Annotated in this window: 55 protein-coding genes (2 of these 55 only partly in view); 27 read left to right on the top strand and 28 right to left on the bottom strand. The window is 63.8% G+C overall.

Annotated features, from left to right (window positions below):
• Positions 1-806 carry the 3' portion of a porin gene (locus EYW47_RS23420; RefSeq protein WP_133197209.1) on the top strand. 424 nt of this gene lie to the left of the window's left edge, so 806 of the gene's 1230 nt are visible here — the last part of the coding sequence; the start codon falls outside the window, past its left edge; it ends in the stop codon at positions 804-806.
• 4 nt (positions 807-810) lie between these two features.
• Here EYW47_RS23420 and EYW47_RS23415 read toward each other — a convergent pair whose 3' ends face one another.
• The gene (locus EYW47_RS23415) at positions 811-1479 is read right to left on the bottom strand and encodes a TetR/AcrR family transcriptional regulator (protein WP_240763875.1); all 669 of its coding nucleotides are present in this window, start codon (positions 1477-1479) and stop codon (positions 811-813) included.
• Between EYW47_RS23415 and EYW47_RS41005 the strand changes: the two genes are divergently transcribed.
• The 12 genes from EYW47_RS41005 to EYW47_RS23355 all read left to right on the top strand — a co-directional run bounded on the left by EYW47_RS41005 (position 1478) and on the right by EYW47_RS23355 (position 13915).
• Positions 1478-1684: a hypothetical protein gene (locus EYW47_RS41005; protein WP_165976650.1), complete on the top strand. Its 207-nt coding sequence runs from the start codon at positions 1478-1480 to the stop codon at positions 1682-1684. The genes EYW47_RS23415 and EYW47_RS41005 overlap by 2 nt on opposite strands.
• A 65-nt stretch (positions 1685-1749) precedes the next feature.
• Positions 1750-3009, top strand: a complete 1260-nt coding sequence (locus tag EYW47_RS23410; RefSeq protein WP_240763874.1) for an alpha/beta fold hydrolase — start codon at positions 1750-1752, stop codon at positions 3007-3009.
• Between the two features lie 32 nt (positions 3010-3041).
• The gene (locus EYW47_RS23405) at positions 3042-4742 is read left to right on the top strand and encodes an AMP-binding protein (protein WP_240763873.1); all 1701 of its coding nucleotides are present in this window, start codon (positions 3042-3044) and stop codon (positions 4740-4742) included.
• Complete coding sequence (locus tag EYW47_RS23400; protein WP_133197207.1) at positions 4739-5608, top strand: VOC family protein; 870 nt, start codon at positions 4739-4741, stop codon at positions 5606-5608. The genes EYW47_RS23405 and EYW47_RS23400 overlap by 4 nt, the downstream gene beginning before the upstream one ends.
• Complete coding sequence (locus EYW47_RS23395) at positions 5605-6762, top strand: FAD-dependent monooxygenase (RefSeq protein ID WP_133197206.1); 1158 nt, start codon at positions 5605-5607, stop codon at positions 6760-6762. The genes EYW47_RS23400 and EYW47_RS23395 overlap by 4 nt, the downstream gene beginning before the upstream one ends.
• Positions 6759-7217 carry an acyl-CoA thioesterase gene (locus tag EYW47_RS23390; protein ID WP_133197205.1) on the top strand — a complete coding sequence of 153 codons (459 nt, stop codon included), beginning with the start codon at positions 6759-6761 and terminating at the stop codon, positions 7215-7217. Before EYW47_RS23395 ends, EYW47_RS23390 begins: the two co-directional genes overlap by 4 nt.
• 7 nt (positions 7218-7224) lie before the next feature.
• Positions 7225-7983: a maleate cis-trans isomerase family protein gene (locus EYW47_RS23385; protein ID WP_133197204.1), complete on the top strand. Its 759-nt coding sequence runs from the start codon at positions 7225-7227 to the stop codon at positions 7981-7983.
• A 90-nt stretch (positions 7984-8073) separates the two neighbouring features.
• Complete coding sequence (locus tag EYW47_RS23380; protein WP_133197203.1) at positions 8074-9354, top strand: MFS transporter; 1281 nt, start codon at positions 8074-8076, stop codon at positions 9352-9354.
• Positions 9355-9916: 562 nt separating this feature from the next.
• A complete protein-coding gene (locus EYW47_RS23370; RefSeq protein ID WP_133197202.1) occupies positions 9917-11044 on the top strand; it encodes a porin in 1128 nt (375 codons plus the stop codon).
• Positions 11045-11148: 104 nt separating this feature from the next.
• On the top strand, positions 11149-12300 hold the full coding sequence (locus EYW47_RS23365; protein WP_133197201.1) for an MBL fold metallo-hydrolase: 1152 nt from the start codon (positions 11149-11151) through the stop codon (positions 12298-12300).
• 222 nt (positions 12301-12522) lie between these two features.
• A complete protein-coding gene (locus EYW47_RS23360; RefSeq protein ID WP_133197200.1) occupies positions 12523-13254 on the top strand; it encodes an IS6 family transposase in 732 nt (243 codons plus the stop codon).
• 70 nt (positions 13255-13324) lie between these two features.
• Positions 13325-13915, top strand: a complete 591-nt coding sequence (locus tag EYW47_RS23355; protein ID WP_240763872.1) for a GMC oxidoreductase — start codon at positions 13325-13327, stop codon at positions 13913-13915.
• 34 nt (positions 13916-13949) lie between these two features.
• Here the strand turns inward: EYW47_RS23355 and EYW47_RS23350 are convergent, their stop codons facing one another.
• From EYW47_RS23350 to EYW47_RS23335, 4 genes are all read right to left on the bottom strand, one after another.
• Positions 13950-15107, bottom strand: coding sequence for an NADH-dependent flavin oxidoreductase (locus tag EYW47_RS23350; RefSeq protein WP_133197199.1), 1158 nt, complete (start codon positions 15105-15107; stop codon positions 13950-13952).
• A 9-nt stretch (positions 15108-15116) separates the two neighbouring features.
• Complete coding sequence (locus EYW47_RS23345) at positions 15117-15755, bottom strand: SDR family oxidoreductase (protein ID WP_133197198.1); 639 nt, start codon at positions 15753-15755, stop codon at positions 15117-15119.
• Between the two features lie 78 nt (positions 15756-15833).
• Complete coding sequence (locus EYW47_RS23340; RefSeq protein ID WP_133197197.1) at positions 15834-16769, bottom strand: alpha/beta hydrolase; 936 nt, start codon at positions 16767-16769, stop codon at positions 15834-15836.
• A gap of 16 nt (positions 16770-16785) precedes the next feature.
• A complete protein-coding gene (locus EYW47_RS23335) occupies positions 16786-17706 on the bottom strand; it encodes an alpha/beta hydrolase (protein WP_133197196.1) in 921 nt (306 codons plus the stop codon).
• Between the two features lie 114 nt (positions 17707-17820).
• On the opposite strand from EYW47_RS23335, the gene EYW47_RS23330 reads away from it, so the two are divergent.
• The 7 genes from EYW47_RS23330 (at position 17821) to EYW47_RS23300 (ending at position 26313) form a co-directional block, all read left to right on the top strand.
• On the top strand, positions 17821-18759 hold the full coding sequence (locus EYW47_RS23330) for a LysR family transcriptional regulator (RefSeq protein ID WP_133197195.1): 939 nt from the start codon (positions 17821-17823) through the stop codon (positions 18757-18759).
• Positions 18760-18943: 184 nt separating this feature from the next.
• A complete protein-coding gene (locus EYW47_RS23325; protein ID WP_133197194.1) occupies positions 18944-19753 on the top strand; it encodes an enoyl-CoA hydratase/isomerase family protein in 810 nt (269 codons plus the stop codon).
• A gap of 63 nt (positions 19754-19816) precedes the next feature.
• A complete protein-coding gene (locus tag EYW47_RS23320; RefSeq protein ID WP_133197193.1) occupies positions 19817-20707 on the top strand; it encodes an SMP-30/gluconolactonase/LRE family protein in 891 nt (296 codons plus the stop codon).
• Positions 20708-20735: 28 nt separating this feature from the next.
• A complete protein-coding gene (locus EYW47_RS23315) occupies positions 20736-22226 on the top strand; it encodes an aldehyde dehydrogenase family protein (protein ID WP_133197192.1) in 1491 nt (496 codons plus the stop codon).
• Between the two features lie 43 nt (positions 22227-22269).
• A complete protein-coding gene (locus EYW47_RS23310; RefSeq protein ID WP_133197232.1) occupies positions 22270-23733 on the top strand; it encodes an aldehyde dehydrogenase family protein in 1464 nt (487 codons plus the stop codon).
• A 55-nt stretch (positions 23734-23788) separates the two neighbouring features.
• A complete protein-coding gene (locus tag EYW47_RS23305) occupies positions 23789-24859 on the top strand; it encodes a zinc-dependent alcohol dehydrogenase family protein (protein ID WP_133197191.1) in 1071 nt (356 codons plus the stop codon).
• A 35-nt stretch (positions 24860-24894) separates the two neighbouring features.
• Positions 24895-26313, top strand: coding sequence for an MmgE/PrpD family protein (locus EYW47_RS23300; protein WP_133197190.1), 1419 nt, complete (start codon positions 24895-24897; stop codon positions 26311-26313).
• Positions 26314-26372: 59 nt separating this feature from the next.
• Here the strand turns inward: EYW47_RS23300 and EYW47_RS23295 are convergent, their stop codons facing one another.
• From EYW47_RS23295 to EYW47_RS23265, 7 genes are all read right to left on the bottom strand, one after another.
• Positions 26373-28067 carry an electron transfer flavoprotein-ubiquinone oxidoreductase gene (locus EYW47_RS23295; protein WP_133197189.1) on the bottom strand — a complete coding sequence of 565 codons (1695 nt, stop codon included), beginning with the start codon at positions 28065-28067 and terminating at the stop codon, positions 26373-26375.
• A gap of 57 nt (positions 28068-28124) precedes the next feature.
• The gene (locus tag EYW47_RS23290) at positions 28125-28979 is read right to left on the bottom strand and encodes an HpcH/HpaI aldolase/citrate lyase family protein (protein WP_133197188.1); all 855 of its coding nucleotides are present in this window, start codon (positions 28977-28979) and stop codon (positions 28125-28127) included.
• Positions 28980-28982: 3 nt separating this feature from the next.
• Positions 28983-30179 (bottom strand): CaiB/BaiF CoA transferase family protein, encoded by a 1197-nt coding sequence (locus EYW47_RS23285; protein WP_133197187.1) that lies wholly within the window; start codon positions 30177-30179, stop codon positions 28983-28985.
• Between the two features lie 20 nt (positions 30180-30199).
• On the bottom strand, positions 30200-31048 hold the full coding sequence (locus EYW47_RS23280; protein WP_133197186.1) for an HTD2 family dehydratase: 849 nt from the start codon (positions 31046-31048) through the stop codon (positions 30200-30202).
• A gap of 93 nt (positions 31049-31141) precedes the next feature.
• A complete protein-coding gene (locus EYW47_RS23275) occupies positions 31142-32086 on the bottom strand; it encodes an electron transfer flavoprotein subunit alpha/FixB family protein (RefSeq protein WP_133197185.1) in 945 nt (314 codons plus the stop codon).
• Positions 32087-32099: 13 nt separating this feature from the next.
• Positions 32100-32849 (bottom strand): electron transfer flavoprotein subunit beta/FixA family protein, encoded by a 750-nt coding sequence (locus EYW47_RS23270; RefSeq protein ID WP_133197184.1) that lies wholly within the window; start codon positions 32847-32849, stop codon positions 32100-32102.
• A gap of 22 nt (positions 32850-32871) precedes the next feature.
• A complete protein-coding gene (locus tag EYW47_RS23265; protein ID WP_133197183.1) occupies positions 32872-34044 on the bottom strand; it encodes an acyl-CoA dehydrogenase family protein in 1173 nt (390 codons plus the stop codon).
• A 111-nt stretch (positions 34045-34155) separates the two neighbouring features.
• On the opposite strand from EYW47_RS23265, the gene EYW47_RS23260 reads away from it, so the two are divergent.
• Complete coding sequence (locus EYW47_RS23260) at positions 34156-35085, top strand: LysR substrate-binding domain-containing protein (RefSeq protein WP_133197182.1); 930 nt, start codon at positions 34156-34158, stop codon at positions 35083-35085.
• 25 nt (positions 35086-35110) lie between these two features.
• Here the strand turns inward: EYW47_RS23260 and EYW47_RS23255 are convergent, their stop codons facing one another.
• From EYW47_RS23255 to EYW47_RS23230, 6 genes are all read right to left on the bottom strand, one after another.
• Positions 35111-36292, bottom strand: coding sequence for a CaiB/BaiF CoA transferase family protein (locus EYW47_RS23255; RefSeq protein WP_133197181.1), 1182 nt, complete (start codon positions 36290-36292; stop codon positions 35111-35113).
• A gap of 34 nt (positions 36293-36326) precedes the next feature.
• Positions 36327-37181 (bottom strand): IclR family transcriptional regulator, encoded by an 855-nt coding sequence (locus EYW47_RS23250; protein ID WP_133197180.1) that lies wholly within the window; start codon positions 37179-37181, stop codon positions 36327-36329.
• A gap of 13 nt (positions 37182-37194) precedes the next feature.
• Positions 37195-39156, bottom strand: coding sequence for an AMP-binding protein (locus tag EYW47_RS23245; RefSeq protein WP_165976657.1), 1962 nt, complete (start codon positions 39154-39156; stop codon positions 37195-37197).
• Positions 39157-39180: 24 nt separating this feature from the next.
• A complete protein-coding gene (locus EYW47_RS23240; protein WP_133197179.1) occupies positions 39181-40389 on the bottom strand; it encodes an acetyl-CoA C-acetyltransferase in 1209 nt (402 codons plus the stop codon).
• A 93-nt stretch (positions 40390-40482) separates the two neighbouring features.
• Positions 40483-41232, bottom strand: a complete 750-nt coding sequence (locus tag EYW47_RS23235; protein WP_133197178.1) for an SDR family NAD(P)-dependent oxidoreductase — start codon at positions 41230-41232, stop codon at positions 40483-40485.
• Positions 41233-41256: 24 nt separating this feature from the next.
• Entirely contained in the window at positions 41257-42132 is an 876-nt protein-coding gene (locus tag EYW47_RS23230) for a MaoC/PaaZ C-terminal domain-containing protein (RefSeq protein ID WP_133197230.1), read from the bottom strand.
• 261 nt (positions 42133-42393) lie between these two features.
• Here EYW47_RS23230 and EYW47_RS23225 point away from each other — a divergent pair, with 261 nt between their 5' ends.
• From EYW47_RS23225 to EYW47_RS23215, 3 genes are all read left to right on the top strand, one after another.
• Positions 42394-43545 carry an acyl-CoA dehydrogenase family protein gene (locus EYW47_RS23225; RefSeq protein ID WP_133197177.1) on the top strand — a complete coding sequence of 384 codons (1152 nt, stop codon included), beginning with the start codon at positions 42394-42396 and terminating at the stop codon, positions 43543-43545.
• A gap of 215 nt (positions 43546-43760) precedes the next feature.
• Complete coding sequence (locus EYW47_RS23220) at positions 43761-44522, top strand: IclR family transcriptional regulator (protein WP_240763871.1); 762 nt, start codon at positions 43761-43763, stop codon at positions 44520-44522.
• Positions 44519-45316, top strand: coding sequence for an IclR family transcriptional regulator (locus EYW47_RS23215; protein ID WP_133197175.1), 798 nt, complete (start codon positions 44519-44521; stop codon positions 45314-45316). The genes EYW47_RS23220 and EYW47_RS23215 overlap by 4 nt, the downstream gene beginning before the upstream one ends.
• Before the next feature lie 45 nt (positions 45317-45361).
• On the opposite strand, the gene EYW47_RS23210 is transcribed toward EYW47_RS23215, so the two are convergent.
• The 7 genes from EYW47_RS23210 to EYW47_RS23180 form a co-directional block, all read right to left on the bottom strand.
• Positions 45362-46135, bottom strand: a complete 774-nt coding sequence (locus EYW47_RS23210) for an enoyl-CoA hydratase/isomerase family protein (protein WP_133197174.1) — start codon at positions 46133-46135, stop codon at positions 45362-45364.
• A gap of 34 nt (positions 46136-46169) precedes the next feature.
• Positions 46170-46856, bottom strand: coding sequence for a nitroreductase family protein (locus tag EYW47_RS23205; RefSeq protein WP_133197173.1), 687 nt, complete (start codon positions 46854-46856; stop codon positions 46170-46172).
• Between the two features lie 67 nt (positions 46857-46923).
• The gene (locus EYW47_RS23200) at positions 46924-48099 is read right to left on the bottom strand and encodes a CaiB/BaiF CoA transferase family protein (protein ID WP_133197172.1); all 1176 of its coding nucleotides are present in this window, start codon (positions 48097-48099) and stop codon (positions 46924-46926) included.
• 2 nt (positions 48100-48101) lie between these two features.
• The gene (locus EYW47_RS23195) at positions 48102-49340 is read right to left on the bottom strand and encodes a CaiB/BaiF CoA transferase family protein (protein WP_133197171.1); all 1239 of its coding nucleotides are present in this window, start codon (positions 49338-49340) and stop codon (positions 48102-48104) included.
• A gap of 25 nt (positions 49341-49365) precedes the next feature.
• Positions 49366-50532: an acyl-CoA dehydrogenase family protein gene (locus EYW47_RS23190; RefSeq protein ID WP_133197170.1), complete on the bottom strand. Its 1167-nt coding sequence runs from the start codon at positions 50530-50532 to the stop codon at positions 49366-49368.
• Between the two features lie 27 nt (positions 50533-50559).
• A complete protein-coding gene (locus EYW47_RS23185) occupies positions 50560-51021 on the bottom strand; it encodes a MaoC family dehydratase (RefSeq protein WP_133197169.1) in 462 nt (153 codons plus the stop codon).
• 29 nt (positions 51022-51050) lie between these two features.
• Positions 51051-51938 carry an HpcH/HpaI aldolase/citrate lyase family protein gene (locus EYW47_RS23180; protein ID WP_133197168.1) on the bottom strand — a complete coding sequence of 296 codons (888 nt, stop codon included), beginning with the start codon at positions 51936-51938 and terminating at the stop codon, positions 51051-51053.
• Positions 51939-52210: 272 nt separating this feature from the next.
• Between EYW47_RS23180 and EYW47_RS23175 the strand changes: the two genes are divergently transcribed.
• Positions 52211-53596, top strand: coding sequence for a spinster family MFS transporter (locus EYW47_RS23175; protein WP_133197167.1), 1386 nt, complete (start codon positions 52211-52213; stop codon positions 53594-53596).
• Between the two features lie 120 nt (positions 53597-53716).
• On the opposite strand, the gene EYW47_RS23170 is transcribed toward EYW47_RS23175, so the two are convergent.
• A complete protein-coding gene (locus tag EYW47_RS23170) occupies positions 53717-54688 on the bottom strand; it encodes a PDR/VanB family oxidoreductase (protein WP_133197229.1) in 972 nt (323 codons plus the stop codon).
• Positions 54689-55054: 366 nt separating this feature from the next.
• The gene (locus EYW47_RS23165; RefSeq protein WP_133197228.1) at positions 55055-55660 is read right to left on the bottom strand and encodes a TetR/AcrR family transcriptional regulator; all 606 of its coding nucleotides are present in this window, start codon (positions 55658-55660) and stop codon (positions 55055-55057) included.
• A gap of 279 nt (positions 55661-55939) precedes the next feature.
• Here EYW47_RS23165 and EYW47_RS23160 point away from each other — a divergent pair, with 279 nt between their 5' ends.
• Entirely contained in the window at positions 55940-56815 is an 876-nt protein-coding gene (locus EYW47_RS23160) for an alpha/beta fold hydrolase (RefSeq protein ID WP_133197166.1), read from the top strand.
• 42 nt (positions 56816-56857) lie between these two features.
• Here the strand turns inward: EYW47_RS23160 and EYW47_RS23155 are convergent, their stop codons facing one another.
• Positions 56858-57259, bottom strand: a complete 402-nt coding sequence (locus EYW47_RS23155; RefSeq protein ID WP_240763870.1) for a YybH family protein — start codon at positions 57257-57259, stop codon at positions 56858-56860.
• A 264-nt stretch (positions 57260-57523) separates the two neighbouring features.
• On the opposite strand from EYW47_RS23155, the gene EYW47_RS23150 reads away from it, so the two are divergent.
• Positions 57524-57671 carry the 5' portion of an MmgE/PrpD family protein gene (locus tag EYW47_RS23150; RefSeq protein WP_133197164.1) on the top strand. 1298 nt of this gene lie beyond the right edge of the window, so the window shows 148 of its 1446 coding nt (coding positions 1-148); the start codon lies at positions 57524-57526; its stop codon lies off the right edge, out of view.

Below are 57671 nucleotides of genomic sequence, written 5' to 3'. Positions count from 1 at the left end.
GATCGTGGGCCGGCTACATGGGCGCTCACCCCGACGACCTCGACAATCTCACGAACACCAACCGCATCAACAACTCGGTCAAGGTCAACACTGCGAAGTTCGGTGGTTTCAGCGCCGGTGCGCTCTACAGCTTCGGGGGCGTCGCGGGCAATGCGACACAGAACCAGATCTGGGCATTAGGCGCCGGCTACACGGGCGGCGCCTTCGCATTCGGTGCAGGCTACCTGAACGCACGCGACCCGAACGTCTCGTTTTATGGCAACACGCCGAACAAGGGCACGGCAACTGCGAACAATATTGGCTCAACCGGGTCGGCTACGAGCCCGCAGTCGTACCCGGTATATGCGGGCTATGCCTCCGCGAAGACGCTCCAGATCATCGGTGGGGGCGCGTCATACACGCTAGGCGGCGCGGTCTTCTCACTGGCCGCGACCAATACGCGGTTTGATAATCTTGGCTCGTCCTCCGGCCCCAACCCGCTCCACTACAGCGGCGACGCGATATTCACGAGCCTCGACTTCAATGTGCGCTACAACGTCACGCCGTTCTTCCAGGTGGGCACAGGCATTGACTACACCCACCGCAATTCCGTCAAGGGCGATGACGGCGCGAAATATCTTCAGCTGGACCTCGGTGCCGATTACTTTCTCTCCAAGCGCACGGACCTTTACCTGTTGACCGTACTCCAACGCGCGATGGGCACCGATTCGCTAGGCCAGCCCGCCGTAGCGTCGATTGCCGGTTTCAGCCCGTCGACCACCGACAAGCAGATCGGCGTGCGGCTCGGCATTCGCCACAAGTTCTGATGCTTCAGCCGACGCTCGCTCCGCGCGCCTTGCGGGGCGAGCGTGGTTCTTGCCTCGCACCGACGCGCGCGTTGCTCTCCAGCCAGCCACCGAAACCGTCGAGCAGCAGTTTGAGACCTTCGTCGAACGCACGCTCCGCACCCAGTTCAGAGAACGCCGCGCCGACGATTTTCGCGGCGGGATAGCGGTCGTCGGACACCTCGCCAAATTTGCCACGCAGATAGCTCGAATGTTCGGAGGGCGACTGGCGGCCGGCCGCCGAAATACTCGAAGACAGCAGGTACTGCGCCAACAGGTGGTACGCGAGCGCGGCACGATCCGCGGAAAAGCCGCCCTGCAGGAACGCGGACGTGATGTGATTGAACAGCGCCATCCCGTAGTCAATCTCGCCCGGCGCCACGGACTGGAACAGACGGAAGCGATTGTGCGACGCCACGTAGTGGTTCACGCCCGGCGTCTCGCGCGAGAGCGCGAACGAACTGCGCGCGATCGTCTCGACATCCGCGCGCCAGTTGCCCGTTAAGGCGGGCAGCGCCTCCAGCCGGCGCCGGTAGTAAGCGTTGAGCACGCCAGAGATCAGGTCGTCGCGGCTACCCAGGTAGTAATGGATCAGGCCCGGCGCCACGCCAAACTCCTTGGCCAGTTGCACCATGGACACCTGGTCAAGTGGCATGGTTTTCGCCATCTCGCTCGCGCGCTCGATGATCACGTTGCGCGACAGCATGGACTCTGCGCCGATAGGCGCGGCGGCTTTCGGTGGCCGTCCGCGCCTGCGTGGCGGCGTGGCGACGGCGGTTTCCGGCTTTCTGGTGGTGGGTGCAGTCATCGATGACAGTCATCGGTCGGGAAAGTACCCACAGTCTACCTTTAAAATTTAATTGACACTATCTCAATTAATTTATAACCTGATTTGCATCGAACTCAAATTTTCAACGGAGGAGATGTGGAACAGACGGAAAAGGCGGTTGTCACCGCCGGTCTGCGCGGCGCTAACTGGGACCCTGTGCTGATGCGGCGACCCTATAAGGTCACGCCCTACACACTGCAAACCGCCGACGGCCAGAAGACGCTCGGTTTTCTCTTCACGGCTACGGGCAACGAGAAGACGGTCGTGTCGATCATGCATCCGCGCGAAATGTCGGTGACGCACTACCTCGTGCCCGCCGTACTCGATGCCGGTTGCGCGTGCTGGGTGCAGGGGCCGCGTTCGATCGGCAACGATCTGCGCCTCGAACACGAGATTGCGCTGCTGGACGTAGCCGCAGGCATGCAGCATCTGCGCACGCTCGGCTATCGCGACGTAGTGCTGCTCGGAAACTCGGGCGGCGGTGCGCTCTACGCCTTCTATAACCAGCAATCGCGGCTCGCGCCCGCGCAACGCCTTGCCCGCACGCCAGCGGGCCGGCCGACGGGACTCGCCGAAACGGAACTGCCGCCCGCAGACGGATTCATTCTCGTATCGCCCCATCCGGGCCAGGGTGCGATCCTGCTCAACAGCCTCGACGCGAGTGTCGTCGATGAAAGCGATCCGTTTTCGACGGATCCGTCGCTCGATCCGTTCTCGCCCGAGAACGGCTTCGACCCGCAAACGCGCACCGCGCGCTACACGAGCGCATTCACCGAGCGCTATCGGGCCGGCCAGGTACGACGCGCGCAGCGCCTCGACGCAATGGCGCTGGAATTGATCGAACGAAAGCAGGCCGCGCGTCGTCGCCTCAAAGGCGATGCGCCCTCGCCCGCCGATCGGCGGCTCGCAGCATACGCACCCATTTTTCAGGTCTGGCGTACCGATGCCGACTTGCGCGCATGGGACATTTCGCTCGATCCGTCCGATCGCAAGCCGGGCTCGCTGTGGGGCAGCGACCCGTTCGTGTCGAACTGGGGCAGCGTCGCGTTCGGGCGCGTCGTCACGCCGGAATCGTGGCTTTCGACATGGTCGGGTCTTGCTTCGCGCGCCTCGTTCGCGAACTGTGCTGCGTCCATCGTTTCGCCAACGCTCCTGCTCGAGTACACAGGGGACCAGTGTGCATTCCCTAAGGATATCGAAACAATCTTCAACGACCTCGGCACCGCCGACAAGACACGTGTTCGCGTGCGAGGCAATCACCACGGCATGGAGCTGGAGCACGGCGAACCTTCGGGTCGCGAGATCGTATCCCGGCATATCGTCGAGTGGCTGAACGCACGGTACGGCAGTCACTGATTTCAGCATTGCGCATCATGATGGAGACAACCTTGGAACAACAGACAATCCGGCCGAAAGTCGCGTTGCCGGGCGTGCGCTACCCCGACGAAGCAAGGCTGCGCGAATACCTCGAAGCCGGCGTGCTAGGCACGCAATCGCTTATGGCGGCACTGCGCGAGGCGTTCGCGAAACACGCTGCAAAACCAGCGCTAGTCGGGCCAGAGGGCGATTTCACTTATGCACAGTTCGACGAACTCACTGACCGTTTCGGTGCAGCGTTGCTCAAGCTCGGCGCCAGGCCGCTTGATCGCGTCATCCTCCAATGCGGCAACTGCAATGAATTGCTGATTGCGTTCATTGGCTGCATCAAGGCTTCGCTGATTCCGTTGTGCGCGCTTCAGGCCTTCCGCAAGCACGAAATCACCTATCTCGGCAACCTGTGTGAAGCAACCGTTCACGTCGTGCAGGGCGACGACGCGAAGTTCGATGACGTCACCTTCGCAGCGGAAATGCGTGCCCATGTGCCTACGCTTAAGTTCGTGGTTCAGGCACGCGGCACGCAACGCGGCGAGGCGTTCGGCCTGTGGTCGCTTATTGAAGGCACGAGCGCGCAGGAAGCACGTGATCTGCTCGTGCGCATCGAGGACGATCCGTTTCAGGCCGCGGTATTCCAGCTATCGGGTGGCACCACGGGCGTGCCCAAGATCATCCCGCGCTTTCAGAACGAATACCTCTACAACATGCAGGCGGTGGCGGCCTGGAACGGCTACACGAGCGAGGACGTGCTCTTCATGCCCACACCATTCATGCACAACATGAACATGGTGTGCTTCTTCGGACCCATTCTGCTCGCAGGCGGCCGCGTCACGGTGTGCCCTGACATCTCGTCGGAAACGCTTTCGGCTGTGGTGGAGCGCTATCAGCCGACCTGGTTCGGTCTGGCGGGCCCAATCCTCTCGCGCGTGGCGGATCAGATGAAGCGCGCCACACCCGAGACGAAGGCCCGCCGCAAACTGATGGGCCCGAAGAACGCGCCGCGCTTGCGCGAGATGCTCGGCTCCCCCTGCTACCACATCTTCGGCATGACCGAAGGCGTGATCATGTTCGCGCAGGAAGGCGACCCCGCCTATGCACTCGACGAATCCGTGGGCCGTCCGGTTTCGGCCTGGGACGAGGTGAAGATTGTCGAAATCGGCAGCGAAACCGAAGTGCCCGACGGTGAAACCGGCGAAGCACTCTTTCGCGGACCGTACACGATCGCCGGCTACTACAAGTCCGAAAAGGACGATGTCCATCGCTTTACCGCCGACGGCTTCTACCGTTCCGGCGACCTGATGATGGCGCAGGTTATCGACGGCAAGCGCTACTTTTTTTTCCGCGGCCGCACGAAGGACGTCGTCGATCGCGGCGGCGAGAAGATCAACGCCGAAGAACTCGAGAACTTGATCAACCGCTGCCCGCACGTGCACGCCTCGGCGGTTGTGGGTATGCCCGACCCGGTCTATGGCGAGCGGGTCTGTGCGTTCGTCGTCCCTGACGCAGTCGAGTCCACCCTCACGCTCGCCGATATCACGGCTTTTCTGCAGTCCGAAGGGATGGCCAAATTCAAATGGCCCGAACGGCTTGAACTGATTGCGGAATTTCCCGTTACAGCGTCCGGCAAGCTCAGCAAGGTTCTGCTGCGCAAGCAACTGATCGAGCGCCTCCAGAGCGAAGGCGCAGCCAATACCGCTACCGAGGTCAAGTCATGAATCAAGTCGTCGCCCCGTCCCTTCTCGCTGGCCCCGTTCTGCGCGGCGTCCATCACACCGCGCGCCCGACGTGGAAGCTCGAGGAAACCGTGCATTTTTATCGCGATCTGCTCGGCTTGCCGCTCGTGCACGCAATCTCGGCCCGCGGTTGGGGCCCGGCAGATCACGCCGATTTCCTGCATTTTTTCTTCGACAGCGGCAACGGCAGCACGATTGCGTTCTTCTACTACATCGGCACCGAGCGCCCCGAACGGCTCGCACCCAGTGACCACTATCAGGTCCGCGCCACCCACACGGCGTGGCAGGTCGCTGATGCCGTCGAACTGGCAGCCTGGCGCGCGCGCGTCGAGCAGGCAGGGATCGAGTTGCGCTATCAGGTGCGTCACGAAGTGATTGAGTCGATCTACTTCAACGACCCGAACGGCTACCCGATCGAAATCACCTACCAGACGCGTCCGTTCGACGCCATGGACGGCGGGGATGCCACCCGCACCATCGACGCCGCCATCGAGATGGAACGGCGGGCGGCGGCTGGCGAACCGTTCGGCTCGATCGATCCGGTGTGGCAACGTAAGGCGAGCCACCTCGACGCCTCGGCCAATGCCGGCGTTGCTTCTGTGTTCGTGCTCGACGTGCCCGAATTCCGACCGCTCGTCGACGCGGCACGCCAATCAGACGCTTACCGCACGGCGGTGCTTGGCGACGGCTATATCCGTATCGACGGCAACCCGGGACTCACGTTCAGCCGCAAGGCGCTCGGCTTCAAGCCGGCAGTCTGGTATGGCGCGCTCACGGGCGGACTTGCTGGCCGCATCGAGCAGTTCGATGCCGAGAGCCTCCTGATCAGCCCGATGGTGCAGCCATGAAAGTCGATATCGTAGGCGGCGGCCCTTCGGGTCTTTTCCTCGCCATCCTGCTGGCGCGGCAGGCACCCGGCGTAACCGTTGAAGTGTTCGAGCAAAACGCGCCTGATGCCACGTTCGGCTTCGGCGTCGTGCTCGCCGACACGGGTCTCGCCCGGCTCAGCGACGCCGCGCCCGACGTGTGCGCCGACCTCGTCAAGGCGATGACGTTCAGCACACAGCAGACCATCGTGAGCGACGAAACGGCCATCACGGTACAGCGCCCCGGCCAGGGCGGCGGCGCGATCGCGCGGCTGCGGCTGCTCTCGATCCTGCAGGAGCACGCGGCACGCCTTGGCATTCGCGTCACGTGGTCCTCGCGCGTGCTCGATATCGATGCGCTCGAAGGCGACATCGTCGTGGGTGCGGACGGCATCAACTCGCTGGTGCGCACGAGCGTAGAAGCCGGCTTCGGCACGACGCGCCGCGATCTCACCAATCACTTCGCGTGGTTCGGCGTGGAAAAGGCATTTGAGTGTCCGGCGCTCGTATTCCGGCGTTACAACGGCGGCTACTTCGTCGCGCATTACTACCCGTATTCGGCGCACATGAGCACCTTCGTCGCCGAATGCGACGACCAGACCTGGCGCGAGCTTGGACTTGAAAGCGCGAGCGCCGACGAGCGGCGCGAGTTATTCGAACACGTCTTTGCGCCCGAACTCGACGGCCAGGGCCTGGTGTCGAACAATTCGATCTGGCGGCAGTTCCCTGTAATTCGTAATGCGAACTGGTTCAGCGGCAATCGCGTGCTGATCGGGGACGCCCTCGCGAGCGCGCATTTTTCGATTGGTTCGGGTACGCGTATCGCCATGGAAGATTCGATCGCGCTTGCGCAGGCAATCGCCGCTCACGCCGACGACGCGCCGGCTGCGCTTAACGCGTATGTTCACGCCCGTCGCGATTCCAAGGACCGCCTGATCAGCGCCTCGGAAGCCTCATATGAATGGTATGAGCAGATCCGGGGGTGGATGGACACGTACACGCCGCATGAATTCGTCTACCAGTTCATGACACGCACGGGCCGCGTCGACGCAGCGCGGTTGCGCGAGCAGTACCCCATGCTCATGCAGGAACTGGCGAGCGCCGGCGCACTGCCGGCTGGCGAGGCGCTGCAATGACGCAAAGTTACGAGTACGTGCTGGACGAATCGCCATTTGTTGTGCGACGCACGGTGCGTTGGGGCGATTGCGATCCGGCTGGCGTCGTCTACACCGGGCGCTTTCCGGAGTATCTACTCGGCGCGCTCACGCTATTCAAGGATCACATTGCCGGCGGATCCGGCGAGTCGCTCGGTCAGCAATACGGCGTGGGCTTGCCCTGCCGCGGCATGACGTTCGACTTCTCCGGCACGCTCTGGCCCAACAACGTGGTCGATCTCGAATGCTACGTGGGCGAGATACGCACGCGCAGTTTCGACTTTCACTGCGAAGGCAGGCGCCCGGGCGGCGAACGAGTCTTCAGTGCCCGATTCTCACCGATCTGCGTCCACGCCCACGTGCGGGAAAGCACGGAGATCCCCGCGCCGCTTCGCGCGACACTGGCGCGACATACGCGCGCCGACACAACGAGGTAAACAGAGAATGAACTACCGCATCGGGCAGATCGTGCCCAGCTCGAACATCACGATGGAAAAGGAAATTCCCGCGATGTTCGCGTCATACATGCAGGACCATCCCGAGCACGCATTCACGTTTCACGCCAGCCGTGTACGTATGCACAAGGTGGTTGCCGAAGAGCTGGAAAACATGAACCGCGACATGGGCCGATGCGCAGTCGAGCTTGCTGACGCGCGCGTGGACGTGCTCAGCACCGCGTGCCTCGTCGCCATCATGTGCATGGGTCACGGCTACCACCGAACGGCTGCGCAGGCGCTGCGTGACGCGATAGGCCCGCAAGGCGTGCCGTCGCAAGTGATGACCTCGGCGGGTGCGATCGTCGATGAGCTCAAGAGCTTCGGCGCAAAGCGCATTTCGCTCATGGCACCGTACAGCGATGCGCTCACGCGTCGCGTGGTTGATTACATCGAGGCGGAAGATATCGAGGTGCAGGACGCCATCAATTTCTCGATCGAAGACAACCTCGATGTGGGCGCGCGCGACCCGCTCACGCTGCTCGACGACGTCAAGCGCTTGAACGTGCGCGGCGTAGACACAGTCGTGCTATCGGCGTGTGTACAGATGCCATCGCTGCCGGCGCTACAACGTGCTCAACAGGCACTTGGCATCCCGGTCACATCGACGGCCGCGTGCACGGTCCGGCAAATGCTCAAACGACTCGGGCTAGAACCACAACTTCAGGGTGCAGGCGCGTACCTCGGCGACCGCCGCGGTCTCGACTGACCTGCTCCGCCTGACGCAACCAGCATTCGCCTTCCGTCCGGAGAGATCGGCCACAGCGCCACGCCGGCAACGAGCCATGAGGAGACAATCATGAACGTAACACCCGCAGCGCCCCCTCAACCGGCAGTTCAAGATGAGCCCGGCAAGGCGCAGCTTGCCGCCATCGTCGCCGGTGCGGCAATCGGCATGGCAATCGGCTACGCACCGGCGTTCAATGCGACCGCTGGAGTTTTCGCGCCCGCGATTCTGCGCGAGTTTCACTGGACGCGAGAACAGGCGGTCGTATCGTACGCCGCGTCAATGGGAGGCCTGGCGGCCGCAAGCCCCTTCATTGGGATGCTGATGGACCGTTTCGGCGTGCGCCGTGTGATTCTCGCCTCGGCCATCGTGTTCAGTATCGCCGTGGCGTGCATGAGTCTGCAGAGCGGAAGCATAGGCGAGTGGATTGCGCTCTCGCTGGTAATCGGCGTATCTGGCGCGGCGACGTCCGTGCTCGGCTATCTCGCGATCCTCCCGCAATGGTTTGACCGGCGCCTTGGGCTCGCAACTGGCTGCGCCATGATTGGCCTTGGCGTTGGCGCCGCAGCAGCGCCAACAGCGACACAGCATCTTATCGCAGCGGTCCACTGGCGCGCCACTTACCAGATCATCGCGTGCGTCTCGCTTGTCGGCTCCCTGCTTGCATGCGCGCTGATCAGGGAGCGCAAAACGGCAACGCGATCCGCCCGACGCCACGATCGCTTCATCAACGGTGCTGGCTCGGAGCCTGCATTTTCAGCGGTAAAGCTTTGTACCATTTTTGCCGTCGCCTTTCTGACGTCGAGCGCGACGCTTTCGCTCAATCCGCACCTGCCCGCGCTGCTCACGGATCGCGGTCTGTCCGCTGGCGCAGCAGCGCATTGCGCCTCGCTCATCGGTGTGGGCATTCTCGTCGGACGCCTGCTTTCCGGCATCCTGATCGACCGGTTTCACGCTCCGTTTGTCGGCGCCGGGTTTTTTCTCGCAGGTGCGGCGGGGTACCTGCTACTCATGAACGCCGCGTCTGTCCAATCCGCCCTGTTCGCATGCGCCTGTATTGGGCTTGCGATCGGTGCCGAAGGTGACCTCCTCTCCTATCTCATTCGCGCCTATCTGGGCCTGCGTCGTTTTGGACTGCACTATGGCATCGCATTCGCGGGCTATGCCTTCGGCGCAGTGATCGGACCGCTTCTGGCGGGCCGCTACTTCGACCTGAATGGCAGCTACGAACTGCCGCTGCGGCTCGCGCCGTTGGTGCTCCTCGTCGCCTGCGTACTTCTCGTCTCGCTCGGCAAATATCGCGCACTGCAATCATCCCCGTTGGACGCTCAGCTCGCGAGTGCCGAGACCTGAAGTCGGAGTGGAGCGCTGGATACCACCGGCGTTGACGTGATCCTCGCATCCGCTTGCGTGCAAATGCCGTCGCTGCCAGCCGTCAAGTGCATTCAGGACTCGACGGGAATTTCCACGCTCTCTGCTCTCGCCTGCATTCCTGATCTGCGCCCCGTGGTACCGGGAGCAAGTCCGCTATTGCGGGACACCTGATTTGCCACCGACCGAATGCTTCCATGCAACATTGGATCATCCCGACAAATCGCCATGCAAACTGGACGTCGTAACGTTGAGGAGGTGGCCCATCCAGCAACAACATGCTGGTCCGGTGCCACACTTCCTGCAGGCAAACCGTGCCGCGCTGGCTGCCTTCGCTGCTTACCCTGCTGCAGTCGCAGGGAGCATCTGAAACACACACCTAGGTCTCGCAAACGCATGAGACAACTACAGGGGTAAATAGAGCGACACCCAAATCGCCAACGTTTGAGTCCATTATCAGCCGGTCATGGGCACAATTAAAAATTATCCACAAAAAATATCTATAAAAATAACTTCGAATAACTAATCGATTGAGACATGTATAGTGAGGAAGCGACTTTCAATAATCGCCGTGCTGGTTGGCTCCCCAACGTTGTGTTCCGCGCAAAGCCACGTCGGGATATACGGCATCCTCGATACCGGATTCGCCTATGTCAGCAACCAACAGGGAAATCGTGCATGGAAGGCGCAGTCCAGCAACCTGAGTGGCGATCGATGGGGATTGCTGGGTGCCGAGGACCTGGACGGCGGCACGCAGGCAGTTTTCCGGCTCGAAAATGGATTCGACATCAATAGCGGGAAGTTTGGGCAAGGGAATCGTGAATTCGGGCGGCAGGCGTATATCGGCTTGAAAAACAGTGAATATGGCGCGTTGACGTTTGGCCGACAGTACGAATCGGTACTGGATTTTGTCGGCTTTTTAAGTTCGGCGTCAGCGTGGGCGTCGATCGTCGGTGCCCACGTAGGGAATATTGACGATCTCGCGCCAGCTTTTCGTGTCAACAATTCAATAAAATACACCGGTAACAATTATTACGGCCTGACGTTCGGCGGCCTCTACGCCCTCAGCAATCAACCGGGCGCATTCTCCAATAATCGAGCCTGGAGTGTGGGGACACGCTATGTCCGCAGTGCTCTTGCGATGGGCGCGGGCTATTTTCGCCTGGACAACCCTGATGCCGCAGGCACGGCGGGCGCGATCGGCGGGTCCGGAAGCGGCACCAACTCGGACTATGGTGGTACCGCCGGGCTCGCCCTGCTGGGGGGGAGCGGTGTCATCCGCAGACACCAAGTTTTCGCCGCGGGTGGCTCCTATTCCATTGGACACGCGACAGTCGGTCTACTATTCAGTCATACGGCATTCGACGCCTCGATCAATTCGGCACGGGCCGACAATTACGAGATCAATTGCAATTATCAGATAAGTCCGCAATTGCGATTCGGGACGGCTTACATCTATACCAATGGGCACAACGATCAGGGCGAGCATCCGCGATACCAACAGGTGAATCTGGGTGTCGACTATTTTCTTTCGAAGCGAACTGACCTGTACGCAATAGGGCTTTATCAACATGCATCCGGCGACGCACGCTACGCGACCCTGTACACGCAGCCGTCTTCGAGCGGCAATCTGCAAACCTCGGTCATCGCCGGCATTCGACACCGGTTTTGAAACTGTACCCATACGGCGCCTGGCCGTTCTCCTATGTGGCCCCTCGAGCAATGACTGAGCTGCAGTACAGATGCCGACGTCATGTTCGAGGGCTTTACCAGACAATGCAAACCTATTTGAATCCCATGGACAAAGCACGCAGAAACTTGTTGATTGGCGCCAGTTCTCTGGCGCTCGGAGTCGCCGTTGGTGGACACAGCACGGCCAACGCCGAGTCGGTGGCACCATCCACTACACGAGCCAGAACGCGGCTCGTGCTGCTCGGCGTGGGCGGGGGCAGGACGTCATGGCGAGGCTGCGGCTGTGGCGGAATTTCGTCTGCTGTGGTTGTTGGCAACGATGTCTATCTCGTCGACTTCGGACGCGGCTGGCTCGACGCCTATTTCGCCTGTGGCCTCGGAAGTCCGGGAGCCGCTACACTGCCTGGCGGTCTCGATACGCTTCGGACGGCATTCATCACACATCTGCATGCTGACCATGTGGTCGACTATTCCGAGCTGCTGCTGTTCGGGGCGACGGATGGCGTGCCGCGCCGCAAGTCACCGGTCCAGATATACGGGCCAGGTTGCGTACCGGCAGCGCAGACAGCGTTTTATGCAGATCGACAGAGGTCGGAGCTCATCAGCCCCGACCGCCCTCAACCCGGGACGCGAGACATGACTGAGGCGCTCTATCGGGGGTTTGCGTCCGATTTGAACGACAACATCACGGACAGTGGCATGCCGAACCCCCATCGCTATATCGATGTGCATGACATCGTATTACCTGAGGGGCTGAACGCATCGTTCGCGAACCCTGCACCCGGAATGCGTCCCTTTCCGATCTATCGGGATGAAAATGTTCTGGTATCGGCAATTCTGGTCAATCATCGCCCGATGTTTCCTGCATTTGCATTTCGCTTCGAGTCTGCCGATGGAATCATCGTATTTTCCGGCGATACCACGAAGTGCGATAACCTCGTCGAGCTGGCAAAAGGCGCCGACATTCTGGTCCACGAAGCCATTGACCTCGATTGGGCGACGAGTCTTTTCCCGCAACCATTAAGCCTTGCACATGCGGCGAAGCTCCGACATCTAAAACAGGGACATACGGAGGCGACAAAGCTCGGCGAAATTGCTAGCGCCGCCGAAGTCAAAACATTGGTTCTGTCTCATCTGGCACCGCCAACCTTGCCCGAATCGAAGTGGCTCTCGCAGATTCACGGCTTCGACGGCGGGATCGTGGTCGGGAAGCCACACCTGATGATAGGGCTCTAGATTTTAGCTCAGGGGCGTTCGTATCGATTGCAAGCAACGAGGCAACGTCATAATAAGGCGGCGGTAGACCTTTCTACCTATAAGCGATCAGCGATCCTCGTCTTGACAGGCAAGGTTAGACATTGGCCTGTTTCGGCTGCCATCGATGTGGCAACAACGATCGCACAAAGTCCTGAAATCGGCGTTGTCAGGTTAGCGAGTGCGGGGCGTTAAAATGAGGCGATGAAAAAGACGAAGTCGCTTTACCACGGTCACCGCTTCCCCGCGAGCGTCATCAGCTGCGCCGTTCGCTGGTATTTCCGCTTCAACCTGAGCCTGCGCGATATTGAGGAGTTGCTGCTTGAGCGGGGCGTGGTGGTGACCTACGAGACAATCCGTTGCTGGTGCGACAAGTTCGGAGCCGCCTTCGCAGGGCGCGCAAAGGCGGTGCGACGCAAGCCTGGCAGCACGTGGCATCTGGACGAAGTGTTCGTGAAGCTGCGCGGCGAGTCCTACGTGCTGTGGAGGGCCGTGGATGAATGCGGCGCCGAGCTGGATGTGCTTCTGCAGAAGCACCGGGACAAGGCCGCAGCCAAACGCTTCTTCAAGCATGTGCTGCGATCGAATCCCATGCCCCGGAAAATCGTCACCGACCAACTGCGCAGTTACCCTGCGGCGAAGGCAGACATCGCAGAACTAGCGGGCGTCAAGCACGTGTTCGTGAAGGCGGCTGCACGGGTGAATAACCGTGCCGAGAACAGTCACCAACCTACGCGTCGCCGTGAGCGCGCTATGAACGGGTTTCGCGATCCGCTTCGCACGCAGGTGTTTCTATCCAGCTTCGGTCCGATCCGTCAACACTTTGCATTATCCCGCCACCGCATGACGGCGCAGTCCCATCGCACCAAACTCAAGGCGCGCCTTGCAGCGTGGAATCGTTGGACCGTGAGCGATGCTGCCAAGTGCGCATATTGATGAGGATACCGATTCGTTCTCCATCTTACCCCCTCAGTTGCCGTCAAGTTGACAACGCCATCGCGAAGGCTTGCCGGGCCTGCTCGACCACTATCCGGGCATGACGCTTGGCGGGCATAAACAGCGTCCGGAAAGCCGTGGATACGTAAAGGCGCTATCGACGAATATCGACATCGGCCCGCTTATCCAGCCGAACTACCTGGCGGCGCAGTCCGATCAGACAGCGATGGTCGCGGTCGTGAAGATGGCGCGCAGGGTGTTGCAGGCGCGCCCTTTCGCGCCCTACTACGTCGACGAGATTTTCCCCGGCAACGATATCTGCACGGATCAGGAAATTCTCGACTTCGCGCGCGAGCGCGGCGGCACCGTCTACCACCACAATGGCACCGCGCGGATGGGCCCGGACAACGATCCCTACGCAGTCGTCGACGCGCGCCTGCGCGTAAGAGGCATCGAAGGTCTGCGCGTCGCGGATGCGTCCATCATGCCCGCGCCCATCTCCGGCGCGACCAATGCGTCCGTCATCATGATTGGCGAGAAAGCCGCCGACATGATTTTGCAGGACGCCGCACAGCCGTTGCGACGCGGTGCCGAGCACCCCGCGAACGAAAGCGGCACCACGGCCGGGTGGGAAATGACGGCGTGCTCACGCGCAGTCTAGACCGACGCCCGACACTCCGTGCGGCCACGATGCGTCAAGCCACATCGAGCGCATCGTGGCGCACGGGGAACCATCCGGCGGTCGTCTTGATCGCGTCCCATAGCTTGTCAGGAATACGAAGCTCTGCGGGTTCGCGGGAGAAATCCAGCGCGATATCGATGGCCTTGTTGCTTCGCATCCGGCTGAGTTCCACCCAGTCCGGCGTCGTGGCGAGGCCACGCCCGACCGCCACGAGTGGCAGACCGACCGCGCGGGCCTTGCGTGCCTGCTCCGGCTGGCCGATGCCGCCCGCCGCGATCAGCGGCACACGCCGACCAACACGTTCAACGATCTGTTCGATCGTAGTCTGATCGCCCGCATAGTCCTGCGGCTTGCCCGCGAGCAGGTTGTAGAGCGAAACGTGCAGGTAGTCGATGCCAGTCTCGATCAGCCGATCCATCAACGAGCACGCGTCACCGATGCGTAGTGATCCCTCTCCCGACTCTTCCGGAGAGATGCGATAGCCCACCAGGAAGGGACGTACCGCACGCGCGGCTACAACACGTTTAACTTCCCGCACCACTTCCAACGGAAAGCGCATGCGGTTTTCCAGTGATCCGCCCCAGTCGTCGGTGCGCTGGTTATACAGCGGCGAGAGGAAGTTCTGGATCAGGAATCCGTGCGCGCCGTGAAGTTCTACGCCATCGAAACCCGCTTCGATGGCGCGCCGCGTGGCTTCGCCAAACGCACGAATCACCTCCAGTATTTCGTCATGGTCCAGCGCCCGGCTGTAATGCTGGCCGTCGTTGAATGGTCCGGGTGGCGCTTTCGTCGCGCAGGCGCTCACCATTTCGCCGCCGGGAATCAAGCCGCGCACGGCCTTGTTGCCCGCATGAAAAATCTGCAATACCGCGGGCGCACCGCCGCTTTTAGCGGCCTGTGCCAACTGGCTCAAGCCTGGAATGAAACGATCATCGTAGGCGGCAAATTCATGCGTGAAGCCAACGCCGTTTTCCATGACATGCGTGCAGCCGGTCAGCACAAGCCCGACGCCACCGGCTCGGGCGCGATACCAGGCGAGCTCCTGATCGGAAACAGTTTCGTCTGCGTTCGACGACCATGTTGTCATCGGCGCCATGACGAGGCGGTTGCGTAGCGTTAAGCCGTTGGGAAAGGAAAACGCCTCGAACAGGGTGTCGGTTGTCTTGGTCATTAGCTGCAGTTACATGAAATAGGGTTTGTCGCCGTCGGTGTCCGGCTTGTTGACGCCGAGGCTCGCGCCTGTGTACAACTGCGGAGACTCGATGATCTTCGCGATCAGGTCCGCCACGCTTTTGCGCGAGACGACAGTGCCCTTGAACGGTTCGTGACGTTCAGTCAGTTCGTAGTCGACTTCGTCCTCATCGGTCAGCCACGCGGGACGCACGATGGTGTAGTCGAGGCCCGATGCTTCCACCGCTTCAGCCGCGCGCGCGAAAGGCTTGAGATCCTCCCCGATGGTTGCGTTATTCCACTCGCCGAACTTGCCGGGCACTTCGTCGTATATCCCGAGCGAGAGCACAAAAACGAGGCGCTTGACGCCGGCAGCCTTCATGGCCGCCACGACGCTTCTCGCCTGGACGTCGATATCATCGCCCGTCAGGTTCGCATAGACGATATCCTGACCCGACATGGCCTGAGCGAGGAGCTTCCCGTCGAGCGAACTGCCAACCACGAGCTTCGCGTTGGCGGGCAACTTGCTGGCGATTTTCTTCGGGTTTCGCAAAAGCAGCGTCATCGCGGTGTCGCTGCGTTGCGCGAGCATTTGAATCACCCACTGCGCGATCTGCCCGCTCGCGCCCAGAACGAGAACGTTCTTCATAATTTGATAAGGTATCCGATTTAAAACTCATGACCGGCGTTCCGGCAGGGACACCGCGTCGGCGGTGCCCCTGGGCGATTACAGGTGTTCCTTGAAGAACGGCACAACTTTGGCCAGTGCCAACGCAACCGGCTCGGGCTTGTCGTACAGGTCGTAGTGCGACCAGCCTTCGGCCACGACGATATGCTTGTCCTTCGATGCCGCGCGGCCGTATATTTCCCAGCCGTCGCGATACGCGCCAAAAGCGCCTGGCTTGTCGCCGATCACTACCATCAGCGGCTGCGTGAGCAGCACTTCGGCATGCAGGAATGCATCCCAGCCCATCGCGGCGCTGTTGAACGAAAACAACCCACTGGTCGCGCCATTCGGTTTCCGTCCACGATCGGACTTGTAATAGTCCGTGGCTTCCAGCACGTCGATATCCGTCACGCCATTCTTCCGGCCCTCATCGACCGATGCAGGCAGATAGTTGATGACGTTGCGCGGCGCGCCCTTTGCTTCCGCCGTGCGCTGCTTGCCCATTGCCTCCAGCGCGCCAACCGGATCAAAGTTGCTGAATCCTTCGCGAATCAGACGACCGAAGTTGACACCGGTGATTGATGTCACCGCCTTGATCCGGTGATCGGTCATGGCCGCCTGGATCGTATAGGCACCACCGCCGCACACGCCGATCGCGCCGATACGGTTCTCGTCGACATACGGCAGCGTGACGAGATAGTCGATAGCGAAGCGGATATCCGAGACACGAATCGACGGATCTTCGATGAAGCGTGGCGCCCCGCCACTGGCGCCCTGGAAGCTCGCATCAAAGGCGACGACGACGAACCCTTCCTTTGCAAGCGCGGCACCATAGACATTCCCGGCGGTTTGCTCCTTGCAGCTGCCGATTGGGTGCGTGCTCACGATGGCGGGGTATTGCTTCGTCTCATCGAAATCCGGCGGCAGATAGATGTCCGCCGCCGTATCCCATCCCAGATTCTTGTAGGTGACGGTGCGAATGTTGCTGGCTTTCATGATGGGTCCCGTTTTCTCAATGAGCGAGCGTGCGCTGGAAGAACGGCGCGAGTACCGAAACGGCCTCGTCGACATACTTCGGCACGTCGTACAGCGACATGTGATTCGCGCCTTCGACAACGTGGAATTGCTTGTCCTTGCTGGCGGCGCGAGCGAACAGGTCATCGCTCATCCACTTGCTGCCGGCCACGCTCCCCGCCACGATCTGGAGCGGCTGGGTCAGGAATGCTTCGGCCTTGTTGTAGGCGTCATACGTGATGATCTGGTTGAGGCTGCGGGCCGTCATGAAACCAGGCGCATTCGGATGCTCGCAGCGCGGCGTATGGTAGTACTCCCAAGCTTCTTCCAGTTCCTTGTTCGGCGCATCTTCACGACGCATCGGGGCGAGCGGCAGAGTAGCGAGATTCGCGTTCACCGCGTCGCTCGTGCGCGCCTGCGAACCGGCCTGGATGAACGCAATCGCATCCGCGTCCGCAACCGTGTTCTCCCACCCATTGCGGAACATCTGGCCGATGTTGACGGCGCTGACGGTACCCACGGCCTTGATGCGGCGGTCGTTGATGGCAGCATTCGCGGTATAGCCGCCGCCCGCGCAGATACCCATCGCGCCGATCTGCTCCGCGTCGACATACGGCAGCGTCACCAGATAGTCGATCACTGCGCTGATATCTTCGGTACGGATGTACGGGTTTTCGAGTTGCCGCGGCTCGCCCGTGCTTGCGCCCTGATACGAAGCGTCGAAAGCAATCGCCACCAGGCCGTTTTCCGCAAGCTTGCTGGCGTACAGTCCGGCGGTCTGTTCCTTCACGCCGCCACCCGGATGCGCGACGACCACGGCTGCATATTTGCGGCTCGCGTCGAAGCCTTCCGGAAGATGAATGGCGGCGGCCATCGTCACGCCCTGGCCATTGAGATTCCTGAAATTGACGTTCTGCACGATCGGTTTGCTCCTGTGTGGAAAAGTCCGTTGCGATGGGATTCATCATAGGCGCGCTTTTGGTTAGGAAAAACCGCCTTTCAAACACATCAGTGTTAAGCTAAACTTGACAATATGTCAATCGAAACCTCACTCCTGCCCGCCCTCGCCTCGTTTGTGAACATTGCCCGTCACCGCAGCTTCACCCGGGCGGCGACGGAAATGGAGGTTTCGCGCGCGGCGCTCTCGCAGCAGCTCAAGGCGCTCGAACAGCATCTCAAGGTGCGCCTGCTGCATCGCACGACCCGCGACATGTCGCTCACCGAAGAGGGGCAGCGCCTGTTCGATACGCTTGCGCCGGCGCTGGCGACAATCGAACGCGCGGTGGCAGAAATCGGCGAAACGCATGCCGTACCGGTCGGGCAGATCCGCGTGAGCACTTCGCGGGTCGCGGCGCGCTTGCTGCTGGAACCGCACATGGCCGACTTCCTCGCGTGCTACCCGAAGCTGCGTCTCGAACTCGTCATGAACGACGGCTTTTCGAATATCGTGGCGGAAGGTCTGGACGCGGGCATTCGCCTTGGCGAGAGTCTCGACGAACATATGGTGGCCGTGCCGGTGACACCCATGCTGGAGATGGCTATCGTCGGATCGCCGGATTACTTCGCGCGCCACGGCATGCCGGAAACGCCCGCCGACCTCATGCGGCACAACTGTCTCTCCTATCGCTTCACGTCGAGCGGTACGATCGACCGCTGGTCGTTCACCACACCGGGCACCGAGGCCCAAACGGTGGTGTACGAACCCCAAGGGAACGCCATCTTCAACGACGACGACAGCATGCTGCGCGCCGCGGTACAGGGCGTCGGGCTCGTACAGCACATCGATCTTTGCGTGCGGCATCATCTCTCCAGCGGGTCGCTGATACGCGTACTCGAACCGTGGTGCCGTCCCTTCCCGGGCTTCCATCTCTACATCCCGTCGCGCTCGCAAATGCCTGCGAAAACACGCGCGCTAATGGACTTTCTGATCGTGCAGCGCGAACAACTCGAACGTGAACGTGGATCGCGCTGATACTCGCGAGAGTACCTGCAAGGACGCTCGACACGCCTTCCCAATATAGGCGAAGAAACCGGACTCAAAGCGTTTTTCCGGGCGGCTGCCAAAGTACGGAACGCGCGCATCGCACGCATTGCGCCCGCCGATATCAGCGGGTTCAATGCAAGTCGACCCGTTCAAATCCGTTTTGGAAACCAGCATGCGATACGAAGAATTCGAGTTCATCCGGTTCGATCCCCAGCATGACGGCGTCATGCTCGTCACGCTGAATCGTCCCGACTTCATGAATGCCACGAACAATAGAATGCACTGGGAACTGACCCAGGTCTGGGCCGTGCTCAACGACGATCCGAATGTCAAGGCGGCGGTGGTCACCGGAGCGGGCGAGCGTGCATTCTCCGCGGGCGGCGACCTGGCCGTCGTGGAAGAAATGTCGAACAGCCACGAAGCCACGATGCGCGTGATGAAAGAGGCCTCCGACATCGTCTACAACATGCTGGCCTGCGAAAAGCCAATCATCTCGGCAATCAACGGAACGGCCGTGGGCGCGGGCCTCGCCGTGGCGCTGCTGGCCGACGTGAGCGTGATGGCCGAAGACGCGCGCATGACCGACGGCCATACGCGCCTGGGCGTGTCGGCGGGCGACCACGCCGCCATCATCTGGCCGCTGCTGTGCGGCATGACCAAGGCGAAGTACTACCTGATGACGGCGGATTTCATCGACGGCAAGGAAGCGGAGCGCATCGGCCTCGTTACGTTCTGCACGCCGCGTGCAGAAGTCCTGGCGAAGGCTCTCGGCATCGCGGCAAATCTTGCGTGCGGCAGCCAGACTGCTATACGCGCGACCAAGAAGTCACTCAATAACTGGATGCGCCTCGCCGGCCCCATCTTCGACAATTCACTCGCCATGGAAATGCTGTGTTTCCTGGGCGAGGACGTCAAGGAAGGTCTGGCCGCGCTGCGCGGCAAACGCCAGCCGGATTTTCCATCGGCCCGCCTACCTTCATAGCGCGGCCAGACGAGCCGGTGTGCCGTCGCGCGCGCCTTTATCTAACTAATGATAGTTAATAACATGAGACAACTTACCCTTCTGCTGGATGGCATGACGCATACCGAAGGGGCGCGCTGGCACGATGGGCGCTTCTGGTTCAGCGATCTGTACTCCGAACGGGTTTGCTCGATACGCGAGGACGGCAGCGACCTGCACACCGAAATGCACGTTCCCGAATGTCCCTCCGGCATCGGCTGGTTGCCGGATGGCCGCCTGCTCGCCGTGTCCATGCACGATCGCAAGCTGCTGCGCCGCGAGCACGATGGCGCCGTCGTGGTCCATGCCGACCTGTTCCCGCACCTCGAATTCGAGCCGAACGACATGGTCGTTGACGCGCAGGGCCGCGCGTGGGTGGGCAATCTCGGCTTCGACGTCATGAAGCTGGCGCCCCGCCGCCCGGCCCGGCTGGCGCGCGTCGATCCGGATGGAACGGTCACCATGGTCAGCGAAGGGCTGCATTTCCCCAACGGCCCGACCGTCATCGACAACCGCACGCTCGTGGTCGCCGAATCGTTCGGCAACCGGCTTTCGGCCTTCGACATCCTGCCCGACGGTTCGCTATCGGCGCGTCGGGACTGGGCGAATTTCGGCCCGGTGCCGCAAAACGACGATGTGATCCAGTCGATGGCCGAAATCACCGTTGCCTCGGACGGCATCTCGCAAGTCGACGCCGAAGGCGCGATCTGGGTCGCGGATTTCACCAAGGCGCGCGTACTGCGCGTGGCACCCGGCGGACGCGTTCTCGAAGAGATCCAGACCGGGGATCGCAATTGTTATGCATGTGCTCTCGGCGGTGCGGACGGGCGCACGCTATTCCTGTGCGTCACGCCCGCCGATTTCAATCCGGACGTGCGCCGCGCCAACCCGCTGAGCGCCGTGTTGTCCACCCGGGTCGACGTCGCCGTCGCCTGAGCGCATTGCCATTACACGTGGAGGCTTCATGACGAATTCATCCAACCCCGCTCAAGCCGCACGCGCCAAAGCGCTCGCCTGGATCAAGCAACGCGGCAAGCGCCTTCTCATCGGCGGACAGTGGATCGAGGCGGCATCGGGCAAGACCTTCGAAGTCATCAACCCGGCGACCGAAGAACTGCTCTGCCATGTGGCCGAAGCCGACAGCGCCGACGTCGACGCGGCCGTCATCGCCGCCCGCAAGGCCTTCGAGGCGCCGTCCTGGGCCGCGCTGTCGCCTCACGCGCGCACCCGTGCGCTGCTCAAGATCGCCGACAAGGTCGAACAGCACATCGACGAGCTGGCCGCGATCGAGTCGCTCGATAACGGCATGCCGCTGTGGTTCGCCCAGGGCGCGGTAACGGCCGCCGTCGACATCTTCCGCTACTACGCGGGCTGGTGCTCGAAGGTGCTGGGCACCACGATCCCGTCGGACGGCAGCACGCTGATTTACACGCTGCGCGAACCGCTGGGCGTGTGCGGCCAGATCATTCCGTGGAACGTGCCGATCCTGATGGCCTCCATCAAATTCGCCAACGCGCTGTGCTGCGGCAACACGGTGATTCTCAAGCCCGCCGAGCTTGCGTGTCTGACCTCCATCCGTCTTGCGGAGCTGATCCAGGAGACCGATTTGCCGCCCGGCGTCATCAACGTGCTGCCTGGGTTCGGCGCCACGGCGGGCGCCGCGCTCGCCCAGCATCTGGGCGTGGACAAAATCGCGTTCACGGGCTCCACGGCCATCGGCAAACAGATCGTGCGCGACGCGACGTCCAATTTGAAGAAGGTGACGCTGGAACTCGGCGGCAAGGCGCCCAACGTGGTCTTCGCCGACGCCGACATCGAAAAGGCCGTGCAGAGCGCCGTCAAAACTTTTTGCGGCAATTCAGGCCAGGTCTGCTCGGCGGGCACGCGCCTGTTCGTGCAGGAAAGCATCCACGACCAGGTGTCGGAGCGCGTGGCCCAACTGGCGGCGACGTGGAAAGCGGGCGACCCGTTCGCGGCCGATACGAAGCTGGGGCCGCTGATCTCGGCGAAGCAGCGCGAGCGCGTCTGGTCGTACATCGGCGCGGGTCAGGAAGGCGGCGCCGCGCTGCGCCTGGGCGGCAACGCGTGGAGCGGCGCGGGCTACTTCGTCGAGCCCACGGTGTTCGACAACGTGCGCAACGGCATGCGGATCGCGCAGGAAGAGATCTTCGGCCCGGTGCTCTCGATCATCCCGTTCAAGGACGAAGACGACGCCGTGCTGCAAGGCAACGACACGGCCTACGGCCTGTCCGCCGCGGTCTGGACGCGCGACGTCTCGCGCGCCCACAAGGTGGTGCGCGCGCTGAAGGCGGGCCGGCTGTGGATCAACACGTTCGGCGAATCCGATCCGGCCATGGCCTTCGGCGGCTACAAGCAATCGGGCTGGGGACGCGAGTTCGGCCAGGAATCGATCGAGGCCTACACGCAGACGAAGTCGATCATGGTCCGCATGTGATTCCGTCCTTTCACGACAACCATCAAGGAGACACGCAGTGGATATGAGCACGCCGGCTTTCGTACAAGGCGCAAAAAAAATGCTGATCGGCGGGCAATGGGTCGAGCCCAGTTCGGGCCAGCACATCGAGGCCATCAATCCCGCCACGGGCGAGCTGCTCTGCCATATTGCCCGGGGCGATGCGCAAGACGTCGACCGCGCCGTCGCCGCCGCGCGCCGCGCCTTCGAAGGCGCATGGAGCCGCTTCACGGCCCATGAGCGGCGCAAGCTGCTGCTGCGCGTGCACGACGCCATCCTCGACAACTTCGACGAGTTGGCGCTGATCGAAACGCTCGACATGGGCGCGCCGCTCGCGCGCACACGCGGCTACAAGGAATGGCTCTCGCAGCTACTGCAGTTCTATGCATCGCAGACGGGCGCTGCCTCGGTGGCGGCCAGTCCGCTGTCCATCGCGCCGAACTTCACGGCGCTCAAGCACCTGATGCCCGTGGGCGTGGTCGGCGGCATCATCCCCTGGAATGGTCCGCTGATGGGCCTGTGGTGGATCTACGGCCCGGCGCTGGCAACGGGCTGCACCGCCGTGCTCAAGCCCGCCGAGGATGCGTCGCTGTCCTCGTTGCGCGTGTCCGAACTGATGATGGAGGCAGGCGTCCCCGACGGCGTGATCAACGTCGTCACCGGCTACGGCAAGGACGTTGGCGAAGCACTGGCCGGACACATGGGCGTGGACCGCGTGGCCTTCACGGGTTCGGTGGGCACGGCGCAGGCGATCGTGCGGGCTTCGGCAGGCAACCTCAAACGGCTGCAGCTGGAACTGGGCGGCAAATCGCCCGACATCGTGTTCGCCGATGCCGATCTCGACAAGGCGGTGCCCGGCGCTTCCATGGGCGTCTTCGCCAACACGGGCCAGGTCTGCGTGGCGGGCACCCGCATTCTCGTGCAGCGCGCCGTCCACGACGAATTCGTGCAGCGCATGGCCGCGTTCGCGAAAACCATCAAGATCGGTGACGGTCGCGAGCCGGGTACGCAGATCGGTCCGCTGATCTCGCAGCGCCAGCTCGAGCGCGTCATGCACTACATGGACATCGGCGGCAAGGAAGCCGAACTGGTGCACGGCGGGCGCCGCCTCGGCGGCGAGCTGACCAACGGCTTTTTTGTGGAGCCCACGGTCTTTGCCAACGTGCGCAACGACATGACCATCGCGCAGGAGGAAATCTTCGGCCCGGTGGCGTCTGTGATTCCGTTCGATTCCATGGAAGAGGCTCTCCAGCTGGCCAACGACACGCCCTACGGCCTCGCGGGCGGCGTCTGGACGCGCGACCTGTCCACCGCGCACAAGGTTTCGCACGGCATCCGCTCGGGCACCGTCTGGGTCAACTGCTACGGCGTGATCGATCCCGCCGTGGGTTTCGGCGGCACGAAGATGAGCGGCTATGGCTGGAAAGGCGGCAAGGAGCACGTGGAAAGCTTCCTCTACCCGAAGGCCACCTACATCAATCTGGATTGACGCGCGGCCCCCACTGCCGTGCGCCCCAGCCACGAGAACAAATCAGGAGAGACACATGAAAGGCGTAGTTTTCAAGGGCGAAAGAAAACTCGACATCCTCGAATTCGACGATCCCACACCCGGTCCGCTCGACGCGGTCATCGAGATGAAGGCTTCGGGGATGTGCGGCAGCGACCTGCACTTCTATCGCAACAAGCCCGCCGACGTCATCAAAGCGCTGGGCTTCAAGGACCTTGCGTCGCGCGGCATGTCGGAAGACACGCCGATCATCGGCGGCCATGAGCCGTGCGGCCAGATCGTCGCGCTCGGCGCGGCTGTCGATGCGCGCGCTTTCAAGGTGGGCGACCGCGTCGCGGTGTTCCACTACGAAGGCTGCCAGCACTGCGACCATTGCCGCACCGGCTGGACGCAGATGTGCAGCCACGGAGCGGATATTCATGGCGTGATCAAGCATGGCGGCCACGCGCACTACATGCGGGTGCCCGTGACGTCGCTGGTCCATTTGCCGGATGACGTCTCGTACGCCACGGGCGCCGCCGTTTCCTGCGGCACGGGTACGGCGTGGGGCGCGCTGCTGCGTCTGAACATCAGCGCGCGCGACACGCTCGCCGTGTTCGGACTCGGTCCCGTGGGTCTATCGGCGGTGCAACTGGCCGCGGCCATGGGCGTGGAAGTCATTGGCGTCGACATTGCCGCCGACCGCGTCGAACGCGCCAGGGCGTTTGGCGCGGCCCACGTTATCGACGGCAGCAAGCAGGACCCGATCGAAGCCATACTCAAGCTGACCGGCGGCCTGGGCGCGACCTGCGCGATGGACTGCGCGGGCGGGGACGTGCCGAAACAGCAGGCGGTGCGCTGCACGCGCCCGTGGGGCCGCATTGCACTCGTGGCCGTGAACGGCAACCTCAACGTCGACGGCATGAAGGACGTGATCGGCAAGCAGCGCACCATCATGGGCTCGTACACGATGTCGGAGGTCAGCATGAAGGACTGCATCCATTTCGTCGCCGATCATGGCGTGGACGTGGACAAGCTGTTTACCGACCGCTGGAAGCTGGAGCAAGCCGACGAAGCCTATCGTCTGTTCGACGCGCAGGCCGGCGGCAAAGGCGTATTCCTGTTCTGATTTCCCGATCGCATCCAGAAAGCAAGGAGATTCTCGTGACCACCGAGCACGAAACCCCGTCCACCGTTCCAGCCAACTGCCCGCCGCTGGAGCAGGAAGTCGTTCGCTTCATTCAGGAGCTGAAATACGAGCATCTCGACGCCAGCGCGCACGCCGGGGTGAACCGGCTGATGCGCGACCAGATCGCCTTGCAGATCGGCATCTCGAAGATGCCCTGGTCCGGGCAACTGCTGAAGTACGCAACCGCGCAGCAGAGGCCGGGCAAGAGCCGCGTGAGCGCCTGCGCGCTGACCATGAGCGCCGGGGACGCCGCGTTCGTCAACGGCTCCTATGGCCATGGCTTCGAATACGACGATGCGCACGGCCCCAGCTACAGCCATCCGGGCAGTTGCGTGATCCCGGCAGCGCTCGCGATCGGCGAGGAGATGGGTTCGTCGCTCGAAGAAGTCATCACAGCGATGGTCGCCGGCTATGAGGTCTACGCGCGCCTGGGCGTGCTGGCCCAGCCCGACCTTCTGCAACGCGGCTTCCATCCGCACTGCACGCTCTCGAACTTCGGCGCCGCCGCCGTCGCCGCCAAGCTGCGCGGGTTCGACGCCGAGACCACGCTCCACGCGCTGGCCATTGCGTTAAGCCACGTCTCGGGCACCACCGAGTACACCTCCACCGGCGGCTCCATCAAGCGCATTCACGCCGGCATCGGGACGCGCAACGGCATGGCGGCCGCCGATATGGCCCGTGCCGGCATCACCGGTCCGCGCGCCTTCCTGAGCGGCAACAAGGGATTTTTTCGCACCTTGCTGCAGCGTCCGGCAGGCGAAGCTGCCGAACAGCGCTTTACGCTCAAGCAGCCCTTCGAGATCGGCACCGTCTGGCTCAAGGCCTACTGCGCCTGCTACTGCACGCATGCCTACATCGACGCACTGCGCCCGTTCGCCGAACGTCAGGCCGAAATCGCCGACGTGCACCTGAAGATCACGCCGCACTTCAACGTCGTCGTCGGCACGGCGAACACCAACGCTTATGAGCCGAAGAATATCGAGCACGTGCAGTTCAGCCTGCCCATCCAGGCCGCCTTCACGCTGCTGGGCAAAGGCAATGGGTTTCGGGTTCACCACGACTATCTGCAAGGCAAGGTCGATATGGAACCCGTCATAGCGATGGCTCGCAGTATCCGCATTACCGAAGAGCCCGCGCTTGAGAAGCAGTACCCGGGCCGGTTCGTGGCCGACGTGACCGTCACATTCAAGGATGGCCGCTCCGAGCACGTGTTCGTGGAGAACCCGATCGGCACCGACCGCAACCCGATGCCCGAGCAGGAGCAAGACGCGAAGTTCATGGAGCTAACCGCCGAAACGCTGGGCCTTGCAAGGGCTCAGAAGCTGCTCGTCGCGCTGCGCGGACTCGATCCAGCCATGAGCACTACCGAGCTGACGGAAATGTGGGCCATGTAGCGCCGGGCGGCCTGCTGCGCCTGAAATCCAGGCGCAGCAGGCCGCGCTCCGATGCTCCCTCACATACCCGAATAGTTGGGACCACCTCCGCCCTCGGGCGTGACCCAGACGATATTCTGCGTGGGGTCCTTGATATCGCAGGTCTTGCAGTGCACGCAATTCTGCGCATTGATCCGCAGCCGCTTGCCGCCTTCCATCGCGTCGTCCAGGAACTCGTAGACGCCCGCCGGGCAGTAACGCGCCTCAGGACCCGCGTAGCGGTCCAGATTGACGGTCACCGGCACGGCTGCATCCTTTAGCGTGAGGTGCGTGGGCTGATTCTCCTCATGATTGGTATTGCTGATGAAGACACTCGAAAGGCGGTCGAACGTCAGCTTGCCGTCCGGCTTGGGATAGGCGATGGGCTTGCACTCGCTGGCCGGCTTGAGACAGGCGTGGTCGGGCTTGCGGCGACGCAGCGTCCAGGGCATGCGTCCGCGCAGCACGAGTTGCTCGAAACCGTTCATTAGCGTGCCTGTGGTCAGGCCATAGCGGAACCAGTTCTTGAAGTTGCGGTCTTTCTTCAGCTCCGTGTAGAGCCAACTCGCTTCGAAGGCTTCAGGATAGGCGGTGAGTTCGTCGTGCTGGCGCCCTGCCGTCACGGCCGCATAGGCGGCTTCGCCCGCCAGCATGCCGGTCTTGATGGCGGCGTGGCTGCCCTTGATGCGGCTCACGTTGAGAAAGCCCGCATCGCAGCCCACCAGCGCGCCGCCCGGAAACACGAACCTGGGCAACGCGCTGAGGCCGCTGGCGTTGATGGCGCGCGCACCGTACGAGAGACGTCGCGCCGTGATCTCGCCCTCGTCGTTCTCGAAATAACGGCGAATGTCGGGGTGAGTCTTCCAGCGCTGGAACTCCTCGAACGGGCTCAGCCAGGGATTGGTATAGCCAAGGCCCGTAACGAAGCCCACGGCAATCCTGTTGCTGTCGAGGTGGTAGAGGAAAGCGCCGCCGTAGGTCTTGCTGTCCATGGGCCAGCCAGCCGAGTGCATGACGAAACCCGGCTGGTGGCGGGCGGGGTCGATCTCCCACAGCTCCTTGATGCCGATGCCGAAGCTTTGCGGATCGCGCCCTGCATCGAGCCGGTAGCGCGAGATGAGCTGCTTGCCCAGGTGGCCTCGCGCGCCCTCGGCAAAAATCGTGTACCGGGCATGCAGTTCCATGCCCAACTGGAAGTTCGCGCCAGGCTCGCCGTCCTTGCCGATGCCCACGTTGCCCGTGGCCACGCCCTTCACCGAGCCGTCGTCGTTGTAAAGCACCTCGGCTACGGCAAAGCCCGGGAAGATTTCCACGCCGAGCGACTCGGCCTGTTCGGCCAGCCATTTCGTCAGGAATCCAAGGCTGATGATGTAATTGCCCTCGTTGTGTGCGAACGGCGGCAGCATCAAGTTGGGTACGCGCCAGGACGATCGCTCGCCGAGGAAGACGTAGGCATCCTCGGTGACGGGCTGGTTCAGCGGCGCGCCACGCTCCTGCCAGTCTGGAAAGAGTTCGGTCAGCGCCCTGGGGTCCATGATGGCGCCCGAGAGGATGTGTGCGCCGGGCTCGGAGCCTTTTTCGAGCACCACCACCGAGACGTCCTGGTCTTTTTCCACGGCCAGTTGTTTGATGCGGATGGCCGTGGCCAGGCCGCCGGGGCCGCCGCCCACGATCGCCACGTCGTACTCCATGGACTCGCGCGGGCCGTACTGGGCCAGAAGGTCTTTGCTATTCATCGTGTTTTCTTGAGTGAGACTCGCCCCGCGCGCCGCTGGAACGGGCGCCGGTAGCGATTATTTTTGCGCGACGGCGACAATCGCCTCGGCCGCGCGGATCACCGGTAGATCGACCATGCGGCCGTCCAGGCTAAACGCTTCGCCGCCGTGCTTTGCGGCTTCTTCGAGCACGCGGCGCGCCCAGGCCAGTTCAGCCTCGGTATGACCCAGGGCCTCGTTCACGCCGGCCACCTGGGAGGGGTGGATGCACAGCTTTCCGCCAAAACCGAAGGCGCGCGCGCGCCGGGCATCGGCTGCCAGGCGCTCGGCGTTGCCGGTGTCGGTGGTCACGCCGTCGATGGGTGCGGGCAGCCTGGCGCGACGCGACGCTGCCACGAGCGCGTTGCGCGCAAAGGCCAGTTCGGGCTCCTCGGCCGTTGCACGCATGCCGAGGTCGAGCTGAAAATCCAGGTGGCCGAAGGCGAGGCGCACAACTTGCGACTCGCGCGCCAGCGCATCGGCCGCGTCGAGGCCCGCCAGCGATTCGATCAACGCCACGATGCACGCGGCGCCACCGAGCCTTTGCGCCACGGCCCTCAGTGCGCCAGCATCTTCCGACTTGGGCAGCATCACCGTCACGCCCCGCTCCGCCCAAGCCCGCAGCAGCGCGATGTCGGCTTCGTGCCACGGCGTGCCCACGGCGTTCACGCGGACCATCGTGCGCGCCAGTTGCGCGGGCGTCAGTTGCGGCAGGTGCTGCGCGAGCTGCTCGCGCGCGCTGTCCTTGCTGCCCTCGGCCACGGCGTCTTCGAGGTCGACGATGATGCAATCGGCTCCCGAATCCAGCGCCTTGGCGAAACGCTCGGGCCGGGTGGCGGGCACGAATAGCAGGCTGCGCGCGTGGCGCACAGCGGATGCAATGGTCGAGGACATGGTTCAGATCACTCCATCGGCCTGCAGTTTTTCGATGTCGGCCTCCGAGCGCCCCAGTTCGCGCAGGATCGCCGCGCTGTGCTCTCCGAGCGCGGGCACCGGATCCATTCGCACATCGAAACTGTTGACGTTGGCGGGCGGCAGCAGCGCCTGCAACTCGCCGGCCGGCGAACCGATGGCGGCAAAGCGCTCGCGCGCATGCAGTTGCGGGTGGGTCCACAAATCGCCGACCTGGTTGACGGCGGCATTGGCGATCTGGGCTTCATCGAGGCGCGCAATGACCTCCTGCGCGCTCAGGCCGGCGAACGTCTGCTCGATGACCGCCTTCAAGGCTGCGCGGTTTTCCACGCGGCGCACGTTGGCGTCGAAGCGCGGATCGGCCGCGAGTTCGGGGTGACGCAGCACGATCTCGCAGAACAGCTTCCATTCGCGCTCGTTCTGCAAGCCCAGCATCACCACCCGGCCGTCGCCGGCCTTGAACGGGCCATAGGGATAGATGGTGGCGTGCGCCGCGCCGTTGCGCCCGGGCGGCTCCTGGCCATCATAGGCGTAGTACATGGGAAAGCCCATCCATTCGCCCAGCGCTTCGAGCATCGAGACTTCGACATGCGAGCCTTCTCCGCTGAGATTGCGCTGCAGCAGCGCGCTCAGAATGCCCGTATAGGCATACATGCCGGCCGCGATGTCGGCGATCGAGTTACCGGCCTTGCTGGGCTCCTCGGGCGTGCCCGTGATCGACAGAAAGGCGGCCTCGCTCTGGATCAGCAGGTCGTAGGCCTTCTTGTCGCGATAGGGACCGTCGGCGCCATAGCCGGAGATATCGCAGACAATGAGCTTCTTGTGTTTCGCGTGCAGTTTTTCGAACGACAAACCCATGCGCGCGGCCGCGCCGGGGGCGAGGTTCTGCACGAGAACGTCGGCTTCGGCGATCAGCTCGCCCAGCACGGCTTGGGCCGCGGGCTGCTTCAGGTCCAGCGTCAGGCTTTCCTTGGACCGGTTGGTCCAGACGAAGTGGGAGGCCAGGCCTCGCGTGCGGTGATCGTAGGCACGCGCGAAATCGCCGACACCGGGGCGCTCGATCTTGATGACGCGCGCGCCCAGGTCCGCGAGCTGACGTGTGCAGAACGGCGCGGCGATCGCGTGTTCCAGCGTGATGACGGTCAGGCCGCTGAGCGGGCCTTTGCGATTGGGTTCTGACATGGCTTGTCTCGTCTTTCGTGTCATTCGATTAGCGCGCTGGCCTGCATGGCCAACTGCCCCTCGGGACCGCGCGCCCACAGGTGCGCCGTGCCGCCTTCGAGCTTGCCGTTGACCGTGAACGGCGCAGTGTCGAACAAGGGGCTGACGGCCTTGAATTCGAAACTGCGGACAGACCTCTGCGGATGCGCGCGGCGCAGCGTTTCCATAAGCAGCGTGGCAATCAGCGGCCCATGCACCACGAGGCCCGGATAGCCCTCTTCCTGCATGGCATAGGGGCGGTCGTAGTGAATGCGGTGCCCGTTGAAGGTCAGCGCCGAATAGCGCATCAGCAGCACGGGGGCGGGCGTGACGAGACGGCCGAATTGCTCGTCGGTGGGCGCCGCCGCAGGCTGGGCAGCCGCCGCCCCAGGTACCGGTGCATCGCGGTAGACGATATCCTGCTCCTCGCGAATGGCGATGCCGCTTGCGTCGCCGACTTCATGCAGCACGGTCACGAACACCAGTTGCCCGCTGCGTCCGGACTTGCTGTTAATGCTTTTGACCGTGGAGATACGCCGTATCGGTTCGCCCACTGGCAATGGACGCAGAAACTGCAGCCGCCCTCCCGCCCACATGCGCCGTGGCAGTGCAATGGGCGGCAGAAAGCCGCCGCGCCTCGGATGGCCGTCGGGGCCGATGCTGGACTGGCGCTCGCCCGGCAAAAAGTACAGCCAGTGCCACAGCGGCGCAAGCGTTGCTGGCAGAGTGGATGCATCCGCATAGTCCAGCGTGGCCTGCATGAGACGGACGGGCGCCTCGGTGATCCGGTCCGCGCTTTCGTCGCTGCGGCCTACCCAGGCATCGAAGGATTCGGGGCTATCAGGACTCATACGCCTCGCGCTCCATCAAGAGAATCGGAATAGAACCGCCTCCAGCGCTCATGGATCAAGCGCTGGAAGCTTCCTTTCGAACAGCTTCAGGCGTTACAGCGCCTTGACCAGTTCAGGCACCGCCGTGAACAGATCGGCCTCGAGGCCGTAGTCGGCCACGCTGAAGATCGGCGCCTCGGCGTCCTTGTTGATCGCCACGATCACCTTCGAATCCTTCATGCCCGCCAGGTGCTGGATCGCACCCGAGATACCGCAGGCGATGTACAACTGCGGCGCCACGATCTTGCCGGTCTGGCCCACCTGCAGGTCGTTCGGCGCGTAGCCCGCGTCCACGGCCGCGCGCGATGCGCCGATCGCCGCGCCGAGCTTGTCCGCCAGCGGCGTGATGACTTCCTGGAACTTCTCTTCGCTGCCGAGCGCGCGGCCGCCCGAGACGATGATTTTGGCCGCCGTCAGTTCGGGCCGGTCGCTCTTCGTCACTTCGCGGCTCACGAAGCGGATCTTGCCGGAATCGGCCACGGCCGCCACGGTTTCGATCTGCGCGCTGCCGCTGGTGGCCGGCGCCGCGTCGAAGCCCGTGGTACGCACGGTGACGACCTTGACGGCATCGCCCGATTGCACGGTGGCGATGGCGTTGCCCGCGTAGATGGGGCGCTCGAAGGTATCGCCGCTCACCACCCGGGTGACGTCGCTGATCTGCGCCATATCCAGTTTCGCCGCCACACGCGGCGCGACGTTCTTGCCGGCGGCGGTGGCCGGGAACAGGAGATGGGTGTAGCTGCCGGCGCTGTTGGCAACAATGGCCAGCACCTGGGCCGCGAGATTCTCGGCGAGACCGTCCTTCAACGATGCGCCGTCGGCATGGACGACCTTCGCCACGCCGGCAATCTGCGCGGCCGCCAGGGCAGCGGCTGCGGCGCCTTCGCCTGCCACCAGCACGTGGACTTCGCCGCCACAGGCCGCGGCGGCGGTAATCGTGTTCAGGGTGGCGCTCTTGATGGAAGCGTTGTCGTGTTCTGCAATAACGAGTGCGGTCATTTCCATCGGCTCCTTAAATTACTTTGGCTTCGTTCTTGAGCTTGTCGACAAGCGCGGCCACGTCGGCCACCTTGATGCCTGCCTTGCGCCCCGCCGGTTCGGCCACCTTGAGCGTCTTCACGCGCGGCGCCACATCGACGCCGAGGTCCGCGGGCTTGATGGTGTCGAGCGGCTTCTTCTTCGCCTTCATGATGTTGGGCAGCGTCACGTAGCGCGGCTCGTTCAGGCGCAGGTCGGTGGTGACGACGGCCGGCGTGGACAACGACAAGGTTTCGAGGCCGCCGTCCACTTCGCGGGTCACTTCGACCCGGTCGCCGGCGACTTCGACCTTCGAAGCGAAGGTCGCCTGCGGCAGATCGGCCAGCGCCGCAAGCATCTGGCCGGTCTGGTTGGCGTCGTCGTCGATGGCCTGCTTGCCGAGGATGATGAGGCCGGGCTGCTCCTTGTCCACGAGGGCCTTCAGCAGCTTGGCCACCGCCAGCGGCTGCAGTTCGACATCGGTTTCGACCAGAATGCCGCGGTCCGCGCCGATGGCCATGGCCGTGCGCAGCGTTTCCTGGCACGCGGCCACGCCGCACGAAACGGCGATGACTTCGGTGGCCACGCCCTTTTCCTTCAGGCGCACGGCTTCTTCCACGGCGATTTCGTCGAAGGGGTTCATGCTCATCTTGACGTTGCCGATGTCCACGCCGGTGCCATCGGCCTTGACGCGGACCTTGACGTTGTAGTCCACCACGCGCTTGACGGGTACGAGAATCTTCATTGCTCAGTATTCCTTTTGAGTGTCAGTAGGAACGCGGGAGCTGCAGCACGTGTTCGGCCACATGTCCCAGGATCATGTTGGTGGAGATAGGCGCAACCTGATACAGGCGCGTTTCGCGGAACTTGCGCTCCACGTCGTATTCGCAGGCAAAACCAAAGCCGCCATGCGTCTGCAGGCAGGCGTTGGCGGCTTCCCAGCTCGCCTTGGCGGCGAGGTACTTCGCCATATTGGCTTCCACGCCCGCGTTCTGGCGCGCATCGATCTTCTCGCAGGCACGCCAGCGCATCAGGTTGGCCGCTTCGAGTTCGATGAAGGACTCGGCCAGCGGGAACTGGATGCCCTGGTTCTGGCCGATGGGGCGGCCGAACACCTTGCGCTCGCTCGCATAATTGCGGGCCTTTTCGAGGAACCAGTAGCCGTCGCCGATGCACTCGGCGGCAATCAGCGTGCGCTCGGCATTCAGGCCGTCGAAGATCACCTTCAAGCCCTTGCCTTCGGTGCCCAGCAGTGCATCTTCGGGCAACTCCAGGTTGTCGAAGAACAGCTCGTTGGTCTCGTGGTTGACCATGTTGAGAATGGGCCGCACCGTGAGGCCGTTGCCGATGGCCTTGTCCAGCTCGACGATGAAGCACGAAAGGCCGTCGCTCTTCTTCTGCACCTGGTCGAGCGGCGTGGTGCGCGCCAGCAGGATCAGCAGGTCGCTGTGCTGCACGCGCGAGATCCACACCTTCTGGCCGTTGACGACCCAGCGGCCGTCCTTTTTTACTGCCGTGGTCTTGAGCTTCGTGGTGTCGCTGCCCGTGGTGGGCTCGGTCACGCCCATCGACTGCACGCGCAACTCGCCCGCGGCAATGCGGGGCAGGTAGCGCTGCTTCTGTTCCTCGGTGCCGCTGAAGACGATGGTGTTCATCACGTACATCTGGCCATGGCAGGCACCCGAGTTGCCGCCCGAGCGATTAATCTCTTCCATGATGACGGAGGCTTCGGCCATCGACAGCCCCGGGCCGCCGTATTCCTGCGGAATCAGCGCGGCGAGCCAGCCGGCCTTGGTGAGCGCGTTGACGAACTCCTCGGGGTAGCCGCGTGCCTCGTCGATCTTGCGGTGGTATTCAGCAGGAAACTGATTGCACAGACCGCGCACCGCGTCGCGGATTTCCTGGTACTGGTCGGGGGCGGAAAAAATGGAAGCACTCATGAAGGAAGTCTCGTTAGTTGCTTGCGTGAATCCATAGTAATATTTGATGGATATAGAGAAAAATAGAATTCTTTGATCGAAGCATCAGTTTTCGGTATCGAGGTATCTGCGATGGATCTCAAGCAACTCCGCGCCTTTGTCACTGTCGCCGAAACCGGCAATGTCACACGTGCCTCCAGCCTGCTGAACCTCGTTCAGCCCGCCGTGTCCCGCCAGTTGCGCCTGCTCGAAGAGGACATGGGCACGGAGCTGTTCGACCGCAGCCGCCACGGCATGCAGCTCACGCCTGCCGGCAAGACCATGCTCGAATACGCGCACCGCATCCTCAACGAGGTGGCGCGCGCCAAGGCCGAGATCCAGCCGACCGAAGGGCCGGTCTCGGGAATCGTGAGCATCGGGCTCCTGGCCAGCACATCGGATCTGCTGGCCACGCTGCTGGCTGGCGAGGTGGCCAGGCGCTACCCGCACATTCGCCTGCGGCTGACCATCGGCTACGCGGGGCATCTGCAGGACTGGCTCGAAGCAGGGGACGTGGACGCCGCCCTGCTCTACGGCCAGAAGGAAACGCCCGCGCTGCATGTGAAAGCGTTGATCGAGGAAAGTCTATGGGCGGTGGCTGCATCGTCGGCGGGGTTATCGCACAAGCGCGCTCTCTCGCTCGCGCGCGTCGCGCGCGAGCCGTTCGTTCTGCCCGCCGCCCCGCAGGGCCTGCGCGCCATGATCGAACACGCCGCGGCCGAGGCCGGCGTGACGCTGCGCGTCTTTGCCGAAACCAACGCGCTCAGCGTGCAGAAGGAACTGGTCGCGCAAGGCCATGGCTGGACGATTCTTCCCGCCGTAGGCGTCACGCACGAGGTCGAACGGGGCCTCCTGAGCGCGGCGCCGCTCACGTCTCCGGGGCTGCGGCGCACCATCGTGCTGGCCGCGCCCAGCAGCCGGCAGGCCACGGCGCCGGTGCGCTGCGTGGTCGGGGTCCTGCTGGACTGTGTCAAGAGCACGTTCGAGCAGGGCCGCTGGCCCGATGCGCGCTGGCTGGGATAGAGATACCTCGACACCATATGAAATCCTAAACAATTTCCCGCAGCCGCAGATCGGCAATGGCCTGTGGATCGAGTCCGATCCCGGCCAGGATTTCGTCGGTATGCTCGCCGGTACGCGGCGCGCGCGTACGGATCTCCGGCGGCGTGCGCGACAGCGACACGGGTGTAGCGAAAATCGGCACCTTCTTTGGCGCACCTGGGTAGTCCATCCACTGAATCAGGTTGGCGGCCTTGATGGTCTCGTCCTCCAGCGCCTGGCGCGGCGAGTTGACGGGAGCGGCGGGAATGCGCGCCTCCTCCAGTTGCGCCAACGCCTCGGCCTGCGACAGGTCGCGGCACCACGCCGACATCACGTCGCTCAGAAACTCGCCGTTCTCGCCGCGCAGCCTGTCGTCGGCGAAGCGCGGATCGTCGAGCAATTCGGGCCGGCCCACGAGCTGCGTCCAGCGCTTGAACATGGGACGGCCGATTACCTGGGTAATGAACCAGCCATCGTTGGCCTTGAAGATATCGGAAGGGGCATAGCTGGGCGCGCGGTTCAGCATCGCTGAGCGGTCGAGGCCCAGCAGCGCTTCCTCGATCAGCGCGCCGCTGGCCATGTTCAGTCCCGTGCACAGCAGCGATGCGCTGACCTCCTGTCCCGTTCCGCTGCGCTGGCGCTCGTAGAGCGCGAGCATGGTGCCGAGAGCGCAGGAAAAAGCTGTGGCGAAATCCACCACGGGCACCATGGCCTTTTGCGGCTGTTCCGGCGTACCGGCGATGTGCACGGCTCCGCTCAGCGCCTGGCCCACCCCATCGAAGCCCAGCCGGTCGCGCACGGCCTCGCTGTTGCCGAAAGCGTTGGAGGCCACGAGAATGATGTCGGGCTTGATGCTGCACAGGCTCTCATAATCGAGCCCCAGACTTTTGAGCGTACGGGGCGGCATGTTGGCGATCACCACGTCGGCTTCGGCAACCAGCCTGCGTACGATGCCGCGCCCTTCCGGGCTGTCCAGGTCCAGCGTCATCGAGCGCTTGTTGCGGTTGACCTGCAGAAACAGCGCGCCCTCGCCCTGCTCCGTCACGGGCACGATGAAGCGGTCTTCGCCGCCGCCCACGCGGTCTATGCGGATCACCTCGGCGCCATAGTCCGCCAGCAGCGCCGAACAGAACGGCCCTGCGATGAAGCGGCCGAAGTCGAGGACCTTGATACCTTCAAGCACTTTCATTTTTTTCTCGCATGAGCATCGGCCGGACGCATTATCACTGACCGATCACGTTGAATTCCGATTGCAACTCATGGGCCATCGCCAGCAGGCGCGGCCCCAGTTCGCGCTCCACGCGCGCGCGAGTCATGGCATGGCTGCCGCCGATGCACACCAGCACGAAGGGCGCATTGCCTTCCAGCAGCACGGAAGCGGCAAGGATTCCTAACTCCGGCTCCCATTCACCGATGGCGGTGCAATACCCCTTCTCGCCGACCTGCGCCATGCCTTGCAGGACGCGGCGGCGCAGCCGGCCCCAGTCGCGCAACATGTGCCGCTCGACGTTATCGAGCAGATAGGTGCGCTCCAGATCAGGCAACGCCGCGAGCAGCGACCAGCCCATCGGCGAGAGCGCGATCCCCACCCGCATACCCACGCGCAGCGGCAGCGTCACGGGCGATTCGAGGCTGCGGCGGCATTCGAGCACAACGAGGTCGAGCCGGTCGCGCACCGCGAGGCACACGTGCAGCTTGTGCTGGCGCGCAAAGACCGCCATGCGCTCGCCCGCCAGCCCCTGAATGGCCGAATGGGCGATGGCTGCATAGCCGAGGCCCAGCACGGCCGCGGAAAGCCGGTATTTGCGTTGTGCCCCGTCGTACCGCAGATAGCCGAGGTGCACGAGCGAGCGAGCGATGCGCGACACCGTGGACGGCGGCAGCCCTGTGCGCTGCGCGAGTTCGCCGTTGCCGAGCCAGCGCTCCTCTGGCGCAAAGGCCGAAATCAGCGCCAGCGCACGCACCAGCGGGGTAACCATCGTTGCCCCCGGCTCAGGCCGAAGCGAAGCGGCGAGCCGCCCTGCGGCCCTCTCCGGCAGCTCGGGATGGACCGCAGCAAGCGAGCGGACGGTGGTCATGACAAGGGGCGCGTCAGGCAGCAGGCGCGACAGCGCGCACTTCATCGAGCGCGGCAGGATTGTCCAGCGACGACAGATCGCCCGGCGGCAAACCGCAGTACACGCTGCGGATCACGCGGCGCATGATCTTGGAGCTGCGCGTCTTGGGCAACTGCTCGACCACGTGCACGCGGCCGGGTCTGAAGGGACGCCCCAGGCGCTTGTCCACGTGACCGGACACGGCGGCCTCCAGATCTGCGCCCGCGCTCTTCGCGCCGGACTTGGGCACCACGAAGACCACGAGCTTCTGGCCTTTGTCCGCATCGGCCACGCCAATGGCGGCGGCTTCGGCCACGTCGTGCAGCTCGAGCACCACTTCCTCGACCTCGGCCGGCCCCAGCCGCTTGCCTGCGACCTTGAGCGTGTCGTCGGAGCGCCCCATCATGAAGTAGTCACCCTCAGGCGTGCGCAACGCCAGGTCGCCGTGTACCCAAATGCCGGGAATGGTCTGCCAGTAGGTTTCCAGGTAGCGCTCGTCGTCGCGCCAGAACGATTGCGTCATGCCCACGAAGGGCGCGCGGATCGCCAACTCGCCGATTTCGCCGGTCACGCTGTTGCCCGCAGGATCAACCACGTCCGCCGCCACGCCCGGAGAGACGGTGTTGAAGCCGCTGGGCGGAATCGGTCGGATCGGCACGCTGGCCAGCAGTGCGCCCGATGCCTCGGTGCCGCCGGTGTAGTTGATGACGGGCGCGGTGCCGTCGCCGAAACGCTGCAGGAACCAGTTGAAGTGCTCGGGTGCAATGCCCTCGCCCGCCGTGATGAGCAGACGCACGGTGGAGCGGTCGCCCGCGAGCGCCAGTTCTTCGTGGCTCGCCATGCCGCGGATCAGCGTGGGCGCGGACCCGAAGTGCGTGACCTTGTGGCGCTCCACCACCCGGGACATGCGCGACCAGTCGGGGTAGTCGGGCGCACCGTCGTAGCACACGAGCGTCGCGCCGCGCAGCAGCGCGCAGCCCAGCACCAGGGTGCCCGCGATCCAGCCCATGTCCGCGGGCCAGCAGTACACGTCGCCGGGATGCACGTCGAAGTGGATCAGCGAGTCGTGCGCGATCTTGATCGGGAAGCTGCCGTGCGTGTGCACGACACCCTTGGGCTTGCCCGTGGTCCCCGAGGTGTAGATCACCATGAAGGGCGTGTCGGGCGTAGCGGACACGGGCGCCGTGCCCTGGCCGCGGGCCACGGCAGCGGTTTCCTGCCAGTCCAGGTCGCGCGCATCGTGGGCGGCCTGAGCCGCTTCGCCTTCGGCGCGCTTCCAGATCACGTGTTCGACCAGCGGCAACTGCCGCCACGCGTCGCGCAGCGCGCCTTCCACGTCGACGCGCTTCGTGCGGCGCGAAAAGCCCGTGGAAGCGATGACCATACGTGCCTCGGCGGCCGACAGACGGGCCACGATGGCGTCGACCCCGAAGCCGCTGAAGAGCGGCACGACCAGCGCGCCCAGATGCACGATGGCCAGCAGCGAAATGGTGGCCTCGACGCCGTTCTCCATCAAGAGGCCGATGCGGTCTCCCTGCTTGAGGCCACGCTGCGCGAGGCCCGCCGCGAAGTCGCGCACGCGCGCTTCCAGCTCCGCATAGGTCAGCGCGCTCACGCTGCCGTCCTCGCGCTCCGCCACCACGGCCTTTTGCTGCGCGGTGGCCGGGTTTCGGGCCCACGCATAGATGGTGTTGACCCAGTTGAGCCGGCCGCCGGGGAACCAGCTGGGAAACTGCGGGCCGCGCGACAGGTCCGCGTAGCCCGTGGGCGGCTCGTCCCAGGCGATGGCACATTCGCGCATCACGGTATTCCAGTAGCGCTCGGGTTCGTCCACTGACACGCGCATCAGCTCTTCATACGAGGGCACATCCAGTGCGCGCATCAGCTTCACGATGCCGGCGCCCTGTAACTCGCGCTGGCCGGGCCGCCACACCTGGCTTGATTCAGGATTGCTCATTATCTGTCTCCCGTGTTCCATGTCTTATGCGGCGCGCTCGAAAATCATGGCGATGCCCTGGCCGCCGCCGATGCACATCGTCTCCAGGCCATAGCGGGCCTTGCGGCGCTGCATCTCGCGCAGCAGCGTGCTCATGATGCGCACGCCCGTCGCGCCCACCGGGTGGCCGAGCGAGATGCCGGAGCCGTTGACGTTGAGCCGGTCTTCCAGCGCTTCCATGGAACTGCCCCACCCCTCGACGCAGGCCAGCGCCTGGCAGGCGAAGGCTTCGTTGAGTTCGATCAGGTCCATCTGGTCGAACTTCAGGCCCGTGCGCGCCAGCAGCTTCTGCACGGCCGGCACGGGACCGATGCCCATGCGCGCCGGATCGCAGCCCGCGGCGGCCCAGCCGACCAGCCAGCCCATCGGCGTGAGGCCCAATTCTTCGAGCTTGTCCTCGGCCACGATCAGGCAGGCCGCGGCGGCGTCGTTCTGCTGGCAGGCATTGCCCGCCGTGACCACGCCATCCTTCACAATAGGCTTGAGTTTTGCCAGGCTCTCGGCCGTCGTTTCGCCGCGTATTCCCTCGTCCTTGCTCACGAGCACCGGGTCGCCCTTGCGCTGTGGTACGGATACCGAAACGATTTCCGCGTCCAGCCGGCCCGCCGCTTGCGCCGCGGCGGCGCGCTGGTGGCTGCGCGCTGCAAAGCGGTCGGACGCCTCTCGCGTAATGCCATACTCGCGCGCCAGCGTCTCAGCAGTTTCGATCATGCCGCTGATGCGGCCAAAGCGCGCCTCGGGCTGTGAACGCTCGCGGCCACGGTCCAGACGGTCGTGCATCTTGACGGTGCCCGCGCGCTTACCCCAGCGCATATCGGTCGTGTAGTACTCGACGTTGCTCATGCTTTCCACGCCGCCCGCCATCACGACGTCGGCCGCGCCGGTCTGCACCATCATGGCGGCCGTCGCGAGCGCCTGCACGCCGCCGCCGCAGCGCCGGTCGAGCTGCATGCCCGCGACCTCTATCGGAAAGCCCGCCTGCAGCGCCACCCAGCGGCCCGTGCAAGGCGTTTCGCCACTCGCATAGCTTTGGGCGAAGACCACGTCGTCGATACGCGCCGGGTCGAGCCCCGTGCGCTCCACGATGGCGCGCGCTACAGTGGCGCCCAGCTCTTCGACGGGAACCCCTTTCAACACCCCGCCGAATGCCCCCACCGGTGTGCGAAGCGGCGAGACGATGGCTGCTCGTTTCATTTTGAATGCCTCTTGAACTTCATGAAAAATCCGCCGCCGCCATCGCCTGTCTGTCATGCGCTGGCAGCGATCATCCGTGATGCCACCGCAAAATCAGCCGTAGCGCCCGCCCGTCACATGGAGCACTTCGCCGCTGATGAAGCCGGCGCGCTCGCTCGCCAGGAAGGCAACGGCGTCGGCGATGTCCTCGGGACTCCCCACGCGCTTGATGGGCTGCGCGGCCACGGCGCGCTCCTTGATGGTTTCGTAGGTCGCGAGCGCCTGCACCATTTCCGTTTCCATGAAGCCGGGCGCCACGCAGTTCGCCGTGATGCCGTAACGACCCTCTTCCATGGAAAGCGCCTTCGCCATGCCGATCAAGCCCGCCTTCGCGGCCGAATAGTTGGCCTGGGTGGGATTGCCGAAGTGGGCACGCGAGCTGATGTTGATGAGCCGGCCCCAACCCTGCTCGATGAAATGCGGCATGACGGCCTTGGCCGCGAGGAAGGCGCCCTTGAGCATCACGGTGATCACGAAATCCCAGTCGTCCTCGCTCATCTTGACGAGGTACTTGTCGCGCGGCGCGCCGGCATTGTTCACGAGAATGTGCACGCCGCCGAAATGCGCGACGGTTTCGTCGACGAGGCGCTGCACGTCGGCGGCCTTCGTGATGTCGCCCACCACGCAATGCGCGGCCAGCCCCTCGTCCTGCAGCGTCTTCGCCGTGGCCTGCGCCAGTTCGGCATTGATATCCGTGATGACGACTTTCGCGCCCTCTTGCGCGAGCCGGCGTGCCGTAGCGGCTCCCAGGCCGCGTGCCGAGCCGGTGACGATGGCAACCTTGCCGGTCAAACCCAGATCCATTTTCTACTCCTGATAAATTGAAGTTCAGGTCAGATCGACCCGCGCATTGTTCAGAACCACCACGCCGCGCTCAATCGCCGTCGTGCGCAACGACACCGTGCTGCCGCGCACCCACATCTCGGTGCGCAAGGTGTCGCCGGGCCAGGCCGGCGCCGTGAAGCGCACGCGCATGCCCGTGAAGTGGGTGTTTTCGTAAGCCAGCACCGTGCGCAGCACGGCGTGCGCAGCCACGCCCATCAGGGCCATGCCGTGCAGAATGGGGCGCGGAAATCCTGCCGCGGCCGCAACGGCCGGGTCGGCATGCAAGGGATTGAAGTCGCCGCTCAACCGGTAGATCAGCGCCAGTTGCGCAGGCGTGGCCAGATCGCACACGAAGTCGGGCTCGCCCTCGGGCACCGCGTGGGGCGCGGGCGGCGCACCGTCGCTCCCCCCAGCGCCGAAGCCGCCGTCGCCGCGCAACAGGCTCAGTTGCGCCACGGTCGCGAGCAGCTGGCCCGTTTCGGCGTCGGTGATCTCGCGCGTTTGCTGCAGGAAGGCGCCCTTGCCCTCCCCCTTGTCCCACAGGCCGGTGATGCGGGTCGCGCCCTTGACATGGCCGCTAACCGGCAACGGCGTGTGGATGCGGATCTCCTGCTCGGCATGCAGAAGCTTTTGCCATGTGATGCCCGTATCCGGTTCGCGCGCCCAGAAGCCGGGGTACGCCAGCACGTTCGCCATGGTCGGCATGGCGCGCAGCGATTGACCGTCCGCCCCCTCGTAGACATAGCGCAATTGACCCGCATCGAGCGGGTCGCTTCCCAGGCCCAACCCGAGGGCGTAAAGCTGGGTGTCGCGCCGGGAAAACGCGTGTTCGATGACGGGAAAGGGACGTGCCAGCAGTGCAACGGGATTGATGGGCATGGCGTGCATGAGACTGTGATGACTAGCCCACACGATGAAACCAGCCCTGCCGCCGGTCAACGGATTTGCGCGGCCTGTTCCGTACCTTGGCAGAAACGGCCTCGTCGTTATTATCGGCACGGGCCTGCGCGTGTCGGCGAACACCCATGCCCATCAAACAAGGGGAATTCCATTTTCCGGAACAAACGAAGCAAATCCGTTGCCTCGCGCCTCGGGCTGACGCAGCATGGGCCATCCCCATCGACTGATTGACACCCCGACATGATTCGCGACCAGGAAACGCTCAACGGATTGCTCGACTCCATCTCCCGCTTCGTGCGCGAACGCCTCGTGCCCAATGAGGAGCTAGTCGCGGAAACCGACGAAATTCCCGCAGACATTGTGGCCGACATGAAGGCCATGGGCCTGTTCGGCCTCACGATTCCCGAGCGCTTCGGCGGCCTCGAGCTAACTATGGAAGAAGAGGTGCTGGCCGTATTCGAACTGTGCCGCGCCTCGCCGGTATTCCGCTCGCTGCTGGGCACCACGGTGGGCATCGGCTCGCAGGGCATTCTGTTCGACGGCACGCCCGAGCAGCAGGAAAAGTACTTGCCGCGGCTCGCGACGGGCGAGCTGATCGCCTCCTTCGCGCTGACCGAGCCCGAGTCCGGCTCCGACGCGGCCTCGCTGCGCACCACGGCCATCCGGGACGGCGACGACTATGTGGTCAACGGCACCAAACGCTTCATCACCAATGCGCCGCAAGCCGGCATCTTCACGTTGATGGCGCGCACCAACCCGGACGACAAGGGCTCGGGCGGCATCTCGGCGTTCATCGTCGATGCCAAAACGCCCGGCATCAGCTTCGGCAAGCGCGACAAGAAGATGGGGCAGAAAGGCGCCCATACCTGCGACGTGATCTTCGACAACGTGCGCGTGCCGGCCGCCAACCTCATCGGCGGCAAGGAAGGCGTGGGCTTCAAGACCGCGATGAAGGTGCTGGACAAGGGCCGCATCCACATTGCCGCCGTTTGCGTGGCCGTGGCCGAGCGCATGCTCTCCATGGCCCTGTCCTACGCCATGGAGCGCAAGCAGTTCGGCCAGCCCATCGCCGAGTTCCAGCTCGTGCAGGCCATGCTGGCCGACAGCCGTGCGGAGATCTACGCGGCCCGCAGCATGGTGCTGGACGCCGCGCGCCGGCGCGACGCCAAGCTGCCCGTGAGCACCGAGGCTTCGTGCGCCAAGCTGTTCGCTTCGGAAATGTGCGGCCGCGTGGCCGACCGCGCGGTGCAGATCTTCGGCGGCGCGGGCTACATGGCCGAGTACGGCATCGAGCGCTTCTACCGCGATGTGCGCCTGTTCCGCATCTACGAGGGCACGACGCAGATCCAGCAGATCGTCATCGCCCGCAACATGATCCGCGAGGCGCAATAGCCCGGGCGCGGAAAACCGCTGGCCGTCGCGCCCCGATAGCGGTCACCGCCCGGCGTCCGGCCAGCAAGGAGTAAACCCCAATCGACATGGATCGGCGCTCGAATTCTAATGATCGTTAGTTTGATGAACGTGTTTCGTAGAGACGCCCCATGTATCGTTCATACTCCCCCGATGTCAATGCATTGCCTAACGCGGGGGCTGTCAAACACGGCCCGGTGGTGACGCCCTTTGCTCGCGCCCTTGCCATTCTTTCCGCGTTCACAGCCGAGGACCGCTGGCTCTGCAACAGCGAGCTCTCCGAGCGCGCGCGCATCCCGGCATCGACCGTGACGCGCCTCACGCGCACCCTGCTCGCATTAGGCTATCTGTGCTGCGACAGCGGCAAACGGCGCTTTCGCCTTGGCCCTTCGGCGCTGGCGCTGGGCTACCGCGCCGCGGCCGACATCGAAATCCACGAAGCCGCGCATCAGCGCATGCATCTCTTTGCCGAGCGCCACCACGTGCACGTTCATCTGTGCGCCCGAAACCGGCTGGACGTGGTCGTCATCGACAGTTGCTGCACCAGCACGATCCCGGCCTCGCTGCAGCCGGCGATCGGGACCCGGCTGGGTCTCGCATCGTCCGCCGCCGGCTGGGCGCTGCTGGCCGGCCTGCCCGAAGCCGAGCGCGACTATCTGCTTAGAAATGCGGAACGTATGCCGTCCTGCGACTGGAGCGAGAAGTGGGGACACCTGGGCCGCCGCCCCAGCGAGGCCATCGGGCAAGTGCGGGAAGGCGGATTCTGTGTAGCGCTCGGGCAATCGGGCCAACCCATGACCATCGTGGCCGCCCCGGTGCAGTTGCCCGGAGAGGCGCCCCTGGCCGTGAGCTGCATGGGGCCGGCCATGCTCGTCGGCCGCGCGCGCAGCGAGCGCGAACTCGGGCCGGCGCTGGTCCGCATGGCGCAGGAAATCCAGCATTCGAGGACATTGTCATGAGCTTGCCTAGAGGTCCGGTACCCGATAGTTCGACGTTGATGACGGTGGAGCGCGGGCTGGAAGTCTTGCGCGCGTTCCGGTCGAATCGGGCGCCGCTGAGCAACGCGGAACTCGTGCGGCGCACCGGGCTCTCCAAAGCCACGGTCTCGCGTTTGACCTCCACCCTGATACAGGCGGGTTTCCTGCGGCTCGTCCCCGGCAAGCGCGAATTCGAGCTCTCCATCGGTGCGCTCGGGATAGGCCACGCTTACCTGGCGACCAACGAACTGCTGCAAGCGGCGCAGCCTCTGCTGCAAGACCTGGCCGACCGGCTCGATGTTTCGGTGGCCTTGAGCATCCAGGACGGCATCGACATGCTTTACGTCGATTACCGCGTCAGCCGCAAGGTCGCCACGCTGCGGCTCGGCATCGGTTCCGTGCTGCCGATGAGCACCACTTCCATCGGGAGAGCTTATCTTTGGGGACTGCCCGCCGAAGAGCAGCGGCACTTGATCGAAGAACACAAGCGTCGTGCGGGACCGCAGGGCGAAGCGCTGGAGCACGCCATTCGCGCCTCCTTCGACGAACTCGAAGCCACCGGCACCTGCGCGGTGCTGGGCGGCTTCCAGCGCAGCACCTTTGGCGTGGCGCTGCCGGTGCGCCTTGGCCGCGAAGGCACGCTCATGAGCATGAGCTGCGGCAAAGCGGACGTCGATTTCGATCTGCAGGCCGAGCGCGAGCGTATCGCGCCCGCGCTCAAGGAAGCGGCCATGCGCCTGCAAGCGCAGTTGGCGGATTGTTCGAGCGGTCTCTAGCGGTTATCGGACAGACCGCTTCGCAGCCAGCGCGGCTGAAGCTCCTCAGTCCCCGCCAGTCCCGGCAAAGCCATGCACGCCCGCCTCCAGAGACGGCGATTGCGTGCGATAGCAGTGCTGCATCCAGCGCTCGTAGCGCAGTCCATCGGAGAGGGGCAATTCCATCGAGCGTCGCGCCAGCTGCTTCATGGAGGCGAGCGCCAGCGCGTCGGCCTGGGCGATTTCCCGCGCCAGTTCCAGCGTGGCCGTCTCCAGTTGCATGGCGGGCACCGCCTGCACGGCGAGGCCCAGTTCCACCGCCTCGCGGCCGGTCATGCGCCTGCCCGTGACGAGGTAGTACAGGGCGCGCTGCAGGCCCAGCCTGCGCGGCAGCCGCTGCGAGCTGCCGCCGCTCGGCAGCAGGTTACGGCGAATGTGCTCGTCGCCCATCTGCGCCGCTTCATCGGCGATGGTCAGATCGCAGGCCAGCGCCAGTTCGAAGCCCCCCGCCAGGGCGAAGCCGTTGACGCTCGCCAGAACGATCTGCGGCGCGGCCTCGAGGCGCTCGTAGGTGTCCTGCATCAGGTCCTGGTGACGCATATGGGCGGAGCGGTCGGCCAGCACGCCGCTCGCGAGCCACTTGAGGTCGTTGCCCGCGCAGAAGGCACGGCCGCGGCCGCTGATCACGAGCACCTTGACTTCGCTGCCCGCCGCCGCGCAGTCGCGCACCGCGTCGTTGAGGGCCTGCAAGGTGTGCCCGTCGAGCGCGTTCATCCGCTCGGGGCGATTCAGCGTGAGGCGGCGCACGCGCGGCGCCGGGTGGTCGATCAGCAATGTCATGGCGCTCCCCTCCCCGTTTGTCTGCCTGCGGCGTTCAGGCGAAGCGCGTCAGATCGTCCACGCCGGCACGCGTGGTGCGGAACCGGTTGACCGGATGCTCGACCTCGGCGTAGCCGAACGAGATGCCGCAGACCATGTGCTGCGTATCGGGAATGCCGAAATACTCGCGCACGAAATGCGCGTGGCGGGACAGCGCGCCCTGCGGCGTGGTGGCCACGCCGTGGGCATAGGCCGCGAGCAGGAAGGAGGCAATGAAGCCGCCCGCGTCGACGAGCGCATAAGGTCCCAGTTCCACCGGCACCGTGACGATGGCGACGTGCGGCGCATCGAACATGCGGAAGTTGCGCAACGCCTGCTGGGTGCTGCGCTCGGTGTCCTTCGGGCCGATGCCCAGCGACGAATACAGGGCAATGCCCGCGCCGCGCCGACGCTCTCCATAAATGCCTTCGTAGCTCGGCGGAAACGGCAGATCGGACTCGTTTTCCGGGTGGCTGCGCGCGCGCTCCATCAGCGCCTCGCGAAAGCGCCCGGTGCTTTCCAGGGTTTCGGTGATGACCAGTTGCCACGGCTGCACGTTGCACCACGAGGCCGAGCGGCCCGCCATGGCGACGATGCTGCGGATCAATGCGGCATCCAGGGCCTTGTTCTGATAAGCGCGGCAGGTCGAGCGGCCGTTGGTCAGGCGATCGAGCGCAGCGAGATCGGGTGTATGCGATGTCATTTCAGTGGAGTCCTTACGGGTTCTTCAGTCCTTGCCCAGCGCGCGGCTGCGCATGGATGCCGCAGCCTCAGACGAAGGTGCCCTGGGCGCGCCAGGCGTCGATGCTTTCCTCGGACAGCCAGCCCTGTAGCGCGGCAATGGCGTTGTCCGTGTTCAGTGCGGCGGGCGGTTCGGGGCGCGCGGCAGGCGTGCGCGAAAAGCGCGGGCCGGGAGCGGGATGCGTCACGCCGTCGAGATCGATAAACGTGCCGCGCGCCTCGAGATGCGGGTGGCGCGGCGCCTCGTCGAAGTCGAGCACGGGCGCGAGGCACACGTCGAGCTCGCCGAGCTGCCGCGCCCACTCGTCGCGCGTGCGCTCCCTGAATTTGGCGGCCAGCACCTGCTTGGCCTCGGGCCACCGCTCGCGGTCCATCTGCTTTTGCAGCAGCGGGTGGTCCTGCAATTCGAGCTTTTCGAGCAATAGCTTGTAGAACTTGCTCTCGATGGGTCCTACGCTGACGTACTTGCCATCGGCGCACTCGTAGACCTCGTAGAAAGGCGCGCCAGTGTCGAGCAGGTTGGTGCCGCGCTCCTTGCCGAGCATGCCCGCCGCATGCAGGCCCAGCGTGACCGTCATGATGGAGGCCACGCCGTCCACCATGGCGGCATCCACCACCTGGCCCTGGCCTGAGCCGCGTGCTTCCAGAATGCCTGCGAGCAAACCGAAAGCCAGGTACAGCGAGCCGCCCGCGTAGTCGCCCAGCACATTGAGCGGCGGCGTGGGCGCCTGCCCCGCGCGGCCCATGGCGTGCAGGGCGCCGGTGATGGAGATGTAGTTCAGATCGTGCCCAGCCACCTGGGCAAGCGGCCCGTCCTGTCCCCAGCCGGTCACGCGGCCATAGACTAGGCGCGGGTTGCGCGCGAGGCACGCATCGGGCCCGAGGCCCAGACGCTCCATCACGCCGGGGCGAAACCCTTCGATCAGCGCGTCGGCCTCTTCAATCAATTCCATCGTCATCTCGACGGCGGCCGGATCTTTCAGGTCCACGCGGATGGACTTGCGGTTGCGCAGTCCGAGGTCGAACTGCACGGGTCTCGGCGCGCCGAGACCCGAGGGCTCCTTGCGCTCCACACGGATGACGTTGGCACCGAGGTCCGCGAGGAACATGGCGGCCAGCGGACCGGGGCCGATGCCCGCGATCTCGACGACCTTGATGCCGGCGAGCGGGCCGCAACGCGATGAATGGGCTGGGGCGGCGGACATGCTCAGATCACTCCCTCGTCGCGCAGTTGCTGCAGCCGGTCCTCCGGGAGCTTGAGCAGGCTGCGGTAGATCTCGTCGTTGGAGGCGCCCAGCTCCTGTGCAGGCTGATCGAACTGCACAGGCGTCTTCGAAAACTTGATCGGCAGCCCCATGCCCATGGCCTCGACATCGGCGAGTCCGGGATGCTCCAGCTTCACCACGGCGCCGCGCTTCTGCAGCATCGGGTCCTTGAGCACGTCGAGCGGCGAGCGCACGGCGGCGGCCGGCACGCCGCGCTTTTCCTGCAGTTCGCGGATGACTTCTTCCGTGCTGCGCTGCCGCGTCCACTCTTCGATCATGGCGTTGAGCTCGGCCGCATGGTTCATGCGTGGACCGCGCGTGGCGTAGCGCGGATCCTTCGCCATCTCGGGCCGGCCCAAGGCTTCCATCAAGTTCTGGAACCAGTCGGGCTGGAACGCCACCATGGCCACGTAGCCGTCGCGCGTGCCGTACACGCCAAACGGCACGAGCCGATCGTGGAAGTTGCCCGAGCGCTTGGGATAGCCGTGCCCGACGAACACGTCGAAATGCTCTTCGGCCACCATCGATGAGAGGCAGTCGAGCATGGACACCTGCACCAGTTGCCCCTCGCCGGTCTTGCCGCGGTGGATCAGCGCGGCAAGGATGCCGTTGACGGCGTACAGCGGTGCGATCAGGTCGGCCATCGGGAGGCCCGAGCGCGTGGGTGGGCCGTCGGCGAAACCGGTCACGTCCATGATGCCCGACAGCGCCTGCACGATGATGTCCATGCCCTTGAGCTTCGGGTACGGACTGGGTTCGCCAAACGCCTTGATCGACGCATAGACGATCTTCGGGTTGGCGCGGCGCACGCTCTCGTAGTCCACGCCCAGGCGCGCCGTAACACCCTCGCTGGCGTTTTCGATGACCACGTCGCACTCCTTGGCGAGTTCCATGAACAGCGCCAGGCCCTGCTCCGACTTCAGATCGAGCGTAATGCTTTTCTTGTTGCGTGCGCGATTGAGAATCGTCAGCGACACCTCGTCCTCGCGCCTGACACCGAAGTGCACGCCCTCCTTGCCGACATAGGGCGGGTTGTTGCGCGCGATATCGCCGCCGCCTGGCGATTCCACCCGGATGACTTCGGCGCCCAGACCGCCCAGCAACAGCGATCCGTAGGGTCCGGCGAGCGCCACGGTCAAATCGAGAACCCGAATACCTTCGAGGGGTCGTGTAGCCGACATGCCTGTCTCCTGAATCTTTTCCAACTCAATATGACTTCGGCAAGCCAAGCTTGCGCTCGGCGATGTTCGACAGGATGAGCTGTGGCGTGACCGGTGCGATGTAGCCGATCCAGGCCTCGCGCATGAACCGCTCCACGTGATACTCCTTCGCGTAGCCGAAGCCGCCGTGCGTGAGAATCGACGTCTGGCAGGCATTCATGCAGGCCTCGGAAGCCAGCAGTTTCGCCGCGTTGGCTTCGGAACCGCAAGGCAGCCCCTTGTCGTACAGATCTGCTGCCGCGAAGATCATATGATTGGCCGCTTCGAGCTCTGCCCAGTTGCGCGCCAGCGGATGCTGGACGCCCTGATTCTGGCCAATCTGACGACCAAACACGATACGCTCCTTCGCATATTGCGTGGCCAGCTTGAGCACGGCGCGGCCGATGCCGACCTGCTCGACCGCGACCAGCACGCGCTCGGCGTTCATGCCGTGGAAGATATAGCTCAGGCCCTTGCCTTCCTCGCCGATCAGCGCGTCCTTCGACACCGGCAGGTCATCGATGAAAAGCTCGTTGGTGTCGACGGCGGCGCGGCCCAGCTTGTCGATCTCGCGAATGTCGACGTAGTCGCGGTCGAGCTTGGTGTAGAACAGGCTCAGGCCCTCGCTATGCTTCTTGACTTCCTCGATCGGCGTGGTGCGCGCGAGGATCAGCATGTGGTCGGCAACCTGCGCGGTCGAGATGAAAACCTTCTTTCCCGAGATCAGGTAGTTGCCGTCGGCCTGTTTCTTCGCCACCACCTTGAGCTTGGTGGTATCGAGCCCCGTGTCCGGCTCGGTGACCGCGAAGCACGCCTTGTGCTCGCCGCGCGCAAACGGCGGCAGCCACGCTTTCTTCTGCGCGTCCGAGCCGAAATGCACGACCGGCTGCAAGCCGAAGATGTTCATGTGGATGGTGGACGCGGCCGCTTGTCCGCCGCACTCGGCAACCGTGCGCATGAAGAGCGCGGCCTCGGTCACGCCCAGATTCGCGCCGCCCACCTCCTCGGGCATGCAGATGCCGAGCCAGCCGCCGCTGGCGACGGCCGCGAAAAACTCGTGCGGGAACGCGTGGTTCTTGTCCTTGTTGCGCCAGTATTCGAGCGGAAAGTCCGCACAGATTTTTTCCGCTGCATCAACGATGGCATGTTGATCGGCGCTGAGTTGGTAGTCCATGGCTTCGCTCTTCCTGCAAATAGGTAATCAGGCCGCCTCGGCGGGACGCAGCATCATCAGGCCGGTGCGAACCGCGGTGCACACGATCTCGTCGCGCTGGTTTTTCGCAACGTGCCTGAAAGTGACGATGCCCGAATCCTTGCGGCTCTTCGAGAGACGCGTCTCGAGAATCTCGGTCTCGACGCGGATGGTGTCGCCGTGGAACGTGGGCTTGGGGAAGGCGATTTCGCCGAAACCCAAGTTGCCGAGCGTGGTGCCCAGCGTGGTTTCATACACGGTGATGCCGGCCACCAGCGCGAGCAGGAACATGCTGTTCACGAGACGCTGGCCGTAGAAGGTGTTCTTGCTGTACTCGGCGTCGATATGCAGCGGCGCGCAGTTGTAGGTCATCGCCGAGAACAGGACGTTGTCGGTCTCGGTGACGGTGCGGCGGATGGCGTGCTCGATCACCATGCCGGGCTTGAATTCTTCGAAGTAAAGGCCTGCCATTTTGTTTCTCCTGATAGTCTCGTTGGCGATCAACCGTTGAACGACTGCGCGAGTTCGATGATTTCGCGCGCCGTCTTCGCGTGAGCAATGTCGATGTGCTCGCCGTCGTAGATGCACGAGGCGCGGCCTTCGGCCTGAGCCTTGTTCAGCGCGTCGATCATCCCCTGATAAAAGGCCACTTCTTCCTCGGTGGGGCTATAGGCCTGGTTGACGATCTCCACGTTGGAGGGATGTAGCACCAACTCTCCGCTCATGCCCAGCTGGCGGTCGTTGGCCGTCGATTCCTTGAGCCCCTCGAGATCGTGCACCTGCTGCCAGACACCGCCAATGGGCAGCTTGCCCGCGGCGCGCGCGGCCATGACGACGCGCGACTTGAGGTACTGGGTCTCGCGCCCGTTCAGCGACCAGACGGTCTTGAGCGCACGGGCTACATCGGCGTTCTTGGCCGTGGCGCCCACGATGGCAGGCACACGTTCGTGCTGGGCGATTTCGTAGGCCAGTTGTAGCGAGCGGGCGGTCTCCAGCAGCGGAATCACCTTGGTGTGACCCACCTCGACACCCGCGCGATACTCCGCCTCGGCCAGCATCGACGAGACCGTATGAATGTCTTCGGGACCGCAGGGCTTGGAGATCACGATGCCCTCGACCACGGGGCTCACGATGGCCAGGATGTCGTCGAAGTCGTACAGGTGCGCGCTGCGGTTGATGCGCACCCAGATACGCTGCTTTTGCTCCGCCAGCCAGGCGAGCTTCGACTTGACGATCTCGCGCGCTTCGACTTTCTGCGGCGGCGGCACGCTGTCCTCCAGATCCAGGATCAGTGCATCGGCCCTGGAGGTAATGGACTTCTCGATCCAGGTCGACTTGTTTCCCGGAACAAAGAGGAAGGAGCGTATGGGTTTCATCTGCGTCGTCATGTCTATCTCGGCCTGTCGATGGGTTCAACTGAGTGCCGTCAGGTTTTACCTAACAACTGGTAGTTAGTTTCGGCGCTGATGAAGACAATGTCATTGGGGGTTTACACCAACCCCGAAACGGGCGCGCAAGTTGCGTCGCGCCCCGCAACACGCTGGGCAATCCGGTCGGCTCATGGATAACACGCATGGAACATCGTCTCTCCGCACACCACACTACCAAACGTTAGGTAGTTAACGTCGCGTGATATTTAATTGAACGTATCGGAGGAGCAATGAGCAACACCACGAACGACTTGCCGTCCAACGGCGCCGGCAGCAACGAACAAGCGCTAGCACAGCCATCCCCGGCTCGCGTAATCCACGACAGCGGACAGGCCTGGTACATACTCGCGGTGCTGACGCTCGCGTACTCTCTGGCTTACATCGACCGGCAACTCCTCAACCTGCTGGTCGAGCCCATCAAGCGTTCGCTGGTCATCTCCGACACGCAACTGAGCCTCGTCCAGGGTATCGCGTTCATTTCCGCTTACCTGGTCGCATCGCCGCTATTCGGACGGCTCGTCGACCTGACTAACCGGCGCAATCTTCTCGTGGTCTGCATCTGTCTGTGGTGCGGTTTCACCGCGCTGTGCGGCAAGGCCGATACGTACGAAGGGCTCTTCATCGCACGGCTTGGCGTCGGCGCGAGCGAGGCGTGTGTATTCCCCCTCGCGCTCTCGGTGATCGCCGACTGCTTTTCGGCTAAGCAAATGGCGCGCGCAATGAGCATCTTCATTCTCGGACCGATGCTCGGCGGCGGCCTCTCGCTCGTCGCCGGCGGTTTCGTGATCGAATTCGCGCGCGCGCTTCATCAGCAGTTCCCGATCCTCGCGCAGTTCCAGACCTGGCAGCTCGCGTTCGTGCTGATCGGACTGCCCGGGATTCTCTTCGCGCTGCTGGTCGTGGTCACCGTACGCGAACCCGTGCGCAGCAGCGTGAACAGCGAGCGCGCGGACGACCGGCAATTCACGACCGGAGATGCGGCCGCCTACCTTTGGCAGCAACGCGGGTTTTATGTGCGCATACTGCTTGGCGTAGGCATGCTGGCGATCGTCGTGCTCGGCATGCCGGCGTGGATGCCAACGTATCTGATTCGCACGCATGGGATGCCGGCCGCGCTCGTCGGATTTCGCTTCGGCGTGCTGGTCGTCGGCTTCGGCATTGCCGGCGCGCTCATTGGGCCCTGGATCGCCCGTCAGTTCGAAAAGCGCGGCTATCAAGATGCGCCGCTACGCACCGCCGCACTTGCCATGATTCCGATGATGCTCTGCTGCGCGAGCATTCCGTTCGCACCTGGCGCGACGGGTACGTTGGCCGCAGCCGCGGGCACCGTCTTTTTCTTCAGCCTGCCCACGGGCTGCATGAGCGCGGCGCTGCAACTCGTCGCGCCGAGCCGCATGCGTGGCACCGTAGGCGCCCTCTACTCGTTCGTCGCTCAGTTGATCGGCTTTGGTGCAGGCCCGACGCTGATCGCGCTGATGACCGATCATGTGTTCGGTAATCCGAAGATGGTCGGGCATTCGATCGCTATCGTATGCACGATCGCGTCGGCGCTCGCGGCATGGCTGCTCTTTAGCTCACTGCCCCACTACCGGCGCTTGCTGACCGAGTCCGCGTAAAGCAGTGCGGACCGGGCGGTAGATTGACCGATTGCGGGAGTGCGTGTTGCGTGCCGGGGTTGGATAGCGAAGTTGAGTACGGTCGGTGCGCCGCTCCCGCGGCGCACCGGTCCGGCGCGTCTACAGATCGAGAACCAGCCGCGCCGACTTCGAGCGCGAGCAGCACGGCAGGAACTGATCATTGGCCGCCCGTTCGTCGGGCGTGAGGTAGGCATCGAAATGCTCCGGCTCGCCCGCGAGCACGCGCGTGAGGCATGTGCCACATACGCCTTGTTCGCACGACGTCTCGATCTGGATGCCAGCCTTCATCAGCGCCGCTACGACAGACTCGTCCTTCCCGACCACGACCACCTGCCCCGAACTCGCGATCTCCACCTCGAAGCGCTCGTCGCCAGCCGTTTCCCGCGCGTCGGCCGCGAAGAATTCGTAGTGCAACTGCGCGTCCGCCCAGCCAGCCTCTCGTGCGGTACTCAGCACGACGTCCATGAAGCCCTTGGGCCCGCACACGTACATATGCGTGCCCGACTCCGGCTGTGCGAGCAGCGCCGCAAGGTCAAGCTTCTGGCTGTCCATTCCGTCATCGAAATGAAACTGCACGCGCTGCGCAAACTGTGCATGGACAATGCGCTGCGCGAATGCGGTACGTGCACGCGAACGCGTACAGTAGTGCATGTCGAACGACGCTCCGATCGCCGCCAACCGTTCCGCCATGCAGAGGATCGGCGTCACGCCGATGCCGCCCGCGAGTAATAGGCTATGCCTTGCCTCATGGGCAAGCGGGAAGTGATTCTTCGGATGACTGATCGTCAATTCATCTCCGACCTGCACGCGATCGTGCATCCCGGCCGAACCGCCGCGCGATTTTGGATCGCGCAGCACCGAGATCTGGTAGCGATGGCTTTCGTTTGGTGCATTGCACAGCGAATACTGGCGCGTCAACCCGCCCGGCACCGCCACGTCGATATGCGAACCCGCCGAGAAAGCCGGCAGCGCACCGCCATCCGCTGGAACCAGTTCAAAACTGCAAATGCCCACGGCGTCGTCGTGCTTCGCCGCCACGCGGACCTTCAGCCCGCCCACACCACTCGTCATCATTCCTCCCACACCGCGAGCGCGATGCGCTCCTGATCGATTAATCCCCCGACTGGCGCGCGGCGCCGATAGCCAGCAATACCGGCGCGCCAGCGGCTTTAGCTCAATGCGTCCTTCAGGGCCTCGCAACTAACAAACGGTAGATTGATTTACAGCACGCGTTATCTCCATCCGGTCTAACCCGAATGCAAATGACCTCGTCACACCAGCAGCAAAGCGGGCCGGAATTTGGAGGAAGCGAGACTTAATGCGAGACACGCTCGGCGCGAGCGGGACGGTGCCCGGGTCGGGTCACCGTTGCACAAGAGGGAGAAGGCGAAAGGCAGGCGTCGCTCGAGGCTCTGAGCGACGTAAATGACGGCAGTGTCAGGACGAAGCGGCCAGTTCCTTCTTGCGGCCGCTGCGCCGCGGCTTGGCCGCCGGCGCAGCGCCCTCGAAGAACATCGTGATGAACTGATCCGCGATCTTCTCGAGCGATCCCTTCTTCGGATCGAACCAGGTCTGGACCGAATTGATGAAGCCGAGGACGAAAATGCGGCTCAGTGCAATATCGATGTCCTCGCGCAGATAACCTTCCGCACGCAGATCGTCGAAGACGGTCGTCCACATCCGCTGGTGCCGCTCGCGCCGTTTGACCTGACGCTCGCGCACCTTGTCCGGCAACTGGGTCAGGAGGCGACTGTGCGCCAGCGCGTAGTCGCCGAACTTGATCAGAGCGCTCATCTGCCCGACCAGTGCCGCCTTGAACCGGTCTTCGGCATTCGCGGTGGGGGGCAGCGCGTCCAGGTGCTCGTTGATATGCTGCACGATGCTGTCCGCGCCGTGCTCCATCACGACGTCGACAAGCTCTTCCTTCGACGCAAAATGATAGTAGATGCTCGCGGCCTCGATGCCGGCCTGGTCCGCGATCGAGCGCATCGTCGTTGCCGTGTACCCCTGGGTTGCAAACGAGCGCGCGGCGAGCCGCAGCAGAGTCTCTCGGGTATCCGCGCTGGGATTTACATTTCGCTTTCGCACGTGTCTCTATCAGCTTTGCGCTGTCCTGTTTTCGCCAGCGCAAGGATGCGCGCTGCACAATCTAATGGTCGTTTGGAAGGTTACCGTATTTTTTCCGCCCGGAACAGCCGCCCTGTCACTGTACGGAACGACTCGCGGGCGCGCGTTGACACGGCGCCGACCATCGGCGAAGTTCGAAGCGGATGCTCGATGCGCCGCCGCGTGCGCGCCCTCCCACCCGCGATGAGGACCCCAATGAATGCAGCAAGCCGCCTGCCTGGCACACCGCAGCCCATGCACATGTGGAAGGGTTCCGGCGGCGTCCGGCTAGCCGGCGATACGTGGGGCAACCCGGAAGGTCCGCCCGTCGTCCTGCTGCACGGCGGCGGCCAGACGCGTCACGCGTGGGGCGGCACGGGCGAGCGGCTCGGTCATGCCGGCTATTTCGCGATTGCGTACGACGCGCGAGGACACGGCGACTCGGACTGGAGCGCAGATGGCGATTACAGCCTCGACGCGCTGAGCGCCGATCTGCGCTGCGTACTCGCGGCTATCGGCATACGGCAGCCCGCGCTCGTCGGCGCGTCGCTGGGCGGCGCTACGAGCCTCGTTGCCGTCGGCGAGAAACAAGTGGAAGCAAGCGCACTGATCCTCGTCGATATCGTGCCGCACACGGAGCCGGCCGGTGTCGAACGCATTCGCGCGTTCATGGCGCAGAATCCGGACGGATTCGCTTCGCTCGACGAAGTAGCGGAGGCGATTGGCCGTTACCGCCCTTCGCAGTCGCGCCCGCGCAATCTGCAAGGCCTCGCGAAGAACGTGCGGCTGCACGTCGACGGCCGCTACCGCTGGCATTGGGATCCGCGATTCCTCGCGGGGCAAATCGACCTGCGCGGTCGCCATGCACGCCTTGGCGCCTGCGCGCGGGCGCTGAGCCTGCCGACTCTACTCGTGCGCGGCGGCAGTTCGGACGTCGTGAGCGAGACGGGCGTGCAGGAGTTCCTTGAATTCTGCCCGCACGCGCAATACGTGAACGTCGCGCAGGCCGGTCACATGGTGGCCGGCGACCGCAACGACGCATTTGGCGAGGCCGCCTTGCAGTTCCTCACGCGTCACCTGTGCGCCACGTGAGCTCGCGCATCGGCCCGAGCGCCGCCATTGCCGGCCCGGTTCTCATCCTGCTCCGCCCTGGATAGGCGGCGACTCCGGTGTGGTTGAAAAATGGTGTTGACGAATCTTCCATTGGTCTTGTTGCAATGCGACGACGAGCGTCGTGCGCAAACGCGAGTGCGACGGCTGGCCACCACTCAACACGAACCAGAATTCGCCATAGCCTTGCGCAAGAAAGCAGTCGTCCGCGAGGCGGATGAGGTGCTGCTCCACAAGCTCCAGCGTGGCCGATTCGATCACGCCTTCGTACGAGGCAAAATAATCACGAATCGCGCCAGCGCCAACCGAGTGTCCTGGCCGTCCGCCGAAAAACAGCGCGTCGTCCGTATACACGGCCGTCAACATATCCGCATTCCAGCGGTGTGCGGCCGCATTCCATGCGGCGTGGACAGTGGCGAGCGCCACGTCGCCCCCATCGGCCGCATCGGTAGTTCGGTTCATCTGATCTCTTCCTCCTCAGTCTGGACAAACCGTCAAGCCTCGCCCACGGCGGCTCGACGTACATCACTGCTCATCCTAACAGTTGTTAGCCTTATATACAAATCGCCCCGCGCGGCGGGAAATTCAAAGGTGTGTCACGCATAGGGATTAATACGCATGGCGCTCTCTCAAGCTCCAATTGAAACTAACATTCGTTAGTTATAATTCTATCCCTTTCAGGCTCCTGCCATGACCGCCACAATCGTCGAACAGCTTGCCCATTTCACCACCGACACCCAATTCGACCGAATCCCTCCCACCGTCGTCGAGGAGTGCAAACGGATTCTTCTTGACTCGATCGGCTGCGCCTTAGCTGCAATCGGCGAGCCCAAAGGCC

This window comes from Paraburkholderia silviterrae (assembly GCF_004353915.1).
Lineage (GTDB): Bacteria > Pseudomonadota > Gammaproteobacteria > Burkholderiales > Burkholderiaceae > Paraburkholderia > Paraburkholderia silviterrae.
This window is presented reverse-complemented; position numbering and strand designations above follow the sequence as displayed.

Bases quoted from the DNA above. Each gene is read 5' to 3' on its own strand.
- EYW47_RS41005 (WP_165976650.1), top strand. From the start codon at position 1,478: ATGGTTTTCGCCATCTCGCTCGCGCGCTCGATGATCACGTTGCGCGAC.
- EYW47_RS23415 (WP_240763875.1), bottom strand. From the start codon at position 1,479: ATGCCACTTGACCAGGTGTCCATGGTGCAACTGGCCAAGGAGTTTGGC.
- EYW47_RS23400 (WP_133197207.1), top strand. From the start codon at position 4,739: ATGAATCAAGTCGTCGCCCCGTCCCTTCTCGCTGGCCCCGTTCTGCGC.
- EYW47_RS23395 (WP_133197206.1), top strand. From the start codon at position 5,605: ATGAAAGTCGATATCGTAGGCGGCGGCCCTTCGGGTCTTTTCCTCGCC.
- EYW47_RS23390 (WP_133197205.1), top strand. From the start codon at position 6,759: ATGACGCAAAGTTACGAGTACGTGCTGGACGAATCGCCATTTGTTGTG.
- EYW47_RS23385 (WP_133197204.1), top strand. From the start codon at position 7,225: ATGAACTACCGCATCGGGCAGATCGTGCCCAGCTCGAACATCACGATG.
- EYW47_RS23380 (WP_133197203.1), top strand. From the start codon at position 8,074: ATGAACGTAACACCCGCAGCGCCCCCTCAACCGGCAGTTCAAGATGAG.
- EYW47_RS23365 (WP_133197201.1), top strand. From the start codon at position 11,149: ATGCAAACCTATTTGAATCCCATGGACAAAGCACGCAGAAACTTGTTG.
- EYW47_RS23360 (WP_133197200.1), top strand. From the start codon at position 12,523: ATGAAAAAGACGAAGTCGCTTTACCACGGTCACCGCTTCCCCGCGAGC.
- EYW47_RS23350 (WP_133197199.1), bottom strand. From the start codon at position 15,107: ATGACCAAGACAACCGACACCCTGTTCGAGGCGTTTTCCTTTCCCAAC.
- EYW47_RS23345 (WP_133197198.1), bottom strand. From the start codon at position 15,755: ATGAAGAACGTTCTCGTTCTGGGCGCGAGCGGGCAGATCGCGCAGTGG.
- EYW47_RS23340 (WP_133197197.1), bottom strand. From the start codon at position 16,769: ATGAAAGCCAGCAACATTCGCACCGTCACCTACAAGAATCTGGGATGG.
- EYW47_RS23330 (WP_133197195.1), top strand. From the start codon at position 17,821: ATGTCAATCGAAACCTCACTCCTGCCCGCCCTCGCCTCGTTTGTGAAC.
- EYW47_RS23325 (WP_133197194.1), top strand. From the start codon at position 18,944: ATGCGATACGAAGAATTCGAGTTCATCCGGTTCGATCCCCAGCATGAC.
- EYW47_RS23320 (WP_133197193.1), top strand. From the start codon at position 19,817: ATGAGACAACTTACCCTTCTGCTGGATGGCATGACGCATACCGAAGGG.
- EYW47_RS23315 (WP_133197192.1), top strand. From the start codon at position 20,736: ATGACGAATTCATCCAACCCCGCTCAAGCCGCACGCGCCAAAGCGCTC.
- EYW47_RS23310 (WP_133197232.1), top strand. From the start codon at position 22,270: ATGAGCACGCCGGCTTTCGTACAAGGCGCAAAAAAAATGCTGATCGGC.
- EYW47_RS23305 (WP_133197191.1), top strand. From the start codon at position 23,789: ATGAAAGGCGTAGTTTTCAAGGGCGAAAGAAAACTCGACATCCTCGAA.
- EYW47_RS23295 (WP_133197189.1), bottom strand. From the start codon at position 28,067: ATGAATAGCAAAGACCTTCTGGCCCAGTACGGCCCGCGCGAGTCCATG.
- EYW47_RS23290 (WP_133197188.1), bottom strand. From the start codon at position 28,979: ATGTCCTCGACCATTGCATCCGCTGTGCGCCACGCGCGCAGCCTGCTA.
- EYW47_RS23285 (WP_133197187.1), bottom strand. From the start codon at position 30,179: ATGTCAGAACCCAATCGCAAAGGCCCGCTCAGCGGCCTGACCGTCATC.
- EYW47_RS23280 (WP_133197186.1), bottom strand. From the start codon at position 31,048: ATGAGTCCTGATAGCCCCGAATCCTTCGATGCCTGGGTAGGCCGCAGC.
- EYW47_RS23275 (WP_133197185.1), bottom strand. From the start codon at position 32,086: ATGACCGCACTCGTTATTGCAGAACACGACAACGCTTCCATCAAGAGC.
- EYW47_RS23270 (WP_133197184.1), bottom strand. From the start codon at position 32,849: ATGAAGATTCTCGTACCCGTCAAGCGCGTGGTGGACTACAACGTCAAG.
- EYW47_RS23265 (WP_133197183.1), bottom strand. From the start codon at position 34,044: ATGAGTGCTTCCATTTTTTCCGCCCCCGACCAGTACCAGGAAATCCGC.
- EYW47_RS23260 (WP_133197182.1), top strand. From the start codon at position 34,156: ATGGATCTCAAGCAACTCCGCGCCTTTGTCACTGTCGCCGAAACCGGC.
- EYW47_RS23255 (WP_133197181.1), bottom strand. From the start codon at position 36,292: ATGAAAGTGCTTGAAGGTATCAAGGTCCTCGACTTCGGCCGCTTCATC.
- EYW47_RS23250 (WP_133197180.1), bottom strand. From the start codon at position 37,181: ATGACCACCGTCCGCTCGCTTGCTGCGGTCCATCCCGAGCTGCCGGAG.
- EYW47_RS23245 (WP_165976657.1), bottom strand. From the start codon at position 39,156: ATGAGCAATCCTGAATCAAGCCAGGTGTGGCGGCCCGGCCAGCGCGAG.
- EYW47_RS23240 (WP_133197179.1), bottom strand. From the start codon at position 40,389: ATGAAACGAGCAGCCATCGTCTCGCCGCTTCGCACACCGGTGGGGGCA.
- EYW47_RS23235 (WP_133197178.1), bottom strand. From the start codon at position 41,232: ATGGATCTGGGTTTGACCGGCAAGGTTGCCATCGTCACCGGCTCGGCA.
- EYW47_RS23230 (WP_133197230.1), bottom strand. From the start codon at position 42,132: ATGCCCATCAATCCCGTTGCACTGCTGGCACGTCCCTTTCCCGTCATC.
- EYW47_RS23225 (WP_133197177.1), top strand. From the start codon at position 42,394: ATGATTCGCGACCAGGAAACGCTCAACGGATTGCTCGACTCCATCTCC.
- EYW47_RS23215 (WP_133197175.1), top strand. From the start codon at position 44,519: ATGAGCTTGCCTAGAGGTCCGGTACCCGATAGTTCGACGTTGATGACG.
- EYW47_RS23210 (WP_133197174.1), bottom strand. From the start codon at position 46,135: ATGACATTGCTGATCGACCACCCGGCGCCGCGCGTGCGCCGCCTCACG.
- EYW47_RS23205 (WP_133197173.1), bottom strand. From the start codon at position 46,856: ATGACATCGCATACACCCGATCTCGCTGCGCTCGATCGCCTGACCAAC.
- EYW47_RS23200 (WP_133197172.1), bottom strand. From the start codon at position 48,099: ATGTCCGCCGCCCCAGCCCATTCATCGCGTTGCGGCCCGCTCGCCGGC.
- EYW47_RS23195 (WP_133197171.1), bottom strand. From the start codon at position 49,340: ATGTCGGCTACACGACCCCTCGAAGGTATTCGGGTTCTCGATTTGACC.
- EYW47_RS23190 (WP_133197170.1), bottom strand. From the start codon at position 50,532: ATGGACTACCAACTCAGCGCCGATCAACATGCCATCGTTGATGCAGCG.
- EYW47_RS23185 (WP_133197169.1), bottom strand. From the start codon at position 51,021: ATGGCAGGCCTTTACTTCGAAGAATTCAAGCCCGGCATGGTGATCGAG.
- EYW47_RS23180 (WP_133197168.1), bottom strand. From the start codon at position 51,938: ATGACGACGCAGATGAAACCCATACGCTCCTTCCTCTTTGTTCCGGGA.
- EYW47_RS23175 (WP_133197167.1), top strand. From the start codon at position 52,211: ATGAGCAACACCACGAACGACTTGCCGTCCAACGGCGCCGGCAGCAAC.
- EYW47_RS23170 (WP_133197229.1), bottom strand. From the start codon at position 54,688: ATGACGAGTGGTGTGGGCGGGCTGAAGGTCCGCGTGGCGGCGAAGCAC.
- EYW47_RS23160 (WP_133197166.1), top strand. From the start codon at position 55,940: ATGAATGCAGCAAGCCGCCTGCCTGGCACACCGCAGCCCATGCACATG.